The organism is Thalassobacillus sp. B23F22_16 (assembly GCF_043496955.1).
In the GTDB taxonomy this organism is placed as follows: domain Bacteria; phylum Bacillota; class Bacilli; order Bacillales; family Halobacillaceae; genus Thalassobacillus; species Thalassobacillus devorans_A.
In genome coordinates, this window is the sequence record NZ_JBIEKD010000018.1 from 1 (window position 1) to 56,619 (window position 56,619).

Annotated in this window: 61 protein-coding genes (1 of these 61 only partly in view); 24 read left to right on the forward strand and 37 right to left on the reverse strand. The window is 44.5% G+C overall.

Translation table 11 applies throughout. From position 1 onward, the window contains the following. Positions 1-187 (forward strand): hypothetical protein (locus ACGTNI_RS13990; protein ID WP_394463414.1); only part of this gene is annotated, 187 nt, incomplete at its 5' end. A 6-nt stretch (positions 188-193) separates the two neighbouring features. Here the strand turns inward: ACGTNI_RS13990 and moaD are convergent. The 5 genes from moaD to ACGTNI_RS14015 all read right to left on the reverse strand — a co-directional run bounded on the left by moaD (position 194) and on the right by ACGTNI_RS14015 (position 2,739). After that, on the reverse strand, positions 194-427 hold the full coding sequence (moaD, locus tag ACGTNI_RS13995; protein WP_085506949.1) for a molybdopterin converting factor subunit 1: 234 nt from the start codon (positions 425-427) through the stop codon (positions 194-196). Then, positions 424-891 (reverse strand): molybdenum cofactor biosynthesis protein MoaE, encoded by a 468-nt coding sequence (locus tag ACGTNI_RS14000; RefSeq protein ID WP_394463416.1) that lies wholly within the window; start codon positions 889-891, stop codon positions 424-426. The genes moaD and ACGTNI_RS14000 overlap by 4 nt, the downstream gene beginning before the upstream one ends. 3 nt (positions 892-894) lie before the next feature. After that, the gene (gene mobB, locus ACGTNI_RS14005; protein WP_394463418.1) at positions 895-1,419 is read right to left on the reverse strand and encodes a molybdopterin-guanine dinucleotide biosynthesis protein B; all 525 of its coding nucleotides are present in this window, start codon (positions 1,417-1,419) and stop codon (positions 895-897) included. Positions 1,420-1,542: 123 nt separating this feature from the next. Further along, entirely contained in the window at positions 1,543-1,854 is a 312-nt protein-coding gene (locus tag ACGTNI_RS14010) for a metal-sulfur cluster assembly factor (protein WP_062444343.1), read from the reverse strand. A 75-nt stretch (positions 1,855-1,929) separates the two neighbouring features. Beyond that, complete coding sequence (locus tag ACGTNI_RS14015; RefSeq protein WP_394463420.1) at positions 1,930-2,739, reverse strand: prolyl oligopeptidase family serine peptidase; 810 nt, start codon at positions 2,737-2,739, stop codon at positions 1,930-1,932. Between the two features lie 128 nt (positions 2,740-2,867). Here ACGTNI_RS14015 and ACGTNI_RS14020 point away from each other — a divergent pair, with 128 nt between their 5' ends. The 3 genes from ACGTNI_RS14020 to ACGTNI_RS14030 all read left to right on the forward strand — a co-directional run bounded on the left by ACGTNI_RS14020 (position 2,868) and on the right by ACGTNI_RS14030 (position 4,208). Further along, positions 2,868-3,701, forward strand: a complete 834-nt coding sequence (locus ACGTNI_RS14020) for a Cof-type HAD-IIB family hydrolase (protein ID WP_085506946.1) — start codon at positions 2,868-2,870, stop codon at positions 3,699-3,701. 101 nt (positions 3,702-3,802) lie between these two features. Further along, positions 3,803-3,952 (forward strand): hypothetical protein, encoded by a 150-nt coding sequence (locus tag ACGTNI_RS14025; RefSeq protein WP_166761337.1) that lies wholly within the window; start codon positions 3,803-3,805, stop codon positions 3,950-3,952. A gap of 1 nt (position 3,953) precedes the next feature. Continuing rightward, complete coding sequence (locus tag ACGTNI_RS14030; RefSeq protein ID WP_369668755.1) at positions 3,954-4,208, forward strand: DUF3813 family protein; 255 nt, start codon at positions 3,954-3,956, stop codon at positions 4,206-4,208. A gap of 59 nt (positions 4,209-4,267) precedes the next feature. On the opposite strand, the gene ACGTNI_RS14035 is transcribed toward ACGTNI_RS14030, so the two are convergent. Then, positions 4,268-4,906 carry an SDR family oxidoreductase gene (locus ACGTNI_RS14035; RefSeq protein WP_085506945.1) on the reverse strand — a complete coding sequence of 213 codons (639 nt, stop codon included), beginning with the start codon at positions 4,904-4,906 and terminating at the stop codon, positions 4,268-4,270. Positions 4,907-4,981: 75 nt separating this feature from the next. After that, a complete protein-coding gene (locus ACGTNI_RS14040; protein ID WP_085506944.1) occupies positions 4,982-5,404 on the reverse strand; it encodes a hypothetical protein in 423 nt (140 codons plus the stop codon). Between the two features lie 144 nt (positions 5,405-5,548). Between ACGTNI_RS14040 and ACGTNI_RS14045 the strand changes: the two genes are divergently transcribed. Next, positions 5,549-5,812: a NifU N-terminal domain-containing protein gene (locus tag ACGTNI_RS14045; protein ID WP_394463423.1), complete on the forward strand. Its 264-nt coding sequence runs from the start codon at positions 5,549-5,551 to the stop codon at positions 5,810-5,812. Between the two features lie 163 nt (positions 5,813-5,975). On the opposite strand, the gene ACGTNI_RS14050 is transcribed toward ACGTNI_RS14045, so the two are convergent. Together ACGTNI_RS14050 and ACGTNI_RS14055 are read right to left on the reverse strand one after the other, a co-directional pair. Next, positions 5,976-6,869 carry a BsuPI-related putative proteinase inhibitor gene (locus ACGTNI_RS14050; protein ID WP_394463425.1) on the reverse strand — a complete coding sequence of 298 codons (894 nt, stop codon included), beginning with the start codon at positions 6,867-6,869 and terminating at the stop codon, positions 5,976-5,978. Between the two features lie 66 nt (positions 6,870-6,935). Next, positions 6,936-7,787 carry a YitT family protein gene (locus ACGTNI_RS14055; protein WP_394463427.1) on the reverse strand — a complete coding sequence of 284 codons (852 nt, stop codon included), beginning with the start codon at positions 7,785-7,787 and terminating at the stop codon, positions 6,936-6,938. A gap of 317 nt (positions 7,788-8,104) precedes the next feature. Between ACGTNI_RS14055 and fakB the strand changes: the two genes are divergently transcribed. The 3 genes from fakB (at position 8,105) to ACGTNI_RS14070 (ending at position 11,926) form a co-directional block, all read left to right on the forward strand. Then, on the forward strand, positions 8,105-8,965 hold the full coding sequence (fakB, locus tag ACGTNI_RS14060) for a DegV family protein (RefSeq protein WP_394463429.1): 861 nt from the start codon (positions 8,105-8,107) through the stop codon (positions 8,963-8,965). Between the two features lie 305 nt (positions 8,966-9,270). Beyond that, positions 9,271-10,935, forward strand: coding sequence for a CoA-disulfide reductase (locus tag ACGTNI_RS14065; protein ID WP_394463431.1), 1,665 nt, complete (start codon positions 9,271-9,273; stop codon positions 10,933-10,935). A 97-nt stretch (positions 10,936-11,032) separates the two neighbouring features. Beyond that, entirely contained in the window at positions 11,033-11,926 is an 894-nt protein-coding gene (locus tag ACGTNI_RS14070) for a DUF4349 domain-containing protein (RefSeq protein ID WP_394463433.1), read from the forward strand. 110 nt (positions 11,927-12,036) lie between these two features. Here ACGTNI_RS14070 and ACGTNI_RS14075 read toward each other — a convergent pair whose 3' ends face one another. The 3 genes from ACGTNI_RS14075 to ACGTNI_RS14085 are packed head-to-tail and all read right to left on the reverse strand — an operon-like array spanning position 12,037 to position 13,189. Then, on the reverse strand, positions 12,037-12,411 hold the full coding sequence (locus tag ACGTNI_RS14075; protein ID WP_394463500.1) for a GNAT family N-acetyltransferase: 375 nt from the start codon (positions 12,409-12,411) through the stop codon (positions 12,037-12,039). Positions 12,412-12,414: 3 nt separating this feature from the next. Further along, positions 12,415-12,939, reverse strand: a complete 525-nt coding sequence (locus tag ACGTNI_RS14080; protein ID WP_394463434.1) for a GNAT family protein — start codon at positions 12,937-12,939, stop codon at positions 12,415-12,417. Positions 12,940-12,955: 16 nt separating this feature from the next. Then, positions 12,956-13,189 (reverse strand): EamA family transporter, encoded by a 234-nt coding sequence (locus ACGTNI_RS14085; protein WP_394463436.1) that lies wholly within the window; start codon positions 13,187-13,189, stop codon positions 12,956-12,958. A 136-nt stretch (positions 13,190-13,325) separates the two neighbouring features. Here ACGTNI_RS14085 and ACGTNI_RS14090 point away from each other — a divergent pair, with 136 nt between their 5' ends. Further along, on the forward strand, positions 13,326-14,240 hold the full coding sequence (locus tag ACGTNI_RS14090) for a vanadium-dependent haloperoxidase (RefSeq protein ID WP_394463438.1): 915 nt from the start codon (positions 13,326-13,328) through the stop codon (positions 14,238-14,240). 259 nt (positions 14,241-14,499) lie between these two features. Here ACGTNI_RS14090 and ACGTNI_RS14095 read toward each other — a convergent pair whose 3' ends face one another. The 6 genes from ACGTNI_RS14095 to ACGTNI_RS14120 form a co-directional block, all read right to left on the reverse strand. Continuing rightward, positions 14,500-16,800, reverse strand: coding sequence for a glycoside hydrolase family 65 protein (locus ACGTNI_RS14095; protein WP_394463440.1), 2,301 nt, complete (start codon positions 16,798-16,800; stop codon positions 14,500-14,502). Between the two features lie 66 nt (positions 16,801-16,866). After that, on the reverse strand, positions 16,867-17,910 hold the full coding sequence (locus tag ACGTNI_RS14100) for a LacI family DNA-binding transcriptional regulator (RefSeq protein ID WP_394463441.1): 1,044 nt from the start codon (positions 17,908-17,910) through the stop codon (positions 16,867-16,869). A gap of 57 nt (positions 17,911-17,967) precedes the next feature. Continuing rightward, the gene (locus tag ACGTNI_RS14105) at positions 17,968-19,521 is read right to left on the reverse strand and encodes an alpha-amylase family glycosyl hydrolase (RefSeq protein ID WP_394463443.1); all 1,554 of its coding nucleotides are present in this window, start codon (positions 19,519-19,521) and stop codon (positions 17,968-17,970) included. Positions 19,522-19,564: 43 nt separating this feature from the next. Next, complete coding sequence (locus tag ACGTNI_RS14110; RefSeq protein ID WP_394463501.1) at positions 19,565-20,407, reverse strand: sugar ABC transporter permease; 843 nt, start codon at positions 20,405-20,407, stop codon at positions 19,565-19,567. A gap of 5 nt (positions 20,408-20,412) precedes the next feature. Continuing rightward, on the reverse strand, positions 20,413-21,711 hold the full coding sequence (locus ACGTNI_RS14115; RefSeq protein WP_394463445.1) for a carbohydrate ABC transporter permease: 1,299 nt from the start codon (positions 21,709-21,711) through the stop codon (positions 20,413-20,415). Positions 21,712-21,811: 100 nt separating this feature from the next. Then, positions 21,812-23,113: a sugar ABC transporter substrate-binding protein gene (locus ACGTNI_RS14120; protein WP_394463447.1), complete on the reverse strand. Its 1,302-nt coding sequence runs from the start codon at positions 23,111-23,113 to the stop codon at positions 21,812-21,814. Positions 23,114-23,422: 309 nt separating this feature from the next. On the opposite strand from ACGTNI_RS14120, the gene ACGTNI_RS14125 reads away from it, so the two are divergent. Beyond that, positions 23,423-25,180 (forward strand): alpha-glycosidase, encoded by a 1,758-nt coding sequence (locus ACGTNI_RS14125; RefSeq protein ID WP_394463449.1) that lies wholly within the window; start codon positions 23,423-23,425, stop codon positions 25,178-25,180. A gap of 160 nt (positions 25,181-25,340) precedes the next feature. Here the strand turns inward: ACGTNI_RS14125 and asnB are convergent, their stop codons facing one another. Both asnB and ACGTNI_RS14135 read right to left on the reverse strand, forming a co-directional pair. After that, complete coding sequence (gene asnB, locus ACGTNI_RS14130) at positions 25,341-27,191, reverse strand: asparagine synthase (glutamine-hydrolyzing) (RefSeq protein ID WP_394463451.1); 1,851 nt, start codon at positions 27,189-27,191, stop codon at positions 25,341-25,343. A gap of 277 nt (positions 27,192-27,468) precedes the next feature. Then, positions 27,469-27,828 carry a YisL family protein gene (locus ACGTNI_RS14135; protein WP_394463454.1) on the reverse strand — a complete coding sequence of 120 codons (360 nt, stop codon included), beginning with the start codon at positions 27,826-27,828 and terminating at the stop codon, positions 27,469-27,471. 170 nt (positions 27,829-27,998) lie between these two features. Here ACGTNI_RS14135 and ACGTNI_RS14140 point away from each other — a divergent pair, with 170 nt between their 5' ends. Next, positions 27,999-29,192, forward strand: a complete 1,194-nt coding sequence (locus ACGTNI_RS14140; RefSeq protein WP_394463456.1) for an ornithine--oxo-acid transaminase — start codon at positions 27,999-28,001, stop codon at positions 29,190-29,192. A gap of 52 nt (positions 29,193-29,244) precedes the next feature. Here the strand turns inward: ACGTNI_RS14140 and ACGTNI_RS14145 are convergent, their stop codons facing one another. Next, positions 29,245-29,952, reverse strand: coding sequence for a MerR family transcriptional regulator (locus tag ACGTNI_RS14145; RefSeq protein ID WP_394463458.1), 708 nt, complete (start codon positions 29,950-29,952; stop codon positions 29,245-29,247). A gap of 483 nt (positions 29,953-30,435) precedes the next feature. Between ACGTNI_RS14145 and ACGTNI_RS14150 the strand changes: the two genes are divergently transcribed. Continuing rightward, a complete protein-coding gene (locus ACGTNI_RS14150; RefSeq protein WP_394463460.1) occupies positions 30,436-31,299 on the forward strand; it encodes an SDR family oxidoreductase in 864 nt (287 codons plus the stop codon). 278 nt (positions 31,300-31,577) lie between these two features. Here ACGTNI_RS14150 and ACGTNI_RS14155 read toward each other — a convergent pair whose 3' ends face one another. Genes ACGTNI_RS14155 through ACGTNI_RS14165 form a run of 3 tightly spaced genes read right to left on the reverse strand, consistent with a single transcriptional unit; the run spans position 31,578 to position 34,467 of the window. Beyond that, positions 31,578-32,084, reverse strand: a complete 507-nt coding sequence (locus ACGTNI_RS14155) for a GDYXXLXY domain-containing protein (RefSeq protein ID WP_394463462.1) — start codon at positions 32,082-32,084, stop codon at positions 31,578-31,580. Further along, a complete protein-coding gene (locus ACGTNI_RS14160) occupies positions 32,081-33,280 on the reverse strand; it encodes a DUF2157 domain-containing protein (RefSeq protein ID WP_394463464.1) in 1,200 nt (399 codons plus the stop codon). Before ACGTNI_RS14160 ends, ACGTNI_RS14155 begins: the two co-directional genes overlap by 4 nt. Positions 33,281-33,282: 2 nt before the next feature. Then, the gene (locus ACGTNI_RS14165) at positions 33,283-34,467 is read right to left on the reverse strand and encodes a DUF418 domain-containing protein (protein ID WP_394463467.1); all 1,185 of its coding nucleotides are present in this window, start codon (positions 34,465-34,467) and stop codon (positions 33,283-33,285) included. A gap of 98 nt (positions 34,468-34,565) precedes the next feature. Between ACGTNI_RS14165 and ACGTNI_RS14170 the strand changes: the two genes are divergently transcribed. From ACGTNI_RS14170 to ACGTNI_RS14195, 6 genes are all read left to right on the forward strand, one after another. After that, positions 34,566-34,784 carry a spore germination protein gene (locus ACGTNI_RS14170; RefSeq protein ID WP_085506925.1) on the forward strand — a complete coding sequence of 73 codons (219 nt, stop codon included), beginning with the start codon at positions 34,566-34,568 and terminating at the stop codon, positions 34,782-34,784. A gap of 12 nt (positions 34,785-34,796) precedes the next feature. After that, positions 34,797-35,030: a spore germination protein GerPB gene (locus ACGTNI_RS14175; RefSeq protein WP_085506924.1), complete on the forward strand. Its 234-nt coding sequence runs from the start codon at positions 34,797-34,799 to the stop codon at positions 35,028-35,030. A 70-nt stretch (positions 35,031-35,100) separates the two neighbouring features. Beyond that, positions 35,101-35,667: a spore germination protein GerPC gene (gene gerPC, locus ACGTNI_RS14180; RefSeq protein WP_394463469.1), complete on the forward strand. Its 567-nt coding sequence runs from the start codon at positions 35,101-35,103 to the stop codon at positions 35,665-35,667. Further along, positions 35,667-35,885, forward strand: coding sequence for a spore germination protein GerPD (locus ACGTNI_RS14185; RefSeq protein WP_394463471.1), 219 nt, complete (start codon positions 35,667-35,669; stop codon positions 35,883-35,885). Before gerPC ends, ACGTNI_RS14185 begins: the two co-directional genes overlap by 1 nt. Continuing rightward, positions 35,878-36,270 carry a spore germination protein GerPE gene (locus tag ACGTNI_RS14190; RefSeq protein ID WP_394463473.1) on the forward strand — a complete coding sequence of 131 codons (393 nt, stop codon included), beginning with the start codon at positions 35,878-35,880 and terminating at the stop codon, positions 36,268-36,270. Before ACGTNI_RS14185 ends, ACGTNI_RS14190 begins: the two co-directional genes overlap by 8 nt. 28 nt (positions 36,271-36,298) lie before the next feature. Beyond that, entirely contained in the window at positions 36,299-36,517 is a 219-nt protein-coding gene (locus tag ACGTNI_RS14195) for a spore germination protein (protein ID WP_062444286.1), read from the forward strand. A gap of 63 nt (positions 36,518-36,580) precedes the next feature. Here the strand turns inward: ACGTNI_RS14195 and ACGTNI_RS14200 are convergent, their stop codons facing one another. From ACGTNI_RS14200 to addB, 3 genes are read right to left on the reverse strand one after another with little or no spacing between them, the layout of a single operon-like run. Beyond that, positions 36,581-36,886 carry an HNH endonuclease gene (locus ACGTNI_RS14200; RefSeq protein ID WP_394463475.1) on the reverse strand — a complete coding sequence of 102 codons (306 nt, stop codon included), beginning with the start codon at positions 36,884-36,886 and terminating at the stop codon, positions 36,581-36,583. Further along, the gene (gene addA, locus ACGTNI_RS14205; protein ID WP_394463477.1) at positions 36,883-40,602 is read right to left on the reverse strand and encodes a helicase-exonuclease AddAB subunit AddA; all 3,720 of its coding nucleotides are present in this window, start codon (positions 40,600-40,602) and stop codon (positions 36,883-36,885) included. The genes ACGTNI_RS14200 and addA overlap by 4 nt, the downstream gene beginning before the upstream one ends. Beyond that, positions 40,602-44,102: a helicase-exonuclease AddAB subunit AddB gene (gene addB / locus ACGTNI_RS14210; protein ID WP_394463478.1), complete on the reverse strand. Its 3,501-nt coding sequence runs from the start codon at positions 44,100-44,102 to the stop codon at positions 40,602-40,604. Before addB ends, addA begins: the two co-directional genes overlap by 1 nt. Positions 44,103-44,188: 86 nt before the next feature. Here addB and ACGTNI_RS14215 point away from each other — a divergent pair, with 86 nt between their 5' ends. Continuing rightward, positions 44,189-45,346: an MFS transporter gene (locus ACGTNI_RS14215; protein ID WP_394463479.1), complete on the forward strand. Its 1,158-nt coding sequence runs from the start codon at positions 44,189-44,191 to the stop codon at positions 45,344-45,346. A 41-nt stretch (positions 45,347-45,387) separates the two neighbouring features. Here ACGTNI_RS14215 and lepB read toward each other — a convergent pair whose 3' ends face one another. Further along, complete coding sequence (gene lepB / locus ACGTNI_RS14220; protein WP_394463480.1) at positions 45,388-45,930, reverse strand: signal peptidase I; 543 nt, start codon at positions 45,928-45,930, stop codon at positions 45,388-45,390. 54 nt (positions 45,931-45,984) lie between these two features. Then, positions 45,985-46,632 carry a TVP38/TMEM64 family protein gene (locus ACGTNI_RS14225; RefSeq protein WP_085506916.1) on the reverse strand — a complete coding sequence of 216 codons (648 nt, stop codon included), beginning with the start codon at positions 46,630-46,632 and terminating at the stop codon, positions 45,985-45,987. Positions 46,633-46,862: 230 nt separating this feature from the next. On the opposite strand from ACGTNI_RS14225, the gene ACGTNI_RS14230 reads away from it, so the two are divergent. Further along, on the forward strand, positions 46,863-47,252 hold the full coding sequence (locus ACGTNI_RS14230) for a YhjD family protein (protein WP_062444268.1): 390 nt from the start codon (positions 46,863-46,865) through the stop codon (positions 47,250-47,252). On the opposite strand, the gene ACGTNI_RS14235 is transcribed toward ACGTNI_RS14230, so the two are convergent. Then, on the reverse strand, positions 47,200-47,718 hold the full coding sequence (locus ACGTNI_RS14235; RefSeq protein WP_394463481.1) for a competence protein ComK: 519 nt from the start codon (positions 47,716-47,718) through the stop codon (positions 47,200-47,202). The genes ACGTNI_RS14230 and ACGTNI_RS14235 overlap by 53 nt on opposite strands. Positions 47,719-47,841: 123 nt before the next feature. Continuing rightward, on the reverse strand, positions 47,842-47,985 hold the full coding sequence (locus ACGTNI_RS14240) for a hypothetical protein (protein ID WP_176223985.1): 144 nt from the start codon (positions 47,983-47,985) through the stop codon (positions 47,842-47,844). A gap of 65 nt (positions 47,986-48,050) precedes the next feature. Here ACGTNI_RS14240 and ACGTNI_RS14245 point away from each other — a divergent pair, with 65 nt between their 5' ends. From ACGTNI_RS14245 to ACGTNI_RS14255, 3 genes are all read left to right on the forward strand, one after another. Next, positions 48,051-48,521, forward strand: a complete 471-nt coding sequence (locus ACGTNI_RS14245; protein ID WP_085506914.1) for a DUF3939 domain-containing protein — start codon at positions 48,051-48,053, stop codon at positions 48,519-48,521. Positions 48,522-48,818: 297 nt separating this feature from the next. Then, positions 48,819-49,082 carry a hypothetical protein gene (locus tag ACGTNI_RS14250; RefSeq protein WP_394463482.1) on the forward strand — a complete coding sequence of 88 codons (264 nt, stop codon included), beginning with the start codon at positions 48,819-48,821 and terminating at the stop codon, positions 49,080-49,082. A 336-nt stretch (positions 49,083-49,418) separates the two neighbouring features. After that, the gene (locus ACGTNI_RS14255; RefSeq protein ID WP_394463483.1) at positions 49,419-50,009 is read left to right on the forward strand and encodes an SCO family protein; all 591 of its coding nucleotides are present in this window, start codon (positions 49,419-49,421) and stop codon (positions 50,007-50,009) included. A 237-nt stretch (positions 50,010-50,246) separates the two neighbouring features. Here the strand turns inward: ACGTNI_RS14255 and ACGTNI_RS14260 are convergent, their stop codons facing one another. The 3 genes from ACGTNI_RS14260 to ACGTNI_RS14270 form a co-directional block, all read right to left on the reverse strand. Then, positions 50,247-51,785, reverse strand: coding sequence for a fatty acid--CoA ligase family protein (locus tag ACGTNI_RS14260; protein ID WP_085506912.1), 1,539 nt, complete (start codon positions 51,783-51,785; stop codon positions 50,247-50,249). A gap of 168 nt (positions 51,786-51,953) precedes the next feature. Then, complete coding sequence (lplA, locus tag ACGTNI_RS14265) at positions 51,954-52,952, reverse strand: lipoate--protein ligase (RefSeq protein ID WP_394463502.1); 999 nt, start codon at positions 52,950-52,952, stop codon at positions 51,954-51,956. Between the two features lie 65 nt (positions 52,953-53,017). After that, positions 53,018-53,752 (reverse strand): MBL fold metallo-hydrolase, encoded by a 735-nt coding sequence (locus ACGTNI_RS14270; protein WP_394463484.1) that lies wholly within the window; start codon positions 53,750-53,752, stop codon positions 53,018-53,020. 130 nt (positions 53,753-53,882) lie between these two features. On the opposite strand from ACGTNI_RS14270, the gene yhfH reads away from it, so the two are divergent. Further along, positions 53,883-54,011, forward strand: a complete 129-nt coding sequence (gene yhfH, locus ACGTNI_RS14275) for a protein YhfH (RefSeq protein ID WP_082411990.1) — start codon at positions 53,883-53,885, stop codon at positions 54,009-54,011. Positions 54,012-54,219: 208 nt separating this feature from the next. Here the strand turns inward: yhfH and ACGTNI_RS14280 are convergent, their stop codons facing one another. The 3 genes from ACGTNI_RS14280 to hemH form a co-directional block, all read right to left on the reverse strand. Continuing rightward, the gene (locus ACGTNI_RS14280) at positions 54,220-54,927 is read right to left on the reverse strand and encodes a CAP domain-containing protein (protein WP_394463485.1); all 708 of its coding nucleotides are present in this window, start codon (positions 54,925-54,927) and stop codon (positions 54,220-54,222) included. A gap of 189 nt (positions 54,928-55,116) precedes the next feature. Continuing rightward, entirely contained in the window at positions 55,117-56,520 is a 1,404-nt protein-coding gene (hemY, locus tag ACGTNI_RS14285; RefSeq protein WP_394463486.1) for a protoporphyrinogen oxidase, read from the reverse strand. Between the two features lie 9 nt (positions 56,521-56,529). After that, a protein-coding gene (gene hemH, locus ACGTNI_RS14290; RefSeq protein WP_394463487.1) for a ferrochelatase crosses the window boundary here: on the reverse strand, positions 56,530-56,619 show its 3' end. 840 nt of this gene lie beyond the right edge of the window; the window shows 90 of its 930 coding nt (coding positions 841-930); its start codon lies beyond the right edge, outside the window; it ends in the stop codon at positions 56,530-56,532.

Below are 56,619 nucleotides of genomic sequence, written 5' to 3' on the forward strand. Positions count from 1 at the left end.
GGTAGGATCGGTTTTGGTATCCTTCCCTTTATGCGGAGGCATCCAAGTGTTTCGGAAGAAAACACGCGGAAGAAAAAGTGGCCCGCTGAGTGATCTATTTTTGTCCACTTTATTGACAGAATTCCAATACAGCGCATATATAGAACGATTTGTCTCTCTTACAAAGGAATTGTCTCTCTTAACGTGAAGGAAATCATCCCCCGCTGACCGGCGGGATAAAGGCAATCGTGTCTCCTTCTTTTACGACAAAGTCACCATTAGCATACTCCTCATTGACGGCTGCCATCGACGTATCGATTTCGTCCAGCTGATAGCTGTCTTTCAGCATTCCCTTCACTTCTGCGATGCTTTTATTGACCGCCTCCAGCTGCAATTCTGCTTTCCCTGCTTTTTCCTGCAGTCCTGCAAACAACAGAATTTTATTCATGTCAGATCCTCCTCGTCTGGTTGTCCTTTCGGATAAGCTTTTTGTTCTTTCTGATCACCGATCCACTCTTCACCGTTTTCCCAGTGCTCTTTTTTCCAAATGGGCACGATTTCTTTAATGCGCTCGATCGCGTAGCGACTCGCGTCATAGGAGTCGGCACGATGTGGCGTGGATACCGCAATGACGACGGCAATATCCGTAATATCCAGCCGGCCGATCCGGTGTGCGATTGCTGTGTCAGCGTCCGGCCATTTTTCTTTGATCTCTTCACCGATTTGGGCTAGCTTCTTTTCTGCCATCGGTACATACGCCTGATACTCTAATAATAGCGTTCGCTTCCCTTTGGTGAATTCACGGACCGTTCCAATGAATGTATTAATAGCACCTGCTTCTCTTCTAGTGACGAGATCGACAACTTCTTGTATATCCAAGGCCTCTTCTGAAATCCAAAACTTATTGCTCACGACTTACACCTCTTTGCACAAATATATCAATTCACCCAAATGCTCTTCAATCGTTTCGATATAAAATACCGGTACATCAACAGATGGCTCCATATCTTTCTCCCAGCAGACGACAGCACGGATATTGGCAATCTGATGAACCAGTTCGAAATCTTCTTTTGTTCGGGCCATCAGGATTTTTGGATATACTTCCCGCTTGTACCCTTCGATTAACAGCAAATTCGGTGAAAAGTTCTCATAAATGTTAATGAGCTGCTTGAGGGAAACGTCCAAACCTTTTCCGAATTCAAGCTGTAAGGAGCCGCCTCCTTCTACACCAGTCAAAAATGCCCCGGATTCCTGATGCTGAAAACTATCCGTTCCTGCATGCATCGGCTCTAAATTATCCGAATGCCCATGATGTTTTAATGACGCTGTTCTTAGCCCCTGTTCCGAAGCATAACGAATCAGGCGATTCATCATCGTCGTTTTCCCGCTGTTTTTAAAACCGATCACTTGAATGATCGGAAAAGATTGTGAGTCCGGCATAAGCTTCCCTCCACTCTATGTATATTGTAAAGCTTTTTTTCAAATAAAGCTGTGACAGATTCTTTAAATATCCTGGGTAGTCAAAAGGCTCTGCCGTTGTTGGCAGAGCCTCTCAAGAAGTAATCAATCTGGAATTCCTAGTGCGATTTTCGCGTAGCGACTCATCTTGTCCTTTGTCCAAGGAGGATTCCATACAATATTTACGTTGACTTCCTCTACTTCTGGAATATCGGCAAGTGCGCGTCTTACATCCTGTTCAATGACTCCAGCTAATGGGCAGCCCATCGCTGTCAATGTCATGGTCACTGTGCATGTGTTATTCTCGTCTACATCTACACCATATACAAGTCCAAGATTGACGATATCTATCCCAAGTTCAGGGTCAATGACGTTTTCAAGTGCGCCCATAAGATTTTCTTCTAATGCTTTATCCACGAATCTTTCCCCCTTCCTGAATGTTCATTCCTATTATAAACAAAATTCCACTGGGATTAAAATGATTCCTATCACTTATTCTTGATTAAATTGATGATCCATCCAATCGACCATTTCCAAAATTGCGAACCGGGTAACTTTATGATCTTTTCCAATCTCCCGTAAAAACCGGATATTTTCCGGATTTTTATAATGCTGGATCGCTTCATTATAGAAATCATAGGAATGTTCAAATGGTACGACAGGGTCAGCATCTCCATGCCAGAAGAAAATCGGCCGGCCATGAAGTTTTTCCATTTGCCTGGAAAGATCAATCTCGGCTAAAGAACTCATCAGTTCGTCAACCTGTTCAGCAGTGATCGGCATTTCGACGCCCATATTACGGACATCCGCCAGCATCTTTTCCGCAAATTCTACTGGTTTTGGTGAGCCCATCATAACGGCAGCACCATCCACCCAAGGAAATTGCGTCAACGCCGCCGCTGTTGTTACTCCGCCCATGCTTGTTCCAGCTACGACGAACCGTTTCCCTTTCGTCCATCCTTTTTCATCGATTGCAGTTTTAATCGTTTTTAATTCGTCCAGATTGGCCAGGACAATGTCCCAGAATTTGAATTGGAGTTCTTCCTGCGTTTGATCTACTTCTCTTTCGCCGTGATACATGCTGTCTGGAAGCAGGACACGGAAACCTTTCCGTGCTAACAGATAAGCTTGCGCAAGGTTATGTTCTTTTGCAGAAGTAAAACCATGGAAGTATGTAACTACTGGAAGCGGCTGGTTGTATTTTTCAGCTTCAACAATTACTAATACCGGGATTTCTTCAATAAATTCTCGATAGACCGTTACCATATCTCTTTGTCCCTTCTTTTCAAAAACTTTACGCAATTTTAAAATCATCCTAATATTGCCATCATATAATCAAATCGTAACATGGGTATACAGATTTTGAAAGCAGTATCACTTTCCAAATCAAAGGAAAACCGATACACTATAGAACAACGAGGTGAAAAGATATGAGTAAACAACAGCATTTGATTGCATTGGACTTAGACGGTACATTACTGACCGATGAAAAAACAATCAGTGACCGAACTAAACGGGCGGTACTGAAAGCGAAAGAGGAAGGCCACGTAGTCGTCATCGCTACCGGAAGGCCGCATCGGGCCAGCATCGACTACTATCATGAACTCGGCCTGGGTACTCCGATGGTAAATTTCAACGGGGCGTTAATCCACCATCCGAAAGACCATCAATGGGATGCGCTCCACTCCCCGCTTCCGATCCGGACAGCAAAAAGCATTATCCATGACTGCTATGAGCTGGAAGTAAGAAACCTGCTGGCCGAGATCAAGGATGATGTCTATCTGGATCAGCATGATGAGGAAGTCATGGAACTTTTCCATGCGACCGGGGATACAAACCCAGTAACTGTAGGAAACTTAAAACATCAACTGAAAGAAGACCCTACTTCGTTACTTATTTATCCCCATGAACATCAGATTCCATCCTTGCGTCAAGGGCTGGAAGATAATCATGCCGAAATGATTGAACATCGAAAATGGGGAGCACCTTACCATGTTATTGAAATCGTCCGTAAAGGATTGAACAAAGCGGTCGGTCTAGATAAAATAAGTCGCTATTATCATATCCCGAAAGACCGGATCATTGCCTTCGGGGATGAGGACAACGATTTAGAAATGATTGATTATGCCGGTGTGGGCGTTGCGATGAAGAATGGAATTGATGAATTGAAAAGCATTGCCAAACACGTCACCCATTCGAACATGGAAGATGGCATCGGCAGCTTCCTGGAAGATTATTTAAAATTGAACACAAAAGCCATCTAACCCATATTTTGTCGAGGTATAAGAAAACCTATACGAGCCATAATAAGCTTGAGCGTTTTGAAAAAAACGTTCAGGCTTTTTTAATTCGGGAGGGTCTTGTTATGGCAAAGAACAACAAATCCAAACGATTTGTACAACAGGGTTCAGATGCTGTGAAGAAGCATGATGAACGGTTTCCTTATCGGGAACGCTTTTCAGACGTCGAACGAAAACGTGAAGAAGCTGACCGTCATACTGTAGGAGGTTTTTAGGATGGACAACAAGCAAAATAATAATAATATGATGCAGAATGCCATGAATGCAGCCAACCAGGGCGGCAACAACCTAATGCAGACTGCTAAAAATGCCGTCAACCGTATCACCAACGCAGGTCGCGGCCAATTCAACGAGCAGGAAAAGCAGGCGGCTCAACAGGCCATTCAGTCCGCTTATGCTGATAGTACTCCTGAAGAAAAGCAGCAGCTTCAGCAGCTTGAAGAGCAGTTACGACGCCATAACGAGCTGTAATTTATCACCCGCAACAAAAGAAGGCTGATCCAGTCACCTGGGTCAGCCTTTTGTCGTGTTTATTCTAATGTTTTCAACGCGTCTTCGATCTGCGTATCGCCTTCTACCATTTCAAATGTTTTACGGTAAGCATTAGCCTCTTCCAGGCAGGCAATCATTGTCTTCGCAACATCTGCACGTGCTACAGACCCGCGATCAACAGATTTTCCTACTTTGATTTTGCTCGTGCCCTCTTCATGAGTCAAGGCTCCCGGACGAACAATCGTGTAATCAAGCTCCGTGCTGCGTAAGTATTCGTCCGCTTCCCCTTTCATTTTCAAATAATACTCCAATTTCTCCGGTCCTTCTTCCGGATTGTCCGCTTTCATTGCGCTTAGCATAATGAACTTTGGTGCTCTGCCAAGCTTTTCGGTCTCTTTGATCAGGTTGATCGCGCCATCACGATCCACATCTTTCGTTTTTTCGGGTGGTGTGCTTGATCCGGAACCTGCCGCAAAAATCACAGCGTCCTTTCCTTTCACAGCATGCCCGACGTCACTCTCTAGATCAGCAAGAACCGGGATTCCTCCCAATCCTTCCATGTCCTCTTTCTGCTCTTCTTTTCGTACCATGGCATACGCCTCATGTCCGGCAGCATCCAAATACTGTACGAGTAATCGACCAGTATGCCCGTTCGCTCCAGCTACAAGTACCTTCATTCTATCCGCTCCTTGTCTACAAAAATTCTTTGCATATTTCATGTTTCACTCAGGCGCCTGTTTCAAACATGAATATCAGCTGTCCCGATAGGTCAGCTTCATGACAACTGCGTATAATCCATGACCGGCAGACCAGAAAAAAATTGCGGAAATGCTGTCAATAGCCGGTGTTTCCTTGACCGCTAATGCAGTAAGAGGGAAATAAGTCAGGCCTGCCAGGGTTGCCAGAGTCAATGCCAGTGACCATTGATGGGAATGACTATCTATCATGGAATTTCGCAATAAAAAGACAAAAACCATCCCTATTCCCCAGGAAATAATCAAATGGAAAAGCCATTCGACATAGACAGGCCAGTCAAACTTACCGATCCATGGTATGAAATCGACATTCATTAATAATGTATACACTTTAACACCGGTCGCTTTCTCCACTATCCAGAGGAAAATTCCAATGGCGAGACCGGCCGTAGTTCCTACCCATAATCCGTTCCGGTACATGATCCTCTCCCTTTCGTACCTGATTCCATATGTAACTTATTTTACCATTCCTATTATAGTGTTAACTCGGGTAAAAGAGAATCTTTTGTGAAACCGTAGATTTTTGATAAAATAAGAGCAGATGTATTGAGGAGGTTTTTAATGATGAGTGTAAAAGTAGAAGCAACACCGAATCCGAATGCAATGAAATTCACAACCGATTCCATGATTTTCAGCGGTGACGGAAGTGTATCTGTCATGGCGGGTCAGACAAGTGAACATGAAATATTGAACGATTTAATGGAAGTGGAAGGCGTGGATAACGTTTTCGGTTTCCAGAATTTCATTACCGTCAATAAGAAGTTCGATGCAGAATGGGACAACGTGACACCAAAAATCGAAGAGGTATTTGAAAAGCATAACTACTAAAGTCATCACTAATCGAGTATAAAATCCTAACGGATTTTATACTCTTTTTTACCTCTGAATAGATAACGAAATGAGTATTATTAAAATATTAAAAGCTTAGAGGTGTTTTAGTCTCTAAGCTTTTTGGTGTGCTGTATAGATGTATTTAGTATAACATTCATCCTTAGAACTGCTCTAGTGGAATATAGTTTACGTTAGCAGGGTTGCCACTCTTCGGATCGATTTCAAATAATGTTAAGGTAAGCGTCCCATATTCCGGCAATTGGTCTTCTGTCATGTCTAATTCAAGCTCGAAGGATGACCAGGACGGAGCTGCTTCACCGACTTCATGTGTCGTGTTTTCAATCAACATATTATGCCCGTCTTCGACATTGTATATAAACGAACCTTCAAATACTTTCGCTTCTCCAGTAATGACATAAGAACCATTCTCCCCTGAAACTTCAATGTTTCGGAACGCCTCCCCTTCTGCTGGAGCTTCAGAAGCGTCATCTCCCTGGGTAGAAGGATTGTCACCTTCCACAATAAAAGCTTTTGACACTTGGAATGGTTTCGACTCGAGTGTCTGGCTGTTAACCGAATTGGCTTCAATCGAAATTGCAGCATTATAGTCACCAGGTTCTACTCCATCCAACCATACTTCTTCAAAACTTAAACTGTCCCCAGGCTCTAAAGTTTTCGTTTCCAGGGCCTGAGTGAACATCTGACCTTCAGAAAAGCGGTATACTTCTTCATCAGCATCATTTTTAACGACAATTTCATACTTTTGACCGGAAGTGAAACCAAGTTCATAAGCTTCGTCTCCCTGGTTTTCTAAAGAAAACTGGAAGTGCACCTTGTTATTTTCCGGTTTGATTTCGGAATGCAACGCAAGGTCATTGACCGCTTTCTTGATTACATCATGGCTCTCCTCTTCATTTTCACTATTTGTTTCTTCCTCTTTCATGGTTTCTTCGGCTCCTTCATTCCCAGAATCCCCTTGGTTATCATCTGCTCCACAGGCTGCTGAAAAAATCAGTACCATCAACCCGAAAAAAAGCATCCATCCCCGTTTCATATACCGTCACATCCTTTATTTATATCCGTTCATCTATATAGACGTTCCACCTTTCCAAAAGTTACATTATTTGTCGTCTTTTCGGAAAAATCCGAATATCCCTGTAGTTTGTACGATATTCGTGAACGCCTGTGGATCGACTTCATTAATGATGCCTTGCAGGTCATATAGTTCATAGCGGGTAATGACCATCACAAGCATATTTTTATCCTGCTGGGTAAACGCCCCACGAGCCGGCAAAGTGGTGATGCCTCGTACCATTTTGGAATGGATCGCTTTTTCCAGCTCTGCAGCCTTGGTAGTAATAATCATGGCTGTAAGTTTCTCGTGACGGGTATGGATGGCGTCGATGACACGCGTTGTCACATATAACGTCAACAAGGTATACAAAGCGTTTTCCGGTTCATACAAAATCCCGGCCATGGCAATGATGACACTGTTTAATATAAGAAAATAAATTCCGATCGGACGGTCTTTCATTCGTGATAATACCATCGCTACGATATCAAGCCCGCCAGTGGAAGCACCCCATTTCAATGTCAGCCCGACACCGGCGCCCCCAAGCACCCCGCCGAAAACAGCATTCAGGATAATGTCCTCAGAAAGCTGTCTGACGGGTACAATACCAAGTGCAATCGTAGTGAAAGCAACTGACAATGCACTGTAGATCGTAAATCCTTTCCCTACTTTATACCACCCAAGGATAGCTACCGGAATATTCAGTAAGAACAGCAGCAAACCTGTACTTACCCCTGGTATCCCCAGGAAATCACCTAACACACTTGCTGTCAGCTGAGCGACACCTGTAAAACCGCTTGCGTAGACATTCGCTTCGATCAAGAATAAGTTCAGGGCAAATGCGTTTAAGATAGCGCCGAATATAACAACAATAATTCGCTTTAATTCAAATGAAAACATAAGGGCCTCCTTTCAAACACTCATCTAATTAAAATGATCAGGCTTGCCGCCAACTCTTACAACAAAAGCCTTCGTATTCCATGCACTTTTAACCTTTTATAATAGTTAAATATACTATAAGTACAAAAAAGCGCTATTCTTTTTTTATCACCACGTTCCGCGAAAATCAAGCACCAATTCTCAGTTCCCCACTCTAGGAAAAAATAATCACAAAATACCCGCTATCTATGCGAAATGTTTTGACAGTTTCCTATTATAGTCATAAACTTGAAACAAACAAGCTTAATTTATTCCTTATTATAAGAAGGTGAATGTTAATGGATGTTAAAATCATTGCTGATTCGGCAAGTGATTTGTCCCACGACCATTTCGAACGCTATAACATTGAAATGGTACCACTGAAAGTAACGTTGAATGAAGAGGAATATCTTGATGGTAAGACCATCACCCCGAAGAAAGTGTATGACGCAATGCGGGACGGGGCTGCACCAAAAACCTCTCAAGTCTCCCCACAGACCTTCCAGGAAGTTTTCACACGCTATGCGGAGACTGGTCAGCCATGCATTTATTTCGCTTTCTCTTCCGAATTATCCGGTACATATCAGACAGCAAAAATGATGGAAGATGAAGTGAAAACAGAATACCCTGATTTTGAGCTGCATGTTGTCGATACCAAATGTGCTTCTTTAGGTTACGGTCTTGTCGTACTGCGTGCCGCTGAACTGGCTGCAGAAGGTGCAACGGTACAGGAAATCCTTGATACTTGCACCTATCATGCCGAACATATGGAACACATTTTCACGGTCGATGACTTAGAATATTTATATCGTGGCGGGCGCGTCAGCAAGACAGCAGCTTTTGTCGGGACACTCTTGAAAATTAAGCCGTTGCTTCATGTAGAAGATGGCAAACTCATCCCACTGGAAAAAATCCGCGGCTCTAAGAAAGTCTTGAAGCGAATGGTGGAAGTCATGAAAGAACGTGGAGAAGACCTTGCCAACCAGCCAATTGCCATCAGCCACGGTGATGATCTGGAAAACGCGGAGCAATTGGCCATGATGATCCGTGACGAATTTGGCACCAAACAAATCCATATCGAGATGGTTGGCTCCGTGATCGGCGCCCATGCGGGCCCGGGTACCATCGCTCTTTTCTTTCTCAACAAACCTTATAAATGATTTTTCATCTCCTCATGTATTTCCATGCTGCCTCTTCCAAGAAGGAGGCAGCTTTTTTATGCTTTAAGAAAGTTTAACATTATTAAAAAATAGCCAGACTTTCGCCATAAGGACTTGGAGATGAGCAAGTTTTCTAATCATCTTTATATTCATGCCCAACTTCTTCAATTTTACCGAAAACCTTCCAATGTTCACCCATTCACAAATTTGTAACATTAACTGCTTGTTTACCTGTTGTAATTACCCCCTCCCCGTTATATCATACGGTCAGGGGTATTAATACAATGGTTAGGGAGGAAAATAAAATGTCTAAAAAGATTGTAATTGTTGGAGGAGTTGCTGGTGGTGCTACAGCCGCTGCCAGATTGAGAAGATTAGATGAGGAAAGCCAAATCATCTTAATTGAGCGAGGAGAATATATTTCATTCGCAAACTGCGGCTTGCCATACTATATCGGAGGAACTATTGAAGAACGAAGTAAGCTGCTTGTTCAGACGGTCGATCGTATGGAAGCCCGCTTTAATATGGATATTCGCACTTCTGCAGAAGTTCAAAAAATTAATCGTGAAGAAAAACAAATTGAAATCAAAGATTTGAAAACAGGAGAAGTTTACCAGCAAAGCTATGATGACTTAATTTTATCTCCAGGAGCCAAGCCGATCGTGCCCCCACTTCCTGGATTGAAAGAAAGCACCTATTTTACATTAAGAAACATTCCGGATACAGACCGTATTAAAGCATATGTTGATGAAAAACAGCCGAAGCACGTAACAGTTATCGGTGGAGGGTTCATTGGTCTTGAAATGGCCGAGAACCTTGCTGATCGTGGTGCTAATGTAACTGTTGTGGAAAAAGGACCGCAAGTCATGGCACCACTCGACCCGGAAATGGCAGCTATCGTCCATGAACACCTTCGTGAAAAAGGCGTGGAATTGATCCTTGGCGATGGTATTGCATCTGTCAATAAAGGGGACATTGTCGCTCTTGAAAGCGGCAAGATGATCGATACGGATATGGTCGTCCTTTCCATCGGGGTACAACCAGAAAGCACACTCGCCCATGATGCAGGGTTGGAACTTGGTGCCCGCGGGGGTATCGTCGTCAACGAGTATATGCAAACAAGCGATCCATCCATCTATGCGATCGGTGATGCAATCGAAGTTCAAGACTATATTACCAAGGAACCAGTGATGGTGCCACTTGCCTGGCCTGCTAATCGCCAGGGCCGAATCGTAGCGAACAACATCTATGGCCGAAAAGAAGCTTATCCTGGTACATTGGGTACTTCTATTGTGAAAGTATTCGACTATACAGTTGCTGCCACTGGTGTTAACGAGAAGCGTCTGAAGAATCTTGGCTGGAAGTATGAAGCGATTCATATCCATCCTGCTTCCCATGCCGGATACTATCCGGGAGCTGAATCACTAGCAATGAAAATGCTGTTCAACCCTGAAAACGGCAAAATCTACGGTGCCCAAATCGTTGGAAAAGATGGTGTAGACAAACGGATTGACGTACTTGCAACGGCTATCAAAGGTGATTTGACTGTCCATGACTTGCCAGACTTAGAGCTTGCTTATGCACCTCCATTCTCTTCTGCAAAAGACCCGGTCAACATGCTTGGGTATGTTGCAGAGAACATTATCGATGGTGCAGTTGAAATCACCCACTGGGATGAAATCGACGAAAAAGTAAGCCAGGGCGATGTTGTACTGGACGTCCGGGATGCAAACGAACTCGAACAAGGCTTCATACCAGGGGCAATCAATATTCCATTACACGATCTGCGCCACCGGATGGAAGAGCTGCCTAAAGACAAACCAATCCATGTAAATTGCCAAGTCGGCCTGCGTGGTTACCTGGCAACCAAACTGCTTCGACTCAACGGGTTTGACGCACGTAACCTCGATGGCGGCTGGAAAACCTATTCCATCGCCAATGGAATTAAAAAAGAAACGCAATTAGTATAAGAGTATACCCACCGCAGGCTTTCTGAAAAGAGAGCCTGCATTTTTTTGTAACATTTTTGTTACATTGAGCGACTAACCTGTTAAAGGGGGCGATGTGATGAAAAAAATAATTGGAATAGCAATTGGGGTGTTCCTTATACTGGGAGCATGCAGCAATAGTGAAGACAGAAGCGAATCCAATGAAGGAATGGATATGGCTACAGAAGAAGATAGCTCTATGCCAGATACCGCTCAAAAAAATGACAGTCTATCTGAAGGAGATATGACTTCAGATACTAACAATGTAATCGGAAATGTACAGGAGCAAATGATGGTCTACCATGCAGACGTCTCTCTCCGCACAAGAGATTATGACTCATTTTATGAGCAGCTGGAAAGTCATATCGACAAGCAAGAAGCTTATATTATCGAGGCTAACGTACACAAGATGGAACAAGGACAGCGGAGCGCCAATATCAGAATTCGCGTACCGCAGGAAAACTTCCGCCCTTTTATCGATGATCTTGGCAGTTACAGTGACAATATTGATTCCCGTAATATCTCCGGACGGGATGTGACCGAAGAATACGTCGATTTGGAATCACGCCTGAAAGCAAAAGAAAAAATAGAAGAGCGACTGCTCACGTTTATGGATGATGCCGAAAAGACGGAAGATTTGATTGAGATTTCACAAGACTTGGAGCGTGTGCAGGAAGAAATCGAAACCATCAAGGGAAAAATGAACTACCTGGAAAATCAAAGCGACTATTCTACCGTGAGCCTGTCCATAACTGAAACAAAAGTAAACGTTCCCGATTTGAAGGACCAGGACTTAAATACGTGGGAGAAAACGAAGCAGGCATTTGTCCAGTCACTGAATGGTCTGACACAAGCGGCTTCCTGGATAGTCGTGGCACTGATCGGTTACTCCCCCATCCTTGTATTGCTCGCCATTCCGCTTATCTGGTGGCTTCTGCGCAAACGAAAGCACCGTACCACCGATCAGGACTAGTAAAACTTGCAGTAAGCTCCAATTAGTTAGTTGAAGCCTCAATTTAAAGCTACATGGGTCCGTTACCGCGAGAGGTGAGAGGTGGACAGGGAAACGGACCCTTCAAGAAGCTAAATTAATGATTTTCTGTAATACCCTGTGGAGGTGGTCGCAACAAAACCAAGGTTGCGATATAACTGGTAAGCACGTTCGTTTTTACTATCGACTTCCAGGGTTATTTTTTGATCAGACAACTGTTCCGATGCTTTAACCAGATGAACCATCAGCTCCCGTCCATAGCCAAAGCCTTGATGTTCAGGAAGCACGCAGACACCATAAACGGAGACAGCTTCTTCCGAGACGGCTGCCGCCCCCATCGTAACAGGTGCATTATTCAAATAGCCAATGAACAGGTGATGGTTCGATTTGTTCAAAGCCAGATTAATGAAAGTACGGGCATCTTCCCGAGGCAGACCGAATGCCCGCTCCTGAATCTCAGCTAGTATTTCTTAATCATTCTCTCCCGCACGCAGGATCTCCAAGTTACATGTCCCTTTTTCAAGATCGTCAGCTGTATACTCCATTTGGAACTCGGTATATTGATAAACAGCTTCCCTCTTTGCTGCCACCGCCTTGCCAGAATGGGAATCTTCATTCAAGACATAAAGCAGTGATGGAATGTTATGTTTGTCCCAGGTTTCATAGACCTGCTTTTCCAAAATAGAAAAATATCCGTTTCTTCTATGTCCCGGATGAGTGATGCCCATCAGCTCTATTTCTTTTTTGGAAGGTATGAACGCTGTAACTACCGAAATTAGCTCTTCTCCATTATGCATCGTAAAGACCCATGGCAAGGAGGCATCGAAGTTCAGATTATCGGCAATATACATTTCATTATTTATTCCATCATACTCTTTTATATTATTTTCTAATCTGCGTATCTCTTTTGCCAGTTGTTCATCAACATGTGTATGAGAAGTGATTTTCACTAGTAATTCCTCCGCCCTGAACCCTTTACGTTTATTATAACTCATTGAAAAACTGCTGGCTTTAATTTTCCAAATCGATCCCCTGCTCCAACTCTTTTTGCGATTTACCGAACTGAGTAGTCAGGATGACCCCGCCAATAACAACGAGCGCCCCGACTATTTGCATTGGAGTAATCGATTCACCCAGCCAAAAGTAGGCACCAACCATGGTTACAACAGGCAGGAAATTGAGAAAAACTGCTGACTTGGAGGCGCTTGTCAGTTCTACAGCGCGGTTGTACATGCTTAAGGACAATAGGAAATAATACGACCACCGATACTCCTGATTTAGTACAATCTTCCTCCGTTTTCACCAGATTATTACTCCATTTACTCCCAGCCTATACTCATAATTTCTGCTGGCATAAGATGAATAAAAAAGGAGTGATATTATGGCAAATATAATGCCATATCCACTTTGGACGGATCTTCCTTATGCAGGAGAAAAACAGCCGCCAGGAGGAGGTATAGAGCCTTCCGCTGGGACCTGGAATACCTACTTTCTGAAACGGAGCCACTCCGGTAAATTTGAAACACTTGATGGAAAGCCTGTGGAGTTTGAAATTCTTCATCCTAGTACAATTGATTGGTATGATCAATTGAAAATAGTTCAACGCGTAGCAAAAAACCTGACAGAAAAAGAAGAAATCGTAGCTAGATACTGGGGATCAGGGCCACCTTCTAAACAATGGGCACCAATCGTTGATCGCTTGATAGACACCTATGCGGTAGAGGCTCCACGTGCAGGAAGAATCCTGGGGGCATTGTTTGCTGGTATCAATGATGCGCTAGTAGTTACATGGTATTTAAAATATAAATGGCTGGTACCACGTCCGAATCAACTGGATGACCAGCTGGCCACTGTCATATGTACACCGAAGCATCCATCTTATCCTTCGGGGCATGCCACCGTATCAGGGGCAGCCGAAACGATTCTAAGTTACTTTTTTCCTGGAGAAAGAAGAAGGCTGCGTGAACTTGCAGAAGAGGATGCAAAGTCTCGTCTTTACGCATTAGTACATTTCCCTGTGGATAACGAGCAGGGGCTTAGGTTAGGAAGACAGATCGGGCGTATTGTGGTAGAACAGTTGGAAAAGGATCACGGACGTGGTGGAGGGACTGTGGATACCCCTTATAGAAGCAGTAGAGGTGCTAATATCGCGCCACCGCCTTACGAACAATCTATTCCTTTTGATTTCGATCAAAGCTGCAGTTCACTTCTTCGGGATGAGACCAGCGCGGAATCTAACTATTCGTGTAGAAAAAGTAACCCAGATTATCCAAAACCAAAGCTATATCTTGAATAAGTATTTATATAGAACTGAAGACTCAGTTTCGAGATATGTTGTTTCCCTTGTGCTTATAACATGCATCATCGTCCCATATTTTTAGAATCGTGGAAGACATCTTTATCTATGCTAAGGATTCATTTCTTCCATTCTTTGAACGGGATGGTTGGGCAACTGGGAGACTTCGAAACAAAAAGAGGTTCTCCCATCTAAATTTCAATCTAGATGGGAGAACCTCTTTTTGTTTTAAATTAAGTGAAGTAATTATTTAACGGAACTACTTATTATTCTGCCTGACTATTACTTTACCGCTGGTTGGTAATTGCATTTCTTCATCATGGACCAATAGGCTGAAGTCGTTGCCTTCTTCCTGGGTGATCACCACTTGCTGGTGGTCGACGCTCACCTTGATCAAGTGACCTCGGAAATTGATTTTGAAGGTATAGTTATCCCAGGCTTTCGGAATAAACGGTTTGAAATGTAATTCCCCTTTTACAACACGCATGCCTGCGAACCCATGGACGATGGATAGCCACGATCCTGCCATGCTTGTGATGTGCAGCCCGTCTTCTGTGTCGTTGTTGTAGTTATCCAGATCCAGTCTCGCCGTCCTCAAATACATTTCATATGCTTTTTCCTCGTATCCGATTTCCGCTGCGATAATCGAATGGACACACGGTGACAACGATGATTCATGGACCGTCATCGGCTCATAGAAATCGAAGTTGCGTTTCTTCTCATCCAACGGAAAGCTATGATTCAAAAAGTACATGCTTTGCAGGACATCTGCCTGTTTGATGAAGCAGGAGCGCAGAATACGATCCCATGACCAATTCTGATTAAGCGGTAAATGCTTTTCATCAAGGTCATTTACGTGTATCAGGTCTTTATCAAGGAAACCATCCTGCTGCAAATACACACCAAGCTGCTTATCGACCGGATAATACATGTGCTCAATGATATCTTTCCAATGCTCAAAATCGTCGTTAGTAAGGCCTAAGTGATTTTTCAACTCGACGAACCGCTTCTGATGATTGCGCTCTAAGAACAATGCCACAGATAATGTGTACTCAAGTGTCCAGGCTGCCATCCGGTTCGTATGCCAGTTATTGTTGACGTTGTTTTCATATTCATTCGGTCCGGTAACACCGAGAATCATATACTTTCCTTTACGAGGATTGTAGTTGACCCGGCTTGCCCAATAGCGGCTGATTTCCGCAAGCACTTCAAATCCGTATTCCGGCAAGTAGGATGTATCACCGGTGTAGTTGACGTAGTTCCAGATGGCATGAGCGATAGCACCGTTACGGTGAATTTCCTCGAAGGTGATTTCCCATTCATTGTGTGACTCTTCCCCGTTCATCGTAACCATTGGGTAGAGCGCACCTTCCATGCCAAGCTTAGCGGCATTATCTTTCGCTTTTTCCAGATGACGATAACGATAGATTAATAGATTCCGTGAAACTTCAGCATCTGCTGTTCCCAGGTAAAAGGGCAGGCAGTAGGCCTCTGTATCCCAATACGTACTTCCTCCATACTTTTCCCCGGTAAACCCTTTAGGACCAATATTCAACAGGGCATCTTCGCCTGTGTACGTATTATATAACTGGAAAATATTAAACCGGATTCCCTGCTGGGCAGATGCATCCCCGCCTACCGTTACATCCGCATGATTCCAGCGGCGTTCCCAGGCGTCCATTTGCTGTTTGAACAGAGTAGTGAACCCTTCTTTAGCCGCATTTTCTACTTGCTGTTTCGCTTCATCTGCAAGCACCTCTTTTTCAAAGTGGCGGCTTGAGGTGACAGCGATGTACTTGTAAAACGTCACTTTTCCACCGGACTTGATATTAGCTGAAAGCTTTTGGTCGACATATTCTTCTCCATTTGTAAACTCTTCCATTTGAGTTTCCTGACCAACCAGCTGAGCTTTCATCGCAGCAGACACATCAAATTCCGTTTTTCGTGTACGCATGGTCAATGCAGCAATTTCTTTATTTGCTTCATGGTGGGCGGGCATCCAGAAATCCTCGTCATAGTTAGCATCTTCATTGCGGACATCGCCATCCATGTATGGCTGAAAGGTAATTTTGCCATCAAAGTCTTCAGAGGCCACTTCATACTTAATGGCTATAGTAGAGGTGGTCACGATAGAAAAGAAACGAGTGACCTTTCCCTTCAAATGCTTACCCTCCGGGCTTGTTACATCGAATTCACGATACAGATAGCCATGTTTCATGTTCAATTCGCGTTTAAAATCGTGTACTTTCCACGTATGCAAGTCCAATTCTTCTCCATCAAGAAACACACGGATACCGGTCACGTTTGGTGCATTCAAAACTTTAGCGAAATACTCCGGGTAGCCATTTTTCCACCAGCCGACCCGGGTCTTATCCGGGTAATAGACCCCACCGACATAGGTGCCTTGGTGGGTATCACCGGAATAGGTTTCTTCAAAATTACCACGCATTCCCATCTGACCATTTCCAATACTCATGAGACTTTCAGCCAGCCGGTTATCCTCAGGGTGCAGCTTGTCCTCGAACACTTTCCATTCATCAATTCTGCAAATCTGTTTCATTTTCCATCACCTCTGGATTAGTTTAGGCAAACGTTTGCCTTTCAGTGGGAAAAGAGAGAACCTGCTTTAGGCTCTCTTGCTTGTTTCTTCGTTCAATGGCTGTGTTGATAAACGGTGCTTAATTTCAAATGGCACGATGATCCGCTTGGCCGGTTCATTTTTATTTTGTATTTTTTCAATGAGACATTTGGAAGCCTGAGCGCCAAGTTCATAAATATTAATGTCCACCGTTGTAAGTGGAGGGCGTGTCACTTCCGCCATGTAAACATTATTAAAACTCACGATGGATACGTCTTCCGGTACATACAACCCGAACTCTTCCAGCATGTTGATCACACCGATGCTCATTAAATCATCTGAGATGACAAGCCCAGTCGGTGGTTCCGGGAGGGAAAAGAGTTCATGAACCGCTTTTCGTCCACCTGATTTTAAGAACTCTGTATGGACGCGATAATCTTTTTTCGCTTTCAGTCCAGCTTTTTTAAGTGCCTCTTCGTAACCTGTAATTCGATCTACAGTGACTGCCAAATCCTTAGACCCGCCAATAAAACCGATACACCGATGGCCGAGTTCAATCAGGTGCTCGGTGATTTCCCTGGAAGCCCGGATATTATCATTATCGACATGACTGATTGTATCGGTATTTTCATTCGGTTTCCCTACAATGACAAACGGAAAATTCTGCTCATAAAGAAACTCCATCACTTTGTCCTTTAATCTTGAGTATAGCAGGATGACCCCATCGACACGATTTCCGTATACCATTCGTTGAACGCCTTCCAATATTTCTTCTTCCGTTTCTCCTGTGGAGAGCAGCAGGGAATATTCTAGGTCATGGGCTACTGCACTAATGCCACGAAGCACCTCAGGGAAGAAGGGGTTTTGTAAGGCTTTATCTGCGCTTGAAGGCATGACCACACCGATTGCCTGGGTGGAACTTCGGACCAGACTCCTCGCATTAACATTCGGATGGTACCCTAATTCTTTCATCGCCTTCCTTACACGTTTTTTTGTAGCAGGACTGATTCGCGGGTTATCCGCAATGACCCGTGATACCGTAGACGGCGCCACGCCTGCCGCTTTGGCCACTTCCTTAATGGTTACTCCCATGACACTCACCTTCTATTCCATTTGATTTCAATGTGCTGCTTCCTCTTAGTATTTAGTTTACCTTATTCCATCGGTCTCTGCAGTTTTACTTTTTCTGCTTAAAATGATGACGGCAACTACAAACGCCGCGAAGATCCCTCCGATAAATAACAGGAATCCCCAGTTCAGCCCGGTATCTTCTTCTACAAGATATACTTCTGCCTGTTCTCGTTCCATGGCTACATGGTAGGTGCCATCTTCAACTTCACGAGCAATATCATCGGTCAGCATGCCACGCAGCTGTTTTCCTGACGGCAGGTCCTTCAGCTCAACTGTACGCGTCCCTGTGTCATTGTTAATCACGACAATTAGCGTTTCATCTTTATAGGAACGCTGATAAGCAGCCATGCCATCTTCATTATAAAGTTCTTTGTAAGCCCCTTTCGTCAGTGCCGGGAATTCTTGTCGCATCGATGTCAACTGTTCAATCCGCTGCTTCAGCTCTTCATCGGCTGCCTTCACATTCATCATTTTACGGTTATCCGGATCTTCTCCGCCATCTAATGGTATTTCTGTTCCATAGTAGGTAATCGGAATTTCCGGCATGGTGAATTGATAGGTCAAAGCCAGTTTCCAGCGCGTCACCGGGTTTTGATTATTTTCCACTGCACGCCTTGTAAATCGAACGGTGTCATGATTATCAATGAAAGAACTGAGCATCTCGGGGCTTTGATACCTTTCCTCGTTCGTCTTCCAGATACTTAACGGTCCGGTCAGCGAATTTCCAGCTGCCTGAAAAGACTGGTCCATTGCATTGTATAATGGAAAATCAACGAACGAATCAATACCAGTTTCCTCATATGCAGCTATCTCCCTTGGATTATCATGCCATACCTCTCCAAGTAAGAAGAAGTCAGGATCAATGCTTTTAACATGGTCGTTAAACTCTTTCCAAAAGTCTTTCGGTACATGTTTAACGGTATCGAGCCGGAAGCCGTCCACTCCAGTTTCTTCTATCCAAAATTCAGCCGCGTCAAATAAGTATTCTTTCACTTCCGGATTTTCCGTATTTAAATCAGGCAGGCTGGCGAGCCAGGCATTTTCCAATACCGACGGACTTTCTCCAATCATTCTCTGCTCTTCATGGAACCAATCTTCCTTCTCAGGATCCTCCAGCCATGGATGCTGGTAGCCGGTATGGTTCACAACGAAATCAAACAGCACTTTCATATCCCTTTTATGGGCTTCTTCCACCAGACGTTTGGCATCTTCCATGGTTCCAAAATGCTCTTCTACTTCCATAAAATCTTCAATCCAGTAGCCGTGATAGCCCTTCGGCTCGTTTTTCATAATCGGTGTAATCCAGATGGCCGTATATCCAAGGCTCTGAATATAATCCAACTGCTGGATAATTCCATCGATATCACCACCGTGATATGCTTTTGGATCATCCGTATCCACTTCATAGTCGTTATCGAAATTACCGTTAAAAAAACGATCGACCATGATAAAGTAAATCATTTCTTCTTGCCAATCATCTTCTTTTTCTTCAGCTCCTAAAGCAACCATAGGAAAAGAATAAAAAAGAAGAAACGGAATGATGCACAAGGTTAACAGTGCTTTTATCCTCATTTCCGCTCCCCCTCATCATAAAAAATTAAGTTTCCATTCCCTATTATCCTTTGGTCGCTCCAGATGTCAATCCTGAAATCAAATAACGCTGCAAAAGCAGGAACACTAACGCAATCGGAACAGCGATCAGAATTGCCCCGGCAGCAAAACGTGTAAAGTTATTGGAAAACTGATCATTGATAAAATTGAACAATCCAAGTGCGAGCGTATAATTTTCCGGACTGGTCAATACGATCCGCGGTAAAAGGAAGTCCATGAACGGCGCCATAAAATTAAACAGTGCGACTACTGCCAGAATCGGTTTCGCAAGCGGAAGCATGATAGTCCAGAAAATTTTCAAATGACCAGCGCCATCGATTTTCGCGGCTTCATCCAGCTCTTTTGGAATCGTATCGAAGTACCCTTTGACAAGCCATGCGTTGAAAGGAATCTGCCCGCCAAGGTAAATCAATGTCAAACCGAACAGTGAGTCGATTAGTCCAATTGTACTGAGCAGGATATACAATGCAACCATTCCCATTAATGCCGGGAACATTTGCAGTAGCAAGAACATGTATAAACCGTATTTCTTCCCGATGAAATGGTAGCGGGAAAATGCATAAGCCACAAGTGACGTCAGGACAACGGAACCGATTGCGTTAGCAAAAGCAACAATAAGACTATTTTTGTACCAGATGACATAATCACTTCTGGGATCTGTAAACAGCCATTTATAATGCTCCAAAGTCGGATTGTCCGGAAGCATTTTTGTTACCAGCATATTGGTTCCCGGGTTGATGCTCATCATGATGGTCCACAGTAATGGATAGGCAATGATGATGAACATAAGGCCGAGGAACAGATAAATGAACGTTACTTCCATTTTTGATTTAGTCTTTGCATTCATAGCCATCAGTAACGTTCCTCCTCTTTAAATGCAGCCGTTTTCCGGAATTGGAAGAATGCGAATATCGAGACAACCAGTCCCATGATAATCGTGATGGCTGCTGCCATATTATAGTTATTGGTTTCAAAAGTCAGTTTGTATACCCAGGAAATCAGGATATCTGTCCCGCCAGCGGATTGCCCACGGACCGCTGGATCCCCCTCGTTGAAAAGATAGATGATATTAAAGTTGTTGAAGTTCCCCGCGTATTGCATAATCAATAACGGTGCTGTTGCATAAAGCAAGTGTGGCAGTGTGATGAAGCGGAACTTCTGCAGGCGGGTACCCCCATCAACATCGGCAGCTTCATACATATCTTGCGGAACACTCTGCAGAACACCGGTGAATAAAGCAAATACGAATGGGAACCCAAGCCATGTCTGAATCATGATCAGTGCTACTTTTGCCCAGAAAGGGTCGGACAGCCATGGAATCATCATGCCAAACTGGCTAAGAATATCCCGGTTGACCGCACCAAAAGTCGGGTTGAATAATGCAGAAAAAATCAAAATTGATACAAAAGCCGGGACCGCCCAAGGCAGAATCAATACGGTACGAATCGTACGCTTGAACTTGATTCGCTTATCATTGACGAGCAATGCCAGGAATAACCCCAGAACGATCTGTAACGTTGTTGCTACTACTGTCCAGACGATCGTCCATGTGAATACATTCAAAAATGTATCCTGCCATATCTGCACATTCACCAAATTGACAAAGTTGTCAAAGCCGACCCAGTCGAGCAGCTTACGTGGTGGGGCATTGTACTGGTTGTAGTTGGTAAATGCCAACGAAACCATGAATGCCAACGGCAGCACGACAATGAAGATCAACATCAAAAATCCAGGCAGGATCATGAAATAAGGAAACCCTCTGTCATAAAAATCCTGCATTGCCTTGAAAAAGGTCGGATTCGGTTTTCCGGCTTCTCTAGCAATTGCATCATTACGAGCATCTTTAACGTTGTAAATATATATAGCGATACCAAAGAACAGAACTACTAAGGATATGAACCCCTGAATCAATAACTGGATGGAATGGTGTTCACGTGGAATCGTTCCCAGTGTGAACAATCCCCATATCCCAATATCGATATAGTCCCAAAATGCCAATAAAAAAGAAACTGCAATAACGAATAACAAAACACCTTTAATAAAACGCCTATTATACATTTGTCCCAGTCCTGGAACGAAGACAGATAATAAAGTAGCAATATTGCGGGGCTGTTTAAGATCAAATGCTGCTTTTTTATCATCCTTTGCCATAATAATGTCCTCCCCGGTGGTAATGAAAATGGGAGATGGAAGGCTGTCCGCCTTCCATCCTCCATTTTACTCTCTTTTTATGAGAGTTTCTCTCTTCTATTTATTGTCCAGCACCTGATGCTTCGATGTTGTCCTGAATGATTTGTACGGCTTCATCCAGTACTTCATCGACAGGCTCTCCTTTAGAGATGAATGAAAGTGCATCATTGATTGGATCCCATACTTGCTGCATGGCAGGGACACCAGGCATTGGCTCACCGTATGTTGACTGCTCAGCAAATGCAGACATGATTTCATCGTCAGCAATCTCCGGCTGCTCGATAGAATCTGCGCGTGCCGGCATTTCACCAGCCATGTCATAGTAAGTCATCGCATTTTCACTGTTCGTAATGAATGCCATCAAATCTTCCGCCCACTCTTTGTTCTCAGAGTAGTAAGAAAGCATGTATGATTTCACACCTACGAAAGAACTTGGATTTTCACCATTATCCAATAATGGAAGTGGAGCAGCTGCCAGGTCGTCACCAATCGCATCCTGATATTCACGAACCATCCAAGGACCATTGATAACCGTAGATACTTTACCTTCCTTAAACAAACCATTCATGATATCAGGAGTAAGATCCTGTGGAATGTATCCATTGTCAAACCAGGATTGGATCAACTCGCCGCCTTTGACAGCTCCTTCGTTGTTCAACCCAATATCTTCGATGTCGTAGCTTCCGTTTTCATTAGCAAATACATAAGCGCCATTACCAGAGAAGAATGGGTAAGTGAAGTAGAAGTTCGCACCTTCCATAAGGAAACCGAATTTATCCTCACTTGCATTCGTGTCATTCTCAGCGATTGTCATCAAATCTTCCATTGTTTCAGGTGCTTCGTCAACAAGAGATTTATTGTAGAACAATGCATAAGTTTCCGTTACTGCAGGATATCCCCAAATGTCGCCATCATAAGTAACAGCATCGATTGCAGTTTCATTATATTCACTTTCTTTATCACCCAGGTTAACAGGGTCGACAAGCCCTTTAAGTACAAGGTCACCGATTCGATCATGCGGCTGGAAAATAATATCCGGACCGTTGCCGGCAGGACCTTCTACATCTAATTTTTCAATTTGATCCAGCATAGAAACTGGGACAATTTCAACTTCGATGTCATTTTCTTCTGTATATTTCGCTGTGATGTCTTTCAACGCGTCTTCCTGTTTTTCTTCAGCGTTCATCCAGACTGTCAGTTTCTCAGGCTTTTCCGGCATATTTTCTTCAGAACTGCCTTCTGTTTCTGTTGTGTCTCCACCTTCTGCTTCGCTATCTTCTTGTCCACTTTCATCCGGACCACAGGCAGCAAGTGCGCCGATAATTAATAGTGCGGCAAACAACATACCTAACCATTTCTTCATTGTATTGACCTCCCAAAGGTATATAAATTCAAGATCCATGCAACCGATTTCAAACTGATTTCGTGAAAACGATTGCACACATCTTGATTCTAATTATACAAAAACCAAAATAATTTGCAAGACAAATTTACTAGTTTTCAAAAGTTGTTTCTTTTTCCATTAAGAAAGGATAGATAACGCTTACAAAAACAGTACATAAGACGTGTATATTTTCATTGACTTTCAATCTTATTTTGTCTACTTTTAGACTATACGTAATTAATATTGTTGCATTTTTGTGCAAACGATTGTTCTGGAAGGATGAAAACCATGCAAAAAGAAGCGATCTATCACCGGCCAAAAAACAACTTCGCTTATGCTTATGATGAAGAAACTCTTCATATCATGTTACAGGCGAAAAAGGATGACCTCGATTCTGTAACATTGATTCATGGAGATCCTTACGACTGGGAAAACGAAAAATGGAACACTCATCGGCTATCAATGGAGAAAACCGGCTCATCTGAGCTGCATGATTATTGGAAAGTATCCATCCGTCCGTCGTACCGTCGCTTACGTTATGGCTTTGTAGTATCGGATGGAAAGGAGACAAGCATTTACACCGAGCGTGGTTTTTATGATAAAGCCCCAGATGACACCGCTTTTTATTTCGCATTCCCCTTTTTAAATCCGGCAGATGTTTTTACCGCGCCGGAATGGGTGAAGACCACGACATGGTATCAAATATTCCCGGAACGTTTCGGTAATGGCGATCCGTCTTTGAACCCGGAAGGCACGCTTGAATGGGGAAGCACGGACCCGACGCCGACCAACTTTTTCGGCGGAGATTTCCAAGGTGTGATCGACCACCTCGATCACCTTGTCGAACTTGGGATCAACGGTATTTATTTCACGCCAATTTTCAAAGCGCATTCCAACCATAAATATGACACGATCGACTATATGGAAATCGATCCCCAGTTCGGAAATAAGGAGACATTCCGGACACTGGTAAAAGAATGCCATAAGCGAGGCATCAAAGTGATGCTGGATGCTGTCTTCAACCACAGCGGATATTATTTCGCCCCATTTCAGGATGTCCTTGAAAAAGAAAAAGACTCAGCTTACCGGGATTGGTTCCACTTGCGTGATTTCCCGATTGAAACAGAACCACTGCCGAACTATGACACATTCGCATTCGTTTCCGCGATGCCAAAATTGAATACCGAACATCCAGCAGTTAAACGCTATTTGCTTGATGTTGCACATTATTGGATCGAAGAATTCGATATTGATGGCTGGCGTCTCGATGTTGCCAATGAAATCGACCATGCTTTTTGGAGAGATTTCCGCACTGTGGTTAAAAGTGCAAAACCCGACGCCTATATTCTCGGTGAAATCTGGCATGACTCCATGCCATGGCTACAAGGCGACCAGTTCGACGCCGTCATGAATTACCCGTTCACCAATGGGGCGATAGAGTTCTTTGCAAAAGGTGCCATGAAAGCCAGTGATTTCGCTGATACGATCACCACAGTGCTTCATATGTATCCGGATAACGTGAATGAAGCAGCGTTCAACTTGCTCGACAGTCATGATACGCCGCGTATCCTTACGCTCGCAGGAGAAGAAAAAGCACGGGTGAAGCTTTTATACTTATTCCAGCTTTCGTTTATCGGAACACCTTGCATTTATTATGGGGATGAGATTGGCATGAGCGGCGGAGCGGATCCAGGCTGCCGGGAGTGTATGGTTTGGGATGAGGAAAAGCAGGACCAAGGCTTGTTCGCATTCATTAAACAACTGCTCCACTACCGCAGCGATGTTCCGGCCTTCGGCAACGATGGCTCTTTCCGTTTCCTTGAATCTGATGATGTTGCCGGCGTCATTTGTTATGAGAAATTCAATGATAAAAACAGATTGGTATTTACCATGAACAACAGTGAAGAAGCCCGGTCTATTACACTCGAAGCATTAGTGAATAAAAAGGTGAAGAATTTATTTACTGATGAAACGATAAGCTTTGACAATCAGACAACTATTGACCTTCCCGCTTTTGGTTTTCAAATTTTCCAACTGAATAACTAACCACTTTTTAAAGAAAACCAGCCGCCCCAAACTGCTCGTGGACGGCTGGTTTTTTGTGAATTTAGATGCATGGAAATAACGTATAAAAATTTCATCAAATGACAGATATAGCTTAGCTTACATCCACAGACTACTGTGCCTACGGGAAGCTCTTCATGTTTCATTTTTTAATAGATACTTTATAGTGTTCAAGCCAGTAGTTGATCTGACAGAGGTGCGCTAAGAGCTGGGGACCGGTCATCAACTGTCCAAACCAAGGTATATCGACAGCCTTTCCCTTAGAATCCGCTAGTTGTTTCAGCTGTGTCCGTTCGAATAAATCAAATATAGGCGCCTGCTTATCTGCAATAATTTCATTCATCCATGTAACCACTGCTTCTGTATAAAGGGGGTTGTGGGTTTTCGGGTAAGGGTTTTTCTTCCGGTACAATACCTCATCCGGCAAAATACCTTCTAACGCCTTCCGCAGCAGTCCTTTTTCTTTTCCATCTAAATGCTTCATTTCCCACGGAACATTCCAGACATATTCCACCAAATGATGGTCACTGAATGGCACACGCACCTCGAGACTCGCTCCCATGCTCATCCGGTCCTTCCGGTCGAGCAGCGTTTGCATGAACCAGTTCATATTCAAATAAAACATCTGCCTCCGCTTCTCTTCTGTCGCTGATTCACCCGGCAGCTTTGGCATTTCGGCTATTGTTTCCTGGTAACGGGCGAGCATATAGCCTTTCAAGTCAAGCTTTTGCTGCCATTCTTTTTTCAGGAGATTGTTTCTAAAGTCTAAAGACCGAATCCACGGGAAGCCTTCCCGTTCTAATTCTTCCTTTCGATAAAACCACGGGTACCCTCCGAAAATTTCATCCGCGCACTCCCCTGATAAACCAACCGTAACTTTATCTTTCACTTCCCCACAGAACCATAGCAAGGATGAATCCACATCCGCCATCCCTGGCAAATCCCGGAACACAGTCGCCTCTTTCAATAGCTTTACTAACCGTTCATTGTCTGCGATACAGCTATGGTGGTTCGTGGCATGTTCTTTTTGAATCATTGCGATAAAATCTTTATCACTCGTCGGCTGAAACGGATTGGCTTTAAAATGCTTATCGTTGCCCTCAAAATCGATAGAGAAAGTATCAAGCGCCCCTTTGTTAGATGTCCGGTACTTTTCCGCGGCAATGGCTGTGATTGCACTTGAATCGACCCCTCCAGATAAAAATGTCCCGAGGGGAACATCGGAAACGAGCTGACGATTGACAGCATCCAGGAACAACTCTCGTACCTTTGCAACTGTCATATCAAGATTATCAGAATGTGGCTTACTTTCCACATTCCAATACCTTGATATCTTCAAACCACCCGGCTTTTTATAGACAGCACAATGACCGGGCCGTAAATCATAGATTCCTTTAAAGACGCCACATCCAGGCGTCCGTGACGGCCCCAGCGCCAATAACTCATGGAGACCTGTGTCGTCTAATGCAGCCTCTACATTCGGATGAGCCAGCAATCCTTTTATTTCAGAAGCGAACAATAAGCCACCATCCACTTCCGTGTAAAATAGCGGCTTAACTCCAAGCCGGTCCCTTGCCAGGAAAAGCTTTTGCTCCGCATCATCCCACACAGCAAAAGCAAAAATACCATTCAGATGATCGACACAGCTTTCACCCCATTGCATATAACTTGTCAGAAGTACTTCCGTATCGGAATGAGAGCGAAAGGACCAGCCTCTACTTGCCAGCTCAGCCCTCACGTGTTCCGTATTGTAAAGCTCCCCGTTGTAACATAATGTATAGCGTTTCTCTCCAGCCTGCCTCGTCATCGGCTGCCTGCCACCTTTAGGATCAATGACAATCAGCCGCTGATGGCCAAACGCGGTATGCTTGCCGAACCATTGATTTCCTTCATCGGGCCCACGGTGCTTCAGCGCTCTTCCCATTGCTGTGATGGTATCAAAGGTACAACTCAAGTCTTTATTGAAATCCGTCCATCCGACAATTCCGCACATATATCGAGCCACTCCTTTGGTTAGCTAAAAAAGATAAACTAGTATATGTGAACGGACTTACACTTATGATGTTAATTCTCATCGGCCCGAAAAGTCGAAGACTGAGGAAGCTCACCACATGCCCACGGAAAGCGATCCGTTTTCCCAGCCACCATAATTACTACCTAACGTCTCGAAACTGAGCCTTCAGCAATTGGGAGCTTATCTGGAGATTAATATTTAATAAAACCTATAAAAAAACTGCCCGGATGTAATATCCGGACAGTACAACTTATTATTAAGCTGGAAGAATACCTAATGGCATAAAGCCAAAACCTAGAATCAGTGCCAATACGAATGAAACAACTAGCTGGATCCACCAGCTAGATGCCGGCTGCCCTTTGGACACTTTAATGGCAACCATTTCTATCGCTGCTATTACCCAAAGGCCGACAAGCATCTTTACAATAACAAGTACGCCGATATTCGCATAGGAAGCGAATAGGCTGCCTCCAGAATATAAAATAACTAAATAGAACAACCGCATAACCATTTGTGTAATCTTAGCAGCTTTTGCGTTACCTGCACGTGAAAACGTCAGAACAAGCATCAATAGTGCTAAAGCTATCACCCAGGCGGTGATATGTAAATGTGCCACCAAACTTCCTCCTTTTCCTATCAATCTACCGTTATATTACCATGTTTACACAGAATATTCCTAACAAAACCTCTATTAAACCTTTCTGAAGGAATTTTTAGACTAAAGAGAAAATTGCTCTAAAACCTGTTATAATGGATGAAGATTTTCGAATGTTATGGAGGGATAGAATGACAAGAACTAGTCAAGAAATCATTGATCAGACCCAGGAATTCGGTGCAAAGAACTATCACCCACTACCGATTGTAGTAGAAAAGGCAGAAGGTGTCTGGGTAGAGGATCCAGAAGGCAACCGTTATATGGACATGCTCAGTGCTTATTCGGCTGTCAATCAGGGGCACCGTCATCCACGAATCATTGAAGCACTCAAAAACCAGGCAGACCGTGTGACTCTTACATCACGCGCCTTCCACAACGACCAGCTCGGACCATGGTATGAAAAGGTTTGTAAGCTGACCAATAAAGAAATGGCACTTCCGATGAACACTGGTGCTGAAGCAGTCGAAACTGCTATCAAAGCTGCTCGCCGCTGGGCATACGATGTCAAAGGTGTTGCGGACAATCAGGCAGAAATCATCGCATGCACAGGAAACTTCCACGGCCGCACGATGACCGCCGTTTCTCTTTCTTCTGAAGAAGAATATCAACGCGGCTTCGGTCCAATGCTTCCTGGCATCAAATTGGTTCCTTATGGCGATATTGATGCATTAAAAGAAGCAATCACAGAAAACACGGCAGGATTTTTAATTGAACCGATCCAGGGAGAGGCTGGAATCGTCATCCCTCCAGAAGGTTTCTTAAAAGAAGCTTCAGAAGTTTGTAAAGAAAACAATGTCCTGTTCATTGCCGATGAAATTCAGGCTGGACTGGCTAGAACCGGTAAAATGTTCGCCTGCGACTGGGAAAACGTCACACCTGATATGTTGATCTTAGGTAAAGCCCTTGGCGGAGGTGTCTTCCCGATTTCTACAGTAGTAGCCAATCGTGAAATCCTCGGCGTCTTCAACCCAGGTTCCCATGGTTCTACCTTTGGTGGTAATCCGCTTGCTTGCGCTGTATCACTGGCTTCCCTTGAAGTACTGGAAGATGAAAAGCTGGCGGACCGCTCGCTGGAATTGGGCAACCTGATGATGGGCGAATTGAAAAAAATCAACAACCCGGTTATCAAAGAAGTCCGCGGAAAAGGATTATTCATTGGCGTGGAACTAACGGAAGCGGCCCGCCCTTATTGCGAACAGTTAAAGGAAAGAGGCCTGTTATGTAAAGAGACACATGAAAACGTCATCCGTTTCGCGCCTCCATTAATCATTAACCGCAATGATTTAGAATGGGCGATCGACCATATCAAAGAAGTTTTATCATAAGAAAAACCGAGCCTGATCCGATATTCAGGCTCGGTTTTATTCATTTTATAGCTTATTGCCGGAACATGGCGAAAAACCTGCCCCAAATTCCTTGAGGTTTTTCCTGTACCGTTTGTTCCAGACGTCTATTAAAGTCATTCTGCATACGCCATTCCCTCTGCTGCTCTTCCCGCATGCTTTTCATTTCTTCCCGAAGCATTTCGCTCCGCTCTCTTTCTTGTTCCAATAACGTTTCGTAATGGTTTTTTTGCTGTTCGGTCAAACGTTCCAACTTAGCCTGTGTCTTTTGCGCCGAGTTGCCGATACCCGAGCTGATGACATGGTGATCCTGCTGGAGACGGGAAACTGTCGTCTTAAGCTGAGATACTTCATTGGTCAGCTGCATGTTCATTTCTCTCGAGGCTGCAAGTTCATTAGCTAGCATTTGAAAGAATTCCTTCATTTGTGCAGGATCCTGAAGGGATTGATCATATGTATCGTTTACCGCTACAGCGGTCTCCTCTGATTCTAACCGTTCTTTTTGCTGTTCTACCAGTTCCTTCGTTATTACATCTAAAGGCTTGTCCGTATCGCGTATCGCTATAAGCGCTTCGACATCAGACCTGACGAAGATGCGACGGTCGCCGTCTTTGAAAAACTCATATCCATTCCGTTCCAACTTCTGGCCATACTTTCGCACAGTCGGCGTTGCAATACCTACCTCTTCCGCTACTTCCTTGGTGGTATAAGCTCGTTCATTCGGTTGTATATCGTGTCGCATATCGGACCTCCTTCTCTCTAATTTCTAATATGAAGGTTTTTCAGATAATTTGCAAGATGTATCGTCAACCGATATGACAGAAAAAATAAAAAGAGTCAATAAGCCCATATCTAAAGGAATAGACCAGGGCAAATCCCTCCTAATCTCTCCTTTTTTTCTGCTTCTCATTACCTATAATCCTCTTGGCCTTACGATGGATCACTTTTCTAGAAGCTACCTATTCGCTACAGTTTTTTATATCGCCCCTCGCTACAAACGCTACAGAATCCCCGGTGATTTCATAGGCGTATCGCCTGTTTTCCTTATAACAAAGGGATTTAACCGTCCAGCAGATCGCTTGTGTATCGCTTCTGCCCTCTCCTCATTCAAGGTCCTATCGACAAAAAATTGCCCGGGGAATAATAAGGCTCCCTGCTGTGTTAAAACTGTACGCGCTGGGCAACCTAAGTCTAAATCTATTAATACATAGGAGGATGATATCATATGCCTAGCAAGAAGAAAGAAATACAGCCAAAGCAGCATCAGGATCGCCAGCCTGGCTTTGAAAACGAAATGAAACCGCTGCCGGAATTTGACGATAAAAGCTATAAAGGCAGTGGCAAATTGCAAGGAAAAGTTGCTATTATCACTGGTGGAGACAGTGGAATCGGCCGAGCTGTAAGCGTATATTTCGCCAAAGAAGGTGCAGATGTCGCTATCCTTTATTTAGACGAACATGAAGATGCCCAGTCGACAAAGCAACTCGTGGAGAACGAGGGCAGTAGGTGTGAAGTCATCAACGGAGATATCGGTCAGGCCGATTTTTGCGAATCATCAGTTAAACAAATCATCAAGAGTATGGGCAAGGTCGATATTTTGGTTAATAACGCTGCCATTCAATTTCCTCAGGAGAACTTTCTCCATATTACTAATGAGCAAATGGAGAACACCTTCCGTGTCAACTTTTTTTCCTACTTCTATATGACTAAGGCGGTTCTCCCTCATATGAAAAAGGGGTGCAGTATTATTAACACTTCATCTGTAACTGCTTACGAAGGTAACGAACAGTTAATTGATTATTCTGCTACCAAAGGTGCCATTACCACCTTCACTCGTTCCTTGGCAAAGTCACTGGTAGGTCAAAGTATCCGCGTGAACGGTGTTGCTCCTGGCCCGATTTGGACACCTCTTATTTCAGCCAGCTTCGATAAACAGCAGGTAGCCGAATTCGGTTCCGACAATCCGATGGGCCGGCCAGGGCAGCCAAGGGAGCTTGCGCCGGCCTATGTTTACTTAGCCAGTGATGACTCCAGCTATGTCACCGGCCAGATGATACACGTCAACGGTGGTATACCAGTCAACGGATAACCTATGAGCTAGAACTTATCTTTGTCTTTTATCCACCTTTTGGTATAAACTATTTCGATTATCAGCCCTGCTAATAAAAGAAATACAAGAAAATAGGCAGGAGCTGCGTCTGGTAACAATGCTAATAAGCCAAATGGTGCAATGGAAATGAACAGAACAACTTGCCAACGTTTTATAACGGAGAAGACCTTTCGCCTTGGGTGAATGATTTTTACCTCCTTCTCGTCGAGAAAAGCAGTTCATTTAGAAATTTCAACCTTCTAAATGAACTGCATTCTTTAGTCTAACTTTAAATCAACGATTTTTTTCTGTCCCCATGGAGCGACAACTACTTCGACAATCCTATCATCTCTTTGTTGTTCATACTGTTCTCCCGTATTTTCTTCCACATGATAACGGTTAATTCCATAAGTGACCATGTGCTCAGACCGTCCATCGTTATGCCATTGATATTTACCCTTTAAGCGTACCTGCCCTGCAGCTGGGTCCAGCTTTTCCTGAGATGCTGCTGCTACCTGATAAAGTCCGTTTTCTCCTTCTTCAAGAAGAACATAAACGATTTCTCCATATTCCGGTACAGCTCCTGACCATTTTCCTTCCTCAATGGCTTCTATTTCATAATTCAATATAACGTAATCCCCGTAGAAAAGATCACGCGGATCAATCGGGGCTGTTTTCAGCTGGATTGTTTCCCCAAAGGCATCCATAGCATAATAGGCGACCGACATACCGGCTAAAAACAACACCTGAGCAGCGACAATAATATAGAAGGCGAAACGCTTCATATTTCCTGCCCCCTTTTCGATAAATTCCTACGCTTCCGTTCAAGAAAGAAGCTGAGCAGAAACAACAGGATGCCGCCAATAAAGAAGAACAGTGATTTATCCATAAAGTCCCAGGCCAGTTGAATATAAGCGACGAGGATACTAAGGACGAAGGCCACTGTCCCTTTGGTCACCAAGTCCGATTCCTCTGTCTGATAGCCCCGCAGCAGCCAGCCAAGCGAATATATGAAAAGAAGCATCAGTACGAGCATCGATCCTGCTTCCAGGAAAAAGACTGGTAAAAACAGCACAAGATTGAGCATTAGAATCAGGTTATCTCTCCTCCATAAAAGATAAACTGCTGCTACCATAAGCACCGCCCAGATGACAAGAAATAGAATATCCCCATTTATGGATTCGTTAAAATAATCGATCTCTAACATGAATACTTGCCAGATAGCGAGGATGAACATACCAGCCACGCTCAGTTTAGTAAACGGGATACGGATGCCCGGCTTTGATACAACGTGACCTGTAACATAAAGAACCAGCAGATAAAGAATCAGCCATTGAAATGATTCATGTTCGACAAGACTAAGGATAAGCGCCTGCAGCATGTAGCTCAGCGCAAATAACGTTCCATACAGCCAATCAGCCCGGTGATAGACAAAATGACCGAAGCCGAATAAGAGTAATAGGCCAAGCATCAAATGATATTCCGAAAAATTGCCGACACTGTACACCTGTCCAACCGTTGTTATAATAATTGCCAGTATAAACAATGTCCGTTCTTCAAATAACGCAAATACCAGCAATGCAGCCAATGCCCACATGAAAAATGGAAACGCACTGAATGAGGTGTAGTTGTACATTTGCCCGGTCAGGAATATTCCCGAGCCAAATATCAGCACTGCTATGATGAGCAGGCTGACCCCAACTGCCTCCGACCGTTTACGGTAAACATGGTCTCCTGCCAGATAAAACCCCAGCATTGCCAGGATGATGATCGCCATCCTGGCAATGTGGGGGATTGCTCCCCAGTTGGATGCGATGAAGCTTAAAAAGCCCAACCCAATGAATATAGCGGCCAGGGTCAATAAAACAGGCTTCTGATTCCGATTCGGATACAGTTTTATTATTTCTTCCAACTGATCCTTCTCAATAATTCCTTTGTCGACCCATTTTTTCCCTTCACTCTTTACTTGATGCCTATTCATTTCTACCCCTCCTGCCGCCTGCGTAATGGCTGTTTTTTTCCATAAGTCAGTGTACGCCAGATCCACTCTAATGGTCCGTAACGATAGGATTGCAGCCACCATTTACTTGCTATCGTCTGCACACTGTAAAACAAGACGACGATTATAACGCTCCATAACGGGGACACTTGCCCATACAGCCCAAACCCGACGGAATAAAATAACAAAAAAGCGAATAATGACTGCAAAATATAGTTGGAAAGTGATAACTTGCCGACATAGCTTAACCCTCGCAACCATCGCTTCCCTATCGGAGACTGATACAGCAAAGTAACACTGACAACGTAAAAGACCGCAGAAGCACTGCCACCGATATTATCCTGCATTAACTGGCACCAGGCTGGATTCCCAAAGAGATAAGGTCCTGCCTTAAACACGAGGAATAACAGGAATGTCACTGCCCATAAGGAAACTAATGCCCTCTTATGTCTTTTTGGCTGATGCAGCCATTTTTTCCGGGCGATATACATCCCAAACAAAAACATCGGCAAAAGACTCATGATAAGAAACGGCCAGTTCATCGGGGCGTTGGTATAGTTCCAATCATTGAGATTCTGGGACCAGATATCGAATAATGTCCCATTTCCGTAATTTTCTTCAGCCTGTTCGATAGCAGGCTCATTTACCCATCCCCCATAATCAGAACCTAAGCTGTAAAGGCTGAATGTAAAAAACACAGTGAAGATCAAAAGCATACTGAATCCCCAGGCCAACAATGTTTTTTTCTTACGATTCAAGAAGAATAATAACAATAAACCAATTAGCCCATAGGATAGTAATATATCACCGTGCCAGATCAAAAAAGCGTGGATGAGTCCGAAACCGATTAATATCACTAACCGGCGGCCGATAATATATTTGGCGTGCAAACCTTTATCAGCAAGCCGCTCTCTCATCATTTCTATTCCAAAACCAAATAAAAATGAGAACAGCGTATAAAAGCTGGCCTGGAAAAATATATCGATGATCGCCTGGATGGTATGGCTAGTCCCGGAAGACCAGTAGATTTCTTCCCCGCCATATAAAAAATACGGCGCATTGAAAGCAGGAACGTTGACCATGAATATACCAAAGATGGCCAAACCACGGGCAGCATCAATCCATTCCAACCGTTCCGCTTCCCGTAATGGTGTTCCAATGTCCTTCATCGTGCTCACTCCTTTATCTATATTTTACTGCTTTCATTTCTAACTTAATAGATAAGGATTAAATAAAATTTATACATATTCAAAAAAGGAGGCTCATCATGCCAGCACAAGTAGGCGCAGTAAAAGTCCTGTCCATTTCTTCTTCCAGCATCTTCAATATCGGAGACGTTTATATGATTGCTCCTACCAGTTCAGCAAAAACATTTGCCGGCGGAGGATCATTCAATTCAGGCGATGGAATCCGGGTCGATTTAGGAAGATCTGTCACCTATGTTAATGACCGGGATGTCTATGACCAGTCCAAAGTGAAAAAATAGGAGGTGTCGACTATGAGTATCACCATCCACCAGTCTATTTGTATTAACCTGCTGAAAATCGGCGCTGTCACCAATTCTTCGGTTCTTCAAATAGGCAGCGCTGGTTCGATTCAGTCTCGTGCTGAGCTGTATAACACCGGGGGCTTTACTGAACCAGCTCCGTTGGCTGAGCCTCTCGAAGGTGAGATAGGAACCTATGAACCTGGCGGTGGGCCGATGGTGCCGCTGTCAGCACCAGGAGGATGATTTTAGAATCACAGCTTACGTTCTTTTGCATAAATTAGGGATATAGCCTAATTCCAACGGGGGTGATGGAATGAATTATTACGGTTCATGGCAGCAGTATATGGAGCAGATGATGAAACAGCTGCAAGAGCAGCAGAAAGAAATCAAGGCCTTGTACCAAAAGTTAGAATCCCTTGAACAAAACCATTCCGATCAGCCCAGGACAGTGATAGAAAAGATAGAATATAATTTTGATCAGTTAAAAATAGAATCATTGGAAGGTACCCTTCATATCGGATTAACGCCACAAGAATTGAGTGAAATCGATGATGCTTCCTTATGGCGCCAGCAGGATCCTATCCAGAAAGCAGCACCCAAACCAGAAAACCAGCAGGTTCTGGAGGAATTAGACCACTACCTCACAGAGCAAGGCGGTGCCATCATCCGCAGCCTCGCCACTCATCACCAGGTAGACATGAATCAGCAAGTAGAACAGAGCATCATTCAGGATATCCGAAATCAACTGCCTTCGCGGATTGAACATTATATAAACCAGGATTCGAAACCAGGTCCGGAAACGATTGTCCAACAAATTAAGACGGAGATCGAGCATTCTATCGCTCAATATCTGGAACAATCCAAAGGAGAAGATAAATAATGGCTTTTATTGTCCATAATTGGGGGCTCCATGTTGGGAATGTAGACATCACGGGGATTTCATCTTCTTCCGTATTTTTAATCGGAGATAATAAACAAATACGGCTGAATTCTTATTTTGACACCCCCCCTGAATCCTTGATTATTGGTCCATTCGTTCCTTTAGGCACAAATAGCGGCATAGGAGATAACACGGTGGAGACAACGGAAGATGAATAAACGGCTTGTAAAGTTGGATGACATCAAAGTTATCGATGTTGTCTATGGAACTACTTTCATCATTGGGGACAGTCACCGGGCGACGCCATTTGCAAGAGTGATAGCCATCCAAAAAGAAGGCGCAAGATTTGATGAAGAAGCCTATTCCTATGATCAATACCCAATTTTCACGAGACAATTCAAACGGCTCCCGCCCTCCGGTGCTATTAACGATATCCATTACCATCACAACCCAACGATCCATGTTGGTAGAGTCAGGGTTAACGGTGCTTCCACTTCTTCCATGATACAAATCGGCAGTCTTGATGAACTGGAGGCGGAAGCACGGGTGAAGCATATTCGGATCCTCCAGGATGAACAAGAAGAGAACACAGGCATAGACTGAATGAGAGACTTTTTGAAGGAGTGGTAAGATGCCATCGATTGTCGGCCCCATAAAAATCAACAGCGTTGGCGGCGGGGTCATAAACTTTGGAGATGCTTTCTACCTGTCTCCGAAAAGCACATCGAAAACCAACGCCGGTTCCGGTTCTTTGAATACCGGTGATTTTATCAATACGAACAACGGATTCAGCTCCACCAATCCTTTCGATCCGGATGTCAATGACCAGAACGTTGCCGGAAATGCATAACAAAGACGCTGCAGCTAAATAGCGCAGCGTCTTTTTATGAGTAAAAACAATTATTTGGGATGTTCACCGCTGGTTACGCCTTCGATGCGATTTCCTGGTCGTAATCTTCTTCTGCGGGTCCTGCTTTTTCACCCAGCGCAAATACTTTGCCATATCGGGGTGGTCGGCAAGCCGCTCCAATGTATGATAAAAACCTGCCAGTTCTTCATTCGTAAATAAGGCGTGGATTTGTCGATGACAAGTGCTGCACAACTGGGCAGTCGGCCCATCCGCGCCTCCATACTCTTTTGGAATCAAGTGGTGGACGGTCGTCGTAACCGGTGACCTCCCGCATAAATCGCATGTTTTGTCATCGAATTGCCGTATCATCTTTTAACCTGCTCCGTGGAAAGCAAAAGTGGTCCATCGAAAAAATAAAGACACTTTTCCACGACTGGTTCTTTCCATATCTTTTCGAGTGCAGTCTGGTAGAGCTGTAATTGCACTTCATACCTGGAAGAAAGCTTTTCCTTCAGCTCCCCGGTCACCTCTTCTGTAATCGTATCGGTTTTATAATCAAGAATCAGCCATCCACCCTCATATGGTACGACACAGTCGATGACACCTTGAACGAAGACCTGTTCATCAGTTTCACCCTCCCAGTCGCGGTACACCTGATGGGCCGGAAGCGTCAAACTGAAAGGCACCTCTTTTTCAACCTGATCCGCCTGAAGAACGAATTCCCCGATCCCGGTATCAAAAAAAGCTGCAATTGCTGCATTATCGATAATATCCGCTTCTTCTGGACGGAGCACTTCCCGATCTACTAATTCCAGCACAAATTCCCGGACTTCGTGTTCTGAATATTTTCTTGTGAACGGCAAATGCTGCATGACTGTATGCATCGCGGTGCCTCGCTCTGCTGCCGTCACCTTCTTCTCTTCCTGCATGAAACGCGGTCGCTTGATAATCGGTGCTTTGAACGGCAGTACCATATCGTTGCTGCTATATTCATCCAATTCTTCCCGCTGCCTTTTCAGTTCGGTTACCGACTGCTTAGCCCGGGAATTTGCAGCCTGATGATAGGGATAGGCAAAATTTAATCGGCGGTCTACTTTCTCTGACTCCCCATTCCCCTCGACTTCTTTCCAACCGTATACAGCGTCTTTTAAGCGCTCATCGCGGTTTTTTTCTAATTCCTCCAGCTGGTTATAGGCACTGCCATGCTTCACTTCTACCCGCCATTCCGATTCATCCTGCCAGATATCCTCCGACGTTTTTACTTCGAGATCCGGATTCCTTAGTGGCTCTGTTTTATGATGCCTGATCAAAGCCGGACCGACCCAATCGAGATAGCTTTTTGATTCAAGACGATAATGCGGTGGCAGTACCCAACTCGGGTGCTCCAGGAATTCCAGCCACTTATCCTGCTTTTTCTCGAAGGAGGCGACGTTTCCGACCATGACGAGCTTTTCTTTCGCCCTTGTCAATGCGACATATAAAACCCGCATCTCTTCCGCCAGCAATTCGCGAAGCTTTTCACGTTTTAAGGCGTGGTAAGCAAGCGTAGGATACATTATCCGTTTTTCCGGGTTGATGTAGCGGGTCCCGAAACCATAATCTTTGTGCAGCAGGTATTTCGACCGGAGATCCATCTGGTTGAACTGTTTATCCATTCCGCCCAGAATAACAACCGGAAACTCGAGCCCTTTACTCTTATGAATGGTCATGATCCGTACGACATCTTCCTGTTCCCCCAAAGCACGGGCGGCACCAAGGTCATCGCCCCGCTCCTCGATTCGTTCGATGAATCGTAAGAAACGGAACAGTCCCCGGAAAGAAGTTGCTTCATAGGAACGTGCCCGGTCATACAAAGCGCGCAGGTTCGCCTGACGTTGCCGTCCCCCTGGAATACCTCCCACAAAATCATAGTAGCCGGTTTCCCGGTAGATTTCCCATATCAGCTCTGACAATGCTCCCTGCCGTGCACGTACCCGCCACGAATGGAGCTGTTCCAAGAAACTGTCAATCTTGCGCTTAACCTCTGGATCCCCACTAAAAGCTTTCATCGCTTCATAGTAAGTCGTACGCTGTTTAGCAAGCCTGATTTGTGCCATTTGTTCTTCATCGAGCCCGACGATCGGTGAATGAAGCACCGACGCCAGCGGGATATCCTGCTGTGGGTTATCGATAACCTTTAAGAGACTTAACATGATTTTTATTTCAATGGCTTCAAAATAACCGGAAGACAATTCAGCATACACCGGGATCCCCTGCTGTTTCAGTTCATCGACAATCGTAGGCGCCCACGTCATCGAGCGCATCAAAATCACGATATCCCGGTACTGGACCGGACGCTGAAATTCTGTCTCTTTATCGATGACCTGGAGTGGCTCCTGTTCATTTTGACCGATCCACGTTTTGATCAGCTGGCCGTATGCACGGGCTTCGATCTGTGCTTTTTCCAAGTCACGATAGTCTTCCCCATCTTCTGAGGGCTGGTCGTCCGACGCTTCCCGGTCAATCACCAATAGCTCAGCATCCGTATCAAAGGAAGTGAGTTCATCATAGATGGAATTGCTGTAAATGAGTTCGGCATCGGCCTCATAGTTCATCTCGCCGACTTCCTCATCGAGGATCTGGCGGAATATATAGTTTGTTGCTGCCAGCACCTGCTTCCGGCTTCGGAAATTACGGGCTAAATCAATCCGCTCCCCATGGTGGTCGTCTTCTTTGAACTGCTGGTATTTATCCAAAAACAACGTTGGCTCGGCATGGCGAAACCGGTAAATACTTTGCTTCACATCACCGACCATGAATAGATTTCCACCCTGTTCTCCACCAGCCAATAGTAAAAGAAGCGTTTCCTGGACAAGATTCGTATCCTGATACTCATCGACGAGTACCTCGGAGAACTTTTCCTGGAAATCAAACGCGACGTTTGATGGGATTAGATGATCCGCGGTAGATGCTTCGTCACGCAGGACGTCTAAGCAATAATGCTCCAGGTCAGAAAAGTCGACGATCGCTTTTTCCCTTTTCAGCCGAGTGTAGCGCTCACGGAAGTCATTTACCAATGTCACCAGCTGGGCAATGACAGGATGTAATTCCTTCATATCAGCAAGATGGCCTTCTAATGAGCGTGTGAACCATTCACCAGCCATGTCATTCCATCGTTTTTTGTAGCTGTCCCGTATCGCTTTCACCTGATCTTTTTTTGCTTCATCGCAATCCGCCTTTTTACTGGATAGCCGTGCAAACTTGCTCGTCTGCATAAATTCCTGAAGTTTTTCCCATGACATGCCAGCAAGCCCTTTCGCTTCCTGAACCATGGCAAGGTCGGCATCGATTGTTTCGGCATAATGATAAGGACCATCTGCTCGCCTTGTGACTTCCAGTGCTTTTTCCGCTTCCACTTGAATTGCATCCAGCTGGCTGTCCACTTCCCGCTTCAGCATCTTCAGCCAAGGAAGGTCTGATTCCTCGATATCTTCCGTAATGTGATACATCGCCGCCATCTGATCCAACCAGTTTTCCGGAGATGGATTCTGCATCGCAAACGTGTATAAGTCGATGATCAATGACTCCACTTCCAAATCACTGCGATCGTTGGAAAAACGGTCGACGACTGCGAAGAAAGCTTCCCGCTCTACTCCTTCTTTTCCATACCAGTCTTCGAATAATTCTTCCAGCACTTCCTGCTGCAGGAGATCGGCTTCAATATCATCCGCAATCCGGAAGTTGGGATCTATATCGAGCAAATAAGCATAGCGGCGCACGACTTCCATACAGAAGGAGTGCAAGGTAGAAATGGATGCCGTCTGAAGCAGGGATAACTGTTTCTTTAAGTGATTGGATTCCGGATTCTCCTCGAGGGCTTTGCTAAGCGCCAGACCGACACGGCTTCTCATTTCCTGGGCAGCCGCGTTGGTGAAAGTTACGACTAACAGGGAATCGATATCAACCGGGCTTGTTGGATGCAGCAGCTTTTGAATGATCCGTTCAACCAAAACGGCGGTCTTACCGGAGCCTGCGGCCGCTGAGACAAGTACATCCCGCCCGCTTGTATGAATCGCCCGTTCTTGTTCTTCTGTCCAGCGAACCATTAGACATCCCCCTCTCTTTCTTGTTTCGCAATCCGCTCTAAGACTTCCTCATCTTTCATATCTTGCAGCTTGCGAAATTTGTTCTCTTCTAATGTTGGGTCGAATTGGCAGACAGAGCGAAATGGACAATACGTACAAGCTGTCTGCTGATCATGCTGGAATGGGTCCAGCTTTACTTTTCCATTCGTGATACTCGTACCCGCCTGTATCATGATGTCGCGAATATAGCCCTGCAGGCGTTCAAACATATCCAAGTCCGCCGTTTTGGAACTTTTGTAAAATCCGCCTTTAGCCGTGAGTCCGGCCGGAACCATGTTACTTGTCCCTTTTTCCAGGCTCGTATCCATCATTTGAACAATCTGTTGATTTTCCAACAGCAAGCCCTGCATTTTGAATTTCTTCAGGATTTCATCTTCAATCTTACTGTCTTCCATTTTCTGCTTGCCGGAAATCATCGGATTATGGACATGGAAGTATAGCACTCCGGCAGGCGATGCCTTGGCACCAAGCCAATGTTCCGCATAGGTAAGCACGACATCGAGATAGGACAGCATCTGAAGCGCCAATCCATAATAGACTTCCACCAGGTTCAACCCTTTAGCGCTTGATTTATAATCGATGATCCGAAGAAACAATTCGTCCTGATTGAGCGCTTTATCAACCCGGTCGATTCTCCCCCTGAGCATCAATTCAAATCCATTCGGTAAATCAAGCGTCAGCGGCGGAAGTTCGTCTTTAGGTCCGAAGCCAAGTTCCATTCCAACAGGTGAAAATTTCGAGTTTCTTGCCTGTTCACTCAATACAAACGCCGCTCTTGCAATGACGCTCTGCAGTTTATGCTGTAAGTATTGATAACGGTTGGAGCTATGCAGAATCTGATGCTGAAGTATCGGTGCCAATTCTGTTACGGCACGGGTCGCATACTGGGTACTCGTTCGTTTATCCAGTTGGGAGAAGTCTTTTCCTTCTGCCTGAATCCACTCGGTGATTTTTTTCAAGGCTTCGTGGAACAGCTGACCGATGTCAGGTGCATCCAATTTATAAGTTTTCCTCTCTTCCAGCTGCAGGCTGTACCTGGCAAAGTGCTGATAAGAGCAGCGGTTATGCATTTCAAGTCTGGACACACTTGCCTTGACCTGCTTCGGATACAATTGTTCTGTCGTCTCCCTGCTTAAATTCACCGGTTTATTTTGATAGAAAAGACTTTCGAGAATGCGGTTGGTGAGCCCGCCTTTATGTTCATGTCGGACGTACCAGTTGAACACATCCCACCAGACCGGCCGCATGCTGTACCCTTTCAAATAACGGGATAGTTGTGCCGTAAGTGCCCCTCTTGTCTTTGTTTTTGTAGTAATGAAACGGTCAGCATCTTCCAGGTCGTCAGGGTCCTGAAGCAGGATATGATCCTGACAGCAAGGAAACAATTCTTCCAACCGGCGGATAATCGGTGAGGGGGTTTTCGATTTCCCTTCCTCGTTGCTGAGCGGGTAACTGATCCACAACCGGTCGCGCGGCATCGTCAGCGCGAGATATACATAAAAGCGGTCATCCAGAAGCTGCCGTTTACTGCCATCAGCGAGCTTCAGTCCATGGGTCGCTAATAAATCACGTTCTTCCTCACTGATCATCCCATCACCAGAAGGCTTCATCGGCCATATGCCTTCCGTTACTCCAAGCAAAAAGGCGGCCTTGATGCCAGAGATTCTTGATCGGTCGACAGTACCCACGATGACGTGGTCCATACTTGGCGGGACGTGAGAAAACCGTAACGATTCGAGACCACTTTCCACCGTGTTGCGGAACACTTGGAGAGACATCGTCTCTTCTCCTGCCATCTCGACAATTTCATCGAGCAGCTGCAATACCGCATCCCATACCTGTTCCTGCTCCCGGCCGCGCTCAATTTGACCGTTTTCATCGAAGTCATCCCGCCATTTTTCCAATTGTCCGGGGACATTCATCGCTTCCAGCCAAGTGTAGATGACGCGGCATTTTTCCCCAATCGACTGCGCTTCTCTCAACCCTTCGTCAAATGTTTCGAGAATGTTGGTCACCTGGCTGCGATAGCGGTTTATCCGGTTCTGTTTCGCCCGTTCCTCATCGGTCTGGGAAGCCTGATCGAAGCCGCGGAAACGCTGGTATACCCATGGTTCCTTGCTGCACCAGCGCTCACGGGATCGAATGCCATATTCAAGGACATAGTTTTCCAATTCATCAATGGCATCCTCGTCAAGCGGGTACCGGCGGTCGTCTGCCAGGCTGAATCCGCTTTTCAAGAGTCGGAACACCGCATCGTAACGCCAGTTTCCTTCGACAACATCCAGTCCGGACCGGATTAATTCGATCAGAGGATGATTGAGCATCGTCCGCTTCTCATCAAGGAAAACTGGAATCTCATAATCTTTGAACACAGTTGTAATCAGGTCATGGTACGTATCGGGTTCGCGCATTAAAATAGCAATGTCTTTGTAACGGTAACCTTCATCCCTGACCAGACGCAGGATTTCCTGTGCTACTCCTTCGACTTCGGCACGAGGATGGACTGCTTCTGCGATCTGAATCGGTGCCTCCCCTTGATAAGGAGGAGCCGGCCGTTCATCGAAATAGTTCTCCATATGCAAAAAGTGCGGCCTGTCTTTGAACCTGCCTTGCTTGTTATCGAGAATCGTGGTCCCATCAAAGTTGATGCCTTGTTCTTCAGCCATGGCAGCTAATGTTTCATAGGTTTCTCCTGTTTCATGGAATAAGTCGAGCTCGGAGCGATCACCCGCAGACGGCTTATCAAGCGTCAAGGCGACATGCACACACTTCGTACGTTTTAATAAACCCTCGATAACCATCATTTCCTGCGGGGTGAAGCTGTGAAAACCGTCAATATAAATTTCCGCGCCTTCCAGGAACCGTGCCGTCGGAATTTTATCCGCCAGCATCTGCAGCTGATCTTCCCCATCCATATATTGATCTCTAAGCGCATGGTCCAGCCGGTCATATATATAGCTTAAATCCTCAAGCTTATTGCGCAGGGCGATTTCACTGGCATATTGGTGTGTGAACTGATCAATAGCTTCCATCTGCCCATGGAGCACCTCCGGAGTAATCCGGTAACGTTTAAATTCGGTAATCATCCCTTCCAGTTGTTCCATGAAGCCCTGCTTTTCGATCGCTTTTTGAAAAACGAGCCAGTCCGTTGTCCGTTCTTCCGTGATTTTCCGAAGCATCATCTGAATTCCGGTAGAGCTTATGTACTTCCGGGTATTTCCTCCCGTTTCCTGCAGCACCCGCCATGCCAGCCTGGAAAAACTGAACACCTGAGCGCGGATCGAACCTTCAATCCCATCCCGCTGTAATAGTGCATATTCCTGCTGGAACGTCATCTGGTCCGGGACGAGATAGATAATCGGCGGTCCTTTTGGGTCTTCTTTTAACTTTGCTTCGATTTCTTCCATGACGGCAGAGCTTTTACCGGCTCCGGACCGTCCGAGTATGAATCGGATTCCCATCGAATGGTTTCCCCCTTCGTTATGCACATCGTTATGCCGTTTACATATCTTGAATTATATTATCGCTTATGAGAGGATGACAGATCATGAAGCAAACCTTCCAGGCACTGGTTCTGGTCATTTCCGGGATATTCATCGCCAGCAATTTATACACGATGCTCCCCCTTCACCCTGCCCTTGCCGAACATTTTGCGGCAACACCTGCCTTAACCTCTCTGACGAGCACGTCGTTCATTATCTTCTATGCCTGCGGGCTGCTGTGTTTTGGTGTCCTCGCTGACATCTATTCCAATGCACGGATCCTTAAGTCCGGTATGTTTGCTGTCACGGTGATTACCGCCCTGATTGCCTTGACCGACTCCCTTGGAATGCTGCTGGTGCTTCGGGCAGTGCAGGGGTTTTTTGCCGCAAGTTTTGCACCGCCTGCATTCAGCTACACGTTTAAACGGTTTTCGGGGGCGCGCCAGGCTTTTGTCATTGCTATGATCAATACCGGATTTTTGTTTGCCGGAATATTTGGCCAGCTGGTTTCCGGCTATTTCGGCTCATCCTACGGTTATCCCATGGTGTTTGTCGTATTCGCCATCTCCTACTTTTGTTGTGCTCTATTCATGGTAGCAGCTTTACGTCCGGCTGATGCTGTAGATAGGAGATATGCCTCGATTTCACTTACTACCATTCTATCATTTTTCAAGCAATCTTCCTTGCGAAAACTCTATTTGATCAGCTTCTTTCTACTATTTACCATCATGCTCTTCTACAGCAGTTTTGAATGGTATATGGAAAAAAGCCCCGAGCAACTGCCATTGACTCTGCAGCAATTCCGGATGCTCGGTCTGATTGGCGTGCTTCCTGCTTTTTTTGTCAGTCGTATGCAAAAACATCTCCATCCGGCGATCCTGTTATGCTTATTTTTAAGCTTGATGATGGGGGCATTCATCCCTGCTATGGTCAGTCTGTCAACCGCCACACTTATCTGGGCTTCGGTGATGATGATCGCCTCCACGTCGGTGACGATTCCGATGGTTATCGTCCTGATCGGCACTATCGCTGTCACAAACAAAGGGAGCGCCCTGTCCATCTACTCGTTCGTCTTATTATCCGGTGCAAGCGTCGGTTCTTTCCTTGCTCCGTTCCTGCCTCTGGAAGCGGCTGTTTATGTCATAGCCGTCTTGTTTGCCTGCTTCACCCTGGTATCTTATCGAATATATTCTAAGCAGGAAAAAGCCCTGCCGGCGAAATGAATCGGCCTGCAGGGCTGCTCGTTAGATCATGTTATTTTATTTTAAAACTGAATCGCTAATTGCGACATCGGCCAGTACCGGACATCGACTTTCCCAACGACGGTGTCCATCGATACAAACCCGAAGTAACGACTATCCAGACTGTCGCGACGATTGTCGCCCATCACGAACATCTGGCCCTCCGGTACTTCACTTTTACCAGTCACTTCTTCAAGCGTGAAGTCTTTCGTAAATAATTTACCGTCATCCGGGCGGAGTGCCTCTAAATATTCTTCCGGCTGTGCCTCGCCATTGATATATAACGTATCATCTTTGAATTCGATGTGATCCCCTGGTAAGCCGATCACTCGTTTCACATAATCCTCTTTTTCGTTGGCGTGAAATACGATGACATCCTGCCGATCGATTCCTTGCCAGTCATAAACCACTTTATTGACCATCAACAAGTTTCCATCATACAGCGTCGGTTCCATCGACTCTCCATCTACCACATAACTGGCAAACAAGTACGACCGGAACAAAAAGGCGATCACCAGCGCAAACAAAACAGTACGGAAAACTCGCCAAAAATTCTTCTTTTTCATTCTTTATGCCTCCACGGTGTGTGCTAACAACATCTTACCCGCTTTTGACATAATCTAATCGTTTTGGTAACGTTTCCGTTCTGCTTTTTTCTGCAGCCACTTTTCCAGAAACTTTCCAAGCACCCAGAACAACGTAATGCACACAGCAACTACAATCGTTTTCACCGGATTCTGGGCGAAAGATGTAATGCTTTCTCCGACATAGGCAATGGTGAAAATCATCACCGATTTCCCAAGCAGGACCGCCAGCACGAACTGCTGCCTGCTGACTCCCGACAATCCAGCCACGACATTGATGATCGAGGAAGGCGAGAACGGGAAACACATCAATAAAAATAACGGACCGAAGCCATGATTCTCGACCCAGGTCGTCACCTTTTTCACCTGTTTATGATTGGCAATGAACTGCATGAACCGCTTCTTTCCCAGCCTGCGGATTATCGTAAATACAATAACCGCTCCGACACTGGCTCCAATCCAGGAATAAAGAAAGCCTTTCAGCAATCCGTAGGCGACCGCATTCGCCAAAACGAATACAACCAGGGGAAGGATTGGAAGGAATGCCTCAATCATCGGCAGCAGGATACCTGGCAGGGGACCGAGCGCTTCGTACCTTTCCAACTGGGCCATGATATATTCATACAGTTTATCATCTTCATACATCTGCTGGAATTTATCAAAATTCAGGGTATAGATATACATCGAAAGTAGCTCCTTAGCTTGTACAATTCATTCCTATGTTTCCATTTTAATCAAAAACAGAAGCTTTGACTATTGATTGATGCAATAGCTGCTCTCGTATATAGCTTACCCTAAAATTCCCTCGCTCAGTGGAGTGCTTCCAAATTTTCCAGAAAAAACTTGCATACTTTTTTTCCGTTCGTGCTATAATACTCATAACAGAACATACGTTCGCAACGGAGGGAAATGTCATGCGCTATTTAAAAGAAGAAGAATTGGAGGTCACCTCCCGCTACCTCTTTCTTTCGATGGCACTAGTAGTCATCCAGCAGGATCGGCGGCACATCGAGAAAGGACAATTCAAAATCAAGGAACACTATTTGGAGTTGTTAGGGAAAATGGAATCAGAGGCCCGCACAGAAAGAAGAAACCTACGCGCCCGAATGGATCGGGAAAAACTTCAGGTCGTCCAGATCAGCAAGAACGATTCCTTCACTTCATTCCTGTTCCTCGCACATGGCTATGAAGAAAAACGCAATTATTTCAATCCGGCAATCCGTAAGAAAGTAGAAAATATCTTGTACGAACTTATGCAAAAGGCTCTGCGATCTGCTCCGCAGTATACAGAGAAGAATGCTTGATCCGATTTTCCAGAAGGAAACGGAATTGAGCGGTACGTTGAATCTGATTGGCAATCATGCCCGGTGAGACAGGGACAACGATGGAGGATCCATTGGTGAATTCGATAGTGGTCTGGTAGCCGTCAAGGCTGTTAAAAGAGCGGATATGGCTGTGGGAAATCCAGGAGCAGTCTTTTCGTTTCGGAGAAATTGTAGGAAAGAAGTAAATGCCCATCGACTGGGAAATTACAATCGGAGGTTTATGAGTAAACCCGGCAACTTGTTTCGTACCGGCTAAGCGTCCCGGCAGACTGGAAGCGAAATAGCGGCATGCTTCATCAACCAGCCGGCTTGGATGGACGGGAAGCTCATGCCTTGCACCGGTTTCAATTACCTCTGTCAAAACCTTTCCGTAAGACGTAGTGGTTGCCACCAGAGCAAGGGTCTGCGCTGTAATCTCAAAGGTATCTTTTTTAATTGGACTCATTCATGTCATCTTCCTTTCTGACTTAAAAGAATTCGTGCTATTTAAATGTACCACTAAACATGAAAAAAGTCCTAATTTTTCACAAATCTTTTTTAATTTATCAGGGAATGGCTATTCTGTCTGCTATAATTGAGCTGAAGGAACCTGCCTGGCCTCTAATTCTTCTTTATGGCCGTCATGCCAACAGTCATCATCCGGCCAGCCAAACTCAGGGTTAATACAGGTATAGATATCGAGTTCCCGTTCATTTAATTGGCTATTTTCCATTTCGCACACACCTCCCCTGTTAGTGTGTGCCTGTTATATCGTTTTTAAACAAGGAGGGATGGGTTATGTGGAAGAAAAAGAAATCGAAGCCTGCGCCAAAACCGACAGAAGTTTATGAACAGCGCAGCATTCCAATCCATGAAGTTCGAAAGGCAGTCAATGCCTATGCCAGCCAGCTTCCAAAAGGCGTCGAACTGAGTGTCATTATTAAAGAAGACTTGACGATCGACTACGACTTAATCGCCCCTTACCTGAAAGGTATCCCGGTAGAGACCTACTATATGTCGCGGGAGACCTATGAAATTTTTCCGGAAGAAGAGAAGCAGCTCGCGCTAGATCTCGACCATGTCCAGCGCGCCGTCGATCAATATATGAAAGCAACAAAGGAACTCCCCATCATAGAAAACGATCCCTACAAACGAGTCAGCTACTACAAACTCGAAACATTGAAACTGCTGCCTTACCGTCCTGACCGCGACTTTTACATCACTGACGAAGAATTCCTCATCACCTACCAGCCACCTTCAAAAAAATGACCAAACTCCTCACAGCATATGGAGTTTTTTTATGCAATTAAACGTTGTTGTCGGTTTCTCATAAGAGAGTTATTCCATTAAAGGGCCGAAAAGTCGAAGGCTTGATTTTGAGATATCATGGGTTCTTTGCCATAAAAGAATCAGGGGTGGCTGGGAGAAAAGAACCCCTGTTATAGAGGAGAATGTCTTCTACAGCCGCTGGTTACAAGCATGTTTTTACAAGTAGCTCTCCCTTTGGTTGAAATACTGCATAACGATGTTTCCGTTTCTCCCATAAATGCAAGGAGGGCCGGGAAATTGCGAGACTCCAATGGGAAGATAGTACATGGTGAGATCCCGCAGGGCTTTAGCCCGAGGAAGCTCACCGTACACCCATGGAAAGCGAGTAATTTCCCGGCCCTCCAAACCGTTACTACCGTAACGGAAACAACTTATCTCAAAACTGAGTCTTCAGTAAAAGGGAGCTTTACTTTAACAAAGCCTATGTTAAAAGAAGATAAAAAAAGGACCAATATCCAAACGGTGGATATTGGCCAAAGAGACGACTGGTTAAACTTTTGAGTGAGGGAATTAAATCCATGAAAAAGCTTGGGAAGCTTTTCCAATCTGTTGCCAATCACCGAGGTGATTAACAACTAACTCATGATTTAATTTTAATATATACCCGGTATTCCTTCACCGAAAAAGTATTGCGGTACACCGCAAAAACGTTTGCGCTATTGTTAGTTTTTGTCATAAAATTCTCATTTATTTGAAATTACACAGAATGTCAGTTGAAATTGTGAATTTGTTTTCAAATTTTTGTCATCAGTTCGTCACGAGTTTCCCCTATTTCCCCTACCAGAACATTGTATGATAAAAGTATATTCTATTCGTAATGATGCAGGGGGAGTTATAATGAAAAAAAGATATTATGCCATGTTTGCCGGGATTATTGCCATCGGGATCACGCTCGGTATTCTATATATTGAGGTTTGGCGTGATTCCGGCGTTCAGCTGCCGAAGGATGTCCTGCTTGAAACGGCTTCAGCAGAAAGCTATGATTTTGAAAACATGGAACCGAAAGTACGGCTTATCGAATTTTATTACACCCAGTGCCCGGATGTCTGCCCACTCACCACTCAAAGGATGATGCACCTTCGCGAGATGTTGAAAGAAGAAGGCGTGTATGGGGATAAAGTGGAATTCATTTCGATATCGATCGACCCGGAAAAGGATACGCCAGAACGTATTCAAAAATACATGGAGACTTATGCCATCAGCCCGGATGAAAATGGCTGGACTTTCTTAAGAGGATCGTTAGAAGACACAAAAGCTTTTGCAGAACCTTTCCGCTTCCGCTTTGAAGACCGTGGCACCGACTATATCGTCCACGATTCGTTCACTTACCTGATCGACCAGGAAAATTACCTGATTGAAAAGTTTTCCATGGGAGAAGGCTTCGATAAAGAAAAAGTATTCAAACGAATTATGAGGACCGTGGACTGATTTCAAGCTACAATCGCGGCAGTCATTTTATGAGACAAAACAACGTTATAATAGACAATCTTACCGGATGAGAGAAATCACAATAGGATGAGAGACAATTTCGAAAATAACAGAGACAGATTCAAATTTTTTCGAGACAAATTTAAAATTAAATGAGACAGCATCGTCATATATGAGACAACCAACAAGGAGACATTCCTCCACAAAAAGGAGGCCCGCACCGGGGCCTCCTTTTTCTTACTGTGTGATTTTTTCGCGCAAATTCTTACGTAAAATTTTACCTGTGGTATTCTTGGGAAGCTCCTCTAAAAATTCCACACTGGTCGGTACTTTATATTTGGCCAGGTGTTCCTGACAATATGTGATCACCTGTTCTTCATTCAAGTCAGGATCATCGGAAACGACAAAGCTGATCACCGTTTCACCGGAATCCGGATGAGGGGCTCCGATGACTGCTACTTCCGAAATGTTAGGGTGATCATACAACACTTCTTCCACTTCGCGCGGATAAACGTTGTAGCCGCCAACGAGAATCATGTCTTTTTTACGGTCAACGATGGAGAAGTACCCCTCATCGTCCATTTTCGCCATATCCCCGGTATACAGCCATCCGTCGCGAATCGCGACCGTCGTTTCTTCAGGCATTTTATAATAGCCCTTCATCACATTCGGGCCTTTAACGATCAACTCTCCGACTTCCCCTGGTGCCACCTCTTCTCCAAGCTCGTCCACGACACGATTTTCGACATTTTTAATATTCGTGCCGATCGACCCTGGTTTTCGAGGGCGGTCAAGCGGGTTGAAGCAGGTAACAGGGCTGGCTTCAGAGAGTCCGTACCCTTCGGATACGATGACATCGAACTTTTTCTCGAATGCTTTCAACAGTGCAACCGGCATCGAAGCACCACCGGAAATACAGAGACGGTTATGCTTGAACGTTTCTTCCATGCCATCTCCGGTTTGCAGCAGATAATTATACATCGTCGGCACGCCCGCAAATACAGTTGCCTTCCACTCTTGAGAAATTGTAAAAACAGCCTGCGGAGAGAATTTCGGCACAATCAGTACGGTCCCTCCATTCATCAAAGGACCATTCAAGGCAACAGTCAGACAGAAAACATGGAACATTGGCAGCGCAGCAATCACCCTGTCATCATTGGTGAATTCCAAATAGTCCGCGACATCTTTGGCATTGGAATAGATGTTTTTATGGGTGAGCATCGCCCCTTTTGGCTTTCCAGTCGTTCCGGAAGTATAGAGAATAACCGCGGTATCATTGTCATCAAGCTCCGGACGTTCCAGCTCCAGACTTCCTGCTCCAACAGTCTTTGTAAACGATTTCATTTTTTCGCTTAAAGAAGACTGTTCCCAGCCCGGATTTCCCCCTGTCTCTCCTACGAAATAATGCCTGATACCCGGGATGTGTGCATCCATATGTTCAAATTTCTCGAGCAGGACATCCATCGTAATAACGCCTTTGACGTCTCCATTTTTCAAAATATAGCTAATTTCGTCAACCGTATAAATCGGATTGATTGGGATTACCGTAGCTCCGATTCGCAAGGCGCCATATAGACCAATAACAAAAAATGGACTATTGCCAACGACCAATGCGATGTGATCCCCTTTTCCATAACCAAGCTGCTTAAGACTGGAAGCAAACTTTGTGACGGCTCCTTCTAATTCCTGATAGCTGGTTTCCTTATCCTGAAATATGTACGCTGCCTTGTCTGGTTGCTGCTGTGCCGTCAGTGATAATTGATCACTGATATTCATAGTGTGTCCCCCTTCACAATAAAATGAATGAATGGTCATTCACCATTCTGTAAAAAATATTCATTCTAATTATAAAATACTGAAAACTTTCCTGCAACAACTGTATTTTTTATCATAGGTTTTTGGTAAGTAAAAAGACTCCCGTTTCCAGGAGTCTTTTCACTGATATTAATAAAGGATATTAAGAAAATCTTCTTTTGTAATTTTACCAAGATAATGGGAAATATCTACATCAGCCAATGCTTCCGAGATAGCACTTTTCTCATATTTTGTGCCGATCAGACGCTCCTCGATTTCACTAATATCACCGACGCCGAAAAAGTCACCATAAATTTTCACGTTTTTGATCATACCCTTTGCTACATCAAGGCGGACATCATAACTTCCTGCTCCTTCAATCCGCTTCGTATGCTGGATATTAAATTTCGGTGATTTGCCATAATTCCATTCCCAGTTCTGATAGCGTTCTTCTGACAACTTGTGAATGGCTTTCCAATCCTCTTCGGTCAATTTATATTGCGGCACATCCTTTACATCTTCCACATCGAAAATATAACGAAGGATCAGCCGCTTGAACTCGTCCATCGTAATTTTTTCATCCAGATATTCGGAAATGTTAGCAACACGGCTTCGTATCGACTTAATGCCTTTGGATTTGATTTTTTCCGTTTTTACATTTAATGATTTTACTACATGCTCAACTTCCGAGTCGAACATCAACGTTCCATGGCTGAACATACGGCCGCGCGTGGAGAATTGCGCATTACCAGAAATTTTACGGCCATCGACCGTAATATCGTTTCGTCCGGAAAGCTCTGCATCGACGCCAAGTTTCTTAAGTGCTGCTGTAACAGGTTCCGTAAACTTCGCAAAATCATGGAAACTATCCCCATCATCCTTCGTGATGAAGCTGAAGTTCAAGTTACCAAGGTCGTGATAAACAGCACCACCGCCTGACAAACGACGAACCACATGAATTCCGTTCTCTTCTACATAGTCGGTATTGATTTCTTCTATGGTGTTCTGGTTTTTTCCGATAATGATCGACGGTTTATTGATATAGAACAATAAGTAAGTTTCGTTGATATCTAAATTTTTCAGTGCGTATTCTTCAATAGCCAGATTGATTCGCGGGTCATTGATTCCCTCATTATCAATAAATAGCATGACAATCAGCCCTTTCATTTATTCTGCCACCTACCATTGTAATGAAATCCCGCAAAAGAAACAATTCATTGGCTTTCCCACGTCCATCCTTCTTCGGCGAGCGAAACCAGTCCCTCATATCTCTCTTTCGCTTCCTTGATCAACTGGTCGTGTTCGCCGAAATGGGGAAGATGACTTAACAGCAGTTCCCGGACTCTTGCTTTGTTTGCGAGAGCACCTGCTTCTTCGCTCGTCATATGACCTGGACCTGTCCCGTCCATTCCTTTATAAAAATTTGTATCGGTAATTAATAAATCAGCGCCTTCAGCAAAAGGAATCCACGCTTCAGAAAAACTCGTATCGGCTGTATAGACGACTTGGTGTTTACCATTAGAAACCGCCATGCCGTAACAGGGAACAGGATGGTTCGTCTCCTGAAATTTCACCGTAAACGGTCCGATACTTAGAGTTTCCGATGGATCGTACGCTTTTCCTTCTGTGTACTGATGCGATAACGAGTTAAACTTCGCTGTATCAAACGGGTGTCCATAAATTGAAAGTTTCTTATTAGTGTCTTGCAAGGTGTTCTGTACCAGCCAGGCATATTGCAGGACGCCAACATCCGCAATGTGATCCTGGTGGTAATGGGAAATAAGTACTGCATCTAACTGAAAAGGATCAATATATTTCTGCAATCTCGACATACCTCCACTGCCGCAATCCACCAGCAAACGAAAGTCATCCTGTTCGAATAAATAGCATGATGTCGCGCCTTCAGCTGCCGGATAAGCACCCCAAAAGCCAATGACTGTCACTCTCATATAAGTTCCTCCTTTTTCCAACATATTTACTATTTTAACATTGTTTTATAACAGCCTATTGTATTCTGCGTTTTGTTATATTACAATATGGATATACTAACTTCAAACACAAAATCAGGAGGCGATTTTCATGATGAGTATTGTTGAATTCTTTAAAAATCTTCCACGTAAACAGTGTGCAAGCTGCGGTAATGCCATTGATGAGAAAGCAGACTGCTACGGCAACCTATGTGATGAATGCGATCATCCAGCACGCTAAGTGCTGTTAAACGAATATCCTTTACGATGATTTCCTTTCACTTTGGGACAGCTGTTATATAGCTGTCCTGTTTTTTATGTTTTGTATTAAAATGACTGTAACAGATTTTTATCTCTTTAGGAAAAGTTCAGCCCTGTTCTAAAATTCATCCAAGTTTTACTATTTAAAAAAGAATCCCGCCACTTTGCGGAATTCTTTTTATTCATACTTATTTTCTGATAAACATTTGGGTCCAGTAGTCCCCATTCGCGTCATAACCGACACCGATATGAGTCAACTGTCCATTTAAAATATTTTTCCTGTGTCCAGGACTGTTCATCCATCCTTCTACGACACTTTCAGGTGTCTGCTGTCCGGCTGCGATGTTTTCTGCCGCTCTTTGATAGTCGACTCCAAAGTCCTTCATCATGTCAAAAGGACTGCCATAAGTCGGAGAGTTATGACTGAAATAATCATTTTCCGCCATATCTTCTGATTTTTCCTGAGCGACTTCCATCACTTCCGTGTCAACTTTGAGCGGTTTAAGACCGTTCTTCTCCCGTTCCTGGTTGGTAAGATCGACAACCTGCTGCTGAATATCATTGATATTTTGATCGCCTTGAGGCTGTTGCGGCTGGTTCCGGGCTGTTTCATCATTTCGATTGTCCGGTGTTACAGTATCACCGTTCGGGTAATTATTGCCATTAGGGTTTTGATAGTTGTCCCGCTGTGTATATTCTCCAAGATCATAGTCAGTAAAAAAGCGATATTCATCCCGCTGGATGTTATCCTGCCTTGGAGTAAAATCGTCAGGACCAAAGTTAACCTGCTGCGGATCATTGTTTACATCTCGCATTCCCTCGTCATTCCCTGCAGCACAGGCAATCAGAAATGTCATTAAGAACAGTGAAAATCCCTGTGTGATAAGCTTTTTCATCAGATAACCTCTTTTCTTCAATAGATGGTCATCTGTAGTATTAGCGGTAACAATGCGCTTCAATCGCACCTATAAATGGAAAGAATAATAACTAATTTAAGAACGGTATAGAGAAAGAAAAAAGCTCAGAATTAAATTCTGAGCTTTTCCTTTATACTGAGTGATTCAAATTGTGCATGCATGAGGTTATTATTTCAGGAAATTCAATACTTTTTCGACTGCGTCCTTTCCCTGGTCAATACAGTCGGGAACACCGACGCCGTGATAAGACCCTCCAGCCAGGTACACGCCTGGAAGTTCCTGTTCCATCGCTTGCTGGATTTCATTCATTCGCTGTTTGTGACCAACCGTGTATTGCGGCATGGCATTTTTCCAACGGGAGATAACGAAAAATTCCGGATCGGCGGTAATGTTCATGGTTTTATTGAGATCATTAAGGACGATCTCAACAATTTCTTCATCAGATAGGTCAACGACTTCCTGGTCATCCGGTTTCCCGACGTAGCAGCGGAGCAGAACTTTTCCTTCCGGCGTTGAGTGAGGCCATTTTTTATGCGTCCATGTACAGGCAGTAATGCGAAAATCGCTGTTACGCGACACGACGAATCCGGTGCCATCGATGTCTTTTTTGACCGCAGAGGCATCGAAAGCCAGCGCCACATTGGCGACAGATGTTGCCGGCATCTCCTGGAACGGCTTCATTAAATCATGTTTACTCAACATCCGCTCTACAGCAGAATGAGGCGAAGCTAGAATCACAGAAGCTGCCTCCATGACAGTTCCGTCATTTAATAAAAGGTTATAATGGCTGTCTTTCTTTTCGATGTGATCCACCGCTTTATTCGTATAGACTGTCCCTTCGTCAAGATGATCGGTAACCGCCTCTACCAACGACTCCAAGCCATCTTTCAACGTTAAAAACATGCTCGGCTTTTTACCTTTTTTGGCAGGTTTGCGGGCAGGCATCGTTTTATTCAAGCCTTTAATCAAGCTGCCGTATTCCTGTTCCAGATGATAGAAGTTTGGAAACGTGGACATTAGGCTAAGATTATCAATGTCGCCGGCATATATTCCGGATAACAACGGCTCAATCAGATTTTCAACTACTTCATCCCCGAGACGATTACGGAAAAAGTGACCAAGTGACTGGTCTTCCTGCGGAGCGCCTTTCGATTTGACGAAGTCCTTTGCGGCTTTCACTTTCCCAACGGGGGAAAACAAACCGGAAAACAGAAACGGACGTACTTTCGTTGGAATTCCCATAAAAGAGCCACTCGGCATTTTATGAAGCTTATTTTTCACTAAAATATACGATTGACCCGTACCATTGGGAACCAGCTGATCGCCAAGACCGACTTCAGAAGCAAGCTCCGATGCACTTTTCTTACGGGCTAAAAAGGAATCCGGTCCTCGTTCGATCGTGAAGCCATCCTTCTGTTCCGTTTTGATTTTCCCGCCTAATTTATCACTCGCTTCCAACAGTTTAACTTCATAAGGAAGCTGCTGATGTTTGATTTCTTTTTGCAAATAGTAAGCGGCAGCGAGACCTGTAATTCCGCCGCCGACTACTACAATTTGTTTAATTTCAGACATGGACATCCCCTATTCTTTCACTTTTTCCAAAACGACTTTTGCTAAAGTATCAATGAATTTAGGATGAGTATTAGGCATTTCCGGACGATAGTAGTTCGC

Excerpts from the sequence above, each read along its gene's own strand:
- ACGTNI_RS14125 (WP_394463449.1), top strand. The coding sequence starts at position 23,423 with ATGCAAAAAGAAGCGATCTATCACCGGCCAAAAAACAACTTCGCTTAT.
- ACGTNI_RS14070 (WP_394463433.1), top strand. The coding sequence starts at position 11,033 with ATGAAAAAAATAATTGGAATAGCAATTGGGGTGTTCCTTATACTGGGA.
- ACGTNI_RS14270 (WP_394463484.1), bottom strand. The coding sequence starts at position 53,752 with ATGAGAGTGACAGTCATTGGCTTTTGGGGTGCTTATCCGGCAGCTGAA.
- ACGTNI_RS14040 (WP_085506944.1), bottom strand. The coding sequence starts at position 5,404 with ATGTACCGGAACGGATTATGGGTAGGAACTACGGCCGGTCTCGCCATT.
- ACGTNI_RS14185 (WP_394463471.1), top strand. The coding sequence starts at position 35,667 with ATGGCTTTTATTGTCCATAATTGGGGGCTCCATGTTGGGAATGTAGAC.
- ACGTNI_RS14045 (WP_394463423.1), top strand. The coding sequence starts at position 5,549 with ATGAGTGTAAAAGTAGAAGCAACACCGAATCCGAATGCAATGAAATTC.
- addA (WP_394463477.1), bottom strand. The coding sequence starts at position 40,602 with ATGGTTCGCTGGACAGAAGAACAAGAACGGGCGATTCATACAAGCGGG.
- ACGTNI_RS14170 (WP_085506925.1), top strand. The coding sequence starts at position 34,566 with ATGCCAGCACAAGTAGGCGCAGTAAAAGTCCTGTCCATTTCTTCTTCC.
- ACGTNI_RS14105 (WP_394463443.1), bottom strand. The coding sequence starts at position 19,521 with ATGAGGATAAAAGCACTGTTAACCTTGTGCATCATTCCGTTTCTTCTT.
- ACGTNI_RS14055 (WP_394463427.1), bottom strand. The coding sequence starts at position 7,787 with ATGTTTTCATTTGAATTAAAGCGAATTATTGTTGTTATATTCGGCGCT.
- gerPC (WP_394463469.1), top strand. The coding sequence starts at position 35,101 with ATGAATTATTACGGTTCATGGCAGCAGTATATGGAGCAGATGATGAAA.
- ACGTNI_RS14100 (WP_394463441.1), bottom strand. The coding sequence starts at position 17,910 with ATGGGAGTAACCATTAAGGAAGTGGCCAAAGCGGCAGGCGTGGCGCCG.
- ACGTNI_RS14230 (WP_062444268.1), top strand. The coding sequence starts at position 46,863 with ATGCGCTATTTAAAAGAAGAAGAATTGGAGGTCACCTCCCGCTACCTC.
- ACGTNI_RS14090 (WP_394463438.1), top strand. The coding sequence starts at position 13,326 with ATGGCAAATATAATGCCATATCCACTTTGGACGGATCTTCCTTATGCA.
- ACGTNI_RS14240 (WP_176223985.1), bottom strand. The coding sequence starts at position 47,985 with ATGGAAAATAGCCAATTAAATGAACGGGAACTCGATATCTATACCTGT.
- ACGTNI_RS14260 (WP_085506912.1), bottom strand. The coding sequence starts at position 51,785 with ATGAATATCAGTGATCAATTATCACTGACGGCACAGCAGCAACCAGAC.
- ACGTNI_RS14165 (WP_394463467.1), bottom strand. The coding sequence starts at position 34,467 with ATGAAGGACATTGGAACACCATTACGGGAAGCGGAACGGTTGGAATGG.
- ACGTNI_RS14030 (WP_369668755.1), top strand. The coding sequence starts at position 3,954 with ATGGACAACAAGCAAAATAATAATAATATGATGCAGAATGCCATGAAT.
- ACGTNI_RS14215 (WP_394463479.1), top strand. The coding sequence starts at position 44,189 with ATGAAGCAAACCTTCCAGGCACTGGTTCTGGTCATTTCCGGGATATTC.
- lplA (WP_394463502.1), bottom strand. The coding sequence starts at position 52,952 with ATGCTATTTATTGATAATGAGGGAATCAATGACCCGCGAATCAATCTG.
- ACGTNI_RS14050 (WP_394463425.1), bottom strand. The coding sequence starts at position 6,869 with ATGAAACGGGGATGGATGCTTTTTTTCGGGTTGATGGTACTGATTTTT.
- ACGTNI_RS14155 (WP_394463462.1), bottom strand. The coding sequence starts at position 32,084 with ATGAAGCGTTTCGCCTTCTATATTATTGTCGCTGCTCAGGTGTTGTTT.
- ACGTNI_RS14120 (WP_394463447.1), bottom strand. The coding sequence starts at position 23,113 with ATGAAGAAATGGTTAGGTATGTTGTTTGCCGCACTATTAATTATCGGC.
- moaD (WP_085506949.1), bottom strand. The coding sequence starts at position 427 with ATGAATAAAATTCTGTTGTTTGCAGGACTGCAGGAAAAAGCAGGGAAA.
- ACGTNI_RS14245 (WP_085506914.1), top strand. The coding sequence starts at position 48,051 with ATGTGGAAGAAAAAGAAATCGAAGCCTGCGCCAAAACCGACAGAAGTT.
- lepB (WP_394463480.1), bottom strand. The coding sequence starts at position 45,930 with ATGAAAAAGAAGAATTTTTGGCGAGTTTTCCGTACTGTTTTGTTTGCG.
- ACGTNI_RS14110 (WP_394463501.1), bottom strand. The coding sequence starts at position 20,407 with ATGAATGCAAAGACTAAATCAAAAATGGAAGTAACGTTCATTTATCTG.
- ACGTNI_RS14175 (WP_085506924.1), top strand. The coding sequence starts at position 34,797 with ATGAGTATCACCATCCACCAGTCTATTTGTATTAACCTGCTGAAAATC.
- ACGTNI_RS14115 (WP_394463445.1), bottom strand. The coding sequence starts at position 21,711 with ATGGCAAAGGATGATAAAAAAGCAGCATTTGATCTTAAACAGCCCCGC.
- ACGTNI_RS14140 (WP_394463456.1), top strand. The coding sequence starts at position 27,999 with ATGACAAGAACTAGTCAAGAAATCATTGATCAGACCCAGGAATTCGGT.
- ACGTNI_RS14255 (WP_394463483.1), top strand. The coding sequence starts at position 49,419 with ATGAAAAAAAGATATTATGCCATGTTTGCCGGGATTATTGCCATCGGG.
- fakB (WP_394463429.1), top strand. The coding sequence starts at position 8,105 with ATGGATGTTAAAATCATTGCTGATTCGGCAAGTGATTTGTCCCACGAC.
- ACGTNI_RS14025 (WP_166761337.1), top strand. The coding sequence starts at position 3,803 with ATGGCAAAGAACAACAAATCCAAACGATTTGTACAACAGGGTTCAGAT.
- yhfH (WP_082411990.1), top strand. The coding sequence starts at position 53,883 with ATGATGAGTATTGTTGAATTCTTTAAAAATCTTCCACGTAAACAGTGT.
- ACGTNI_RS14145 (WP_394463458.1), bottom strand. The coding sequence starts at position 29,952 with ATGCGACACGATATACAACCGAATGAACGAGCTTATACCACCAAGGAA.
- ACGTNI_RS14200 (WP_394463475.1), bottom strand. The coding sequence starts at position 36,886 with ATGATACGGCAATTCGATGACAAAACATGCGATTTATGCGGGAGGTCA.
- ACGTNI_RS14065 (WP_394463431.1), top strand. The coding sequence starts at position 9,271 with ATGTCTAAAAAGATTGTAATTGTTGGAGGAGTTGCTGGTGGTGCTACA.
- ACGTNI_RS14280 (WP_394463485.1), bottom strand. The coding sequence starts at position 54,927 with ATGAAAAAGCTTATCACACAGGGATTTTCACTGTTCTTAATGACATTT.
- ACGTNI_RS14080 (WP_394463434.1), bottom strand. The coding sequence starts at position 12,939 with ATGAGTTATAATAAACGTAAAGGGTTCAGGGCGGAGGAATTACTAGTG.
- ACGTNI_RS14195 (WP_062444286.1), top strand. The coding sequence starts at position 36,299 with ATGCCATCGATTGTCGGCCCCATAAAAATCAACAGCGTTGGCGGCGGG.
- ACGTNI_RS14035 (WP_085506945.1), bottom strand. The coding sequence starts at position 4,906 with ATGAAGGTACTTGTAGCTGGAGCGAACGGGCATACTGGTCGATTACTC.
- mobB (WP_394463418.1), bottom strand. The coding sequence starts at position 1,419 with ATGCCGGACTCACAATCTTTTCCGATCATTCAAGTGATCGGTTTTAAA.
- ACGTNI_RS14225 (WP_085506916.1), bottom strand. The coding sequence starts at position 46,632 with ATGTATATCTATACCCTGAATTTTGATAAATTCCAGCAGATGTATGAA.
- asnB (WP_394463451.1), bottom strand. The coding sequence starts at position 27,191 with ATGTGCGGAATTGTCGGATGGACGGATTTCAATAAAGACTTGAGTTGT.
- ACGTNI_RS14095 (WP_394463440.1), bottom strand. The coding sequence starts at position 16,800 with ATGAAACAGATTTGCAGAATTGATGAATGGAAAGTGTTCGAGGACAAG.
- ACGTNI_RS14160 (WP_394463464.1), bottom strand. The coding sequence starts at position 33,280 with ATGAATAGGCATCAAGTAAAGAGTGAAGGGAAAAAATGGGTCGACAAA.
- ACGTNI_RS14150 (WP_394463460.1), top strand. The coding sequence starts at position 30,436 with ATGCCTAGCAAGAAGAAAGAAATACAGCCAAAGCAGCATCAGGATCGC.
- ACGTNI_RS14190 (WP_394463473.1), top strand. The coding sequence starts at position 35,878 with ATGAATAAACGGCTTGTAAAGTTGGATGACATCAAAGTTATCGATGTT.
- ACGTNI_RS14020 (WP_085506946.1), top strand. The coding sequence starts at position 2,868 with ATGAGTAAACAACAGCATTTGATTGCATTGGACTTAGACGGTACATTA.
- hemY (WP_394463486.1), bottom strand. The coding sequence starts at position 56,520 with ATGTCTGAAATTAAACAAATTGTAGTAGTCGGCGGCGGAATTACAGGT.
- ACGTNI_RS14235 (WP_394463481.1), bottom strand. The coding sequence starts at position 47,718 with ATGAGTCCAATTAAAAAAGATACCTTTGAGATTACAGCGCAGACCCTT.
- addB (WP_394463478.1), bottom strand. The coding sequence starts at position 44,102 with ATGGGAATCCGATTCATACTCGGACGGTCCGGAGCCGGTAAAAGCTCT.